This is a genomic window from Micromonospora sp. LOL_021, from assembly GCF_048060215.1.
Lineage (GTDB): Bacteria > Actinomycetota > Actinomycetes > Mycobacteriales > Micromonosporaceae > Micromonospora_E.
Genome location: NZ_JBHMIN010000034.1, coordinates 1 through 57671 on the forward strand (window position 1 = coordinate 1; position 57671 = coordinate 57671).

A 57671-nucleotide genomic window follows, 5' to 3' on the forward strand; every position below is an offset into this window, starting at 1 on the left:
CGGGTAGGACCGAGACTTGTCCCGGCACCGCGCGGTGAAACGGTAACCCACCAGAACACTGCGCGTGTCACGCGCAGCGTGGCTGGAATCGTCGCCATTTAGGGCGGCGAGGATGTCAACAAGGTTCACCGGTGGGGGTGCGCCGAGCAGCCCGACGGTCCGACGGTCCGTGACGGGGTACAGCCAGCCGGCGTGGCCGAACGGCCCGCCCCGCTGGTCGATCGGCCCGACGGAGCCGTGGTCGGGCTCCCCGACCCGGCCGACGGATTGGCCCGACCCGCCGGATTTCCAGGAGCTGCCGGATTTCCAGAAGCTGCCGAGTTTCCAGGACCGGGCGGCGACGTGTCGGCACCGTCGAGGGTGCCGTCGTCGGCGTCCGGGCCGGAACCGGCGCTGTCCGGGGCGGAATCATGGTCGGGTGCGAAACCGGTCTGCGTGCCTGGCTCCCCGTCCGGGTCGCCGTCGGTCGCCGGAGCAACAGTGGTCGGCCCGCCGCCGACCGTACTGTCGGCCGCACCGCCCGGCTCGGCGGCCGGAACATCGAACGGCAACCCGCTACTGGTGAGCGCGGCGTCGCCGACCGGCACCACCTCGTCGTACTCCGGTAGCGGAGGCAGAAACACCGCCCGGTCCAGACGACGGACCTCGGGCGCGGGATCGACCGCCCGGATCTCGGCCAGCCGGGCCAGCCTGCGCAGGTCGGCCGGGACGCCCTGAACCACCGCGGCGAACACGCAGGCGCAGTGGTCGCGGTAGGCGGCGGCCTCGGCGGTGGCCACCCGGGCACCCTTGTCGTAGGCCAGCCACTGGTCCAGGTCGGCTGCCCGGCCGAGCTCGGCGACCCGGCGGCGGTAGTCGGTCGCCTGCCTACTCTTGCGCTCGGCGACCTGTTCCATCCCGGTCAGCACATCCTCGGGCAGCTGGAAGGCCGGCATCCGGATCACCTGGGTCTTCTCCCGTCCCAGCGGGACCCGGGTGTACACCTCCACGGCGGACACTCCGGACAGGACAGCGGCGAGCCGGTCGGGTGCCAGGTATCCGTTGAAAGTCACCAGTGCGTAGCTGTCGCCGGTCGATCCGGCCGGCGCCGGATCATCCGGCAAGGTGGCCAGCTCGCCACGTACCGCCCGGAGGTAGTCCGGTATGGACTCGCCCTCGGCTACTCCCACCTGCACGACGTCGTCCACGGCGCGGACGGCGCTGTCGTCGTGATCTACCGCCCAGACGGCGGCGACCAGCACCGCGCTGATCGACACCCCGGCCACCCCGACGAGCAGCTGGGGACGGACCGGTCGCTGCGCGAGCCGGACGGCGGCGTCCACCAGGATCGGCAGCAGCCGTCGGTCGATTCGCCGCAACAGGTCGCCGGCACGCACGGGCGACTCCCCTTCCCCGATGGCGGGTGGACGCTGAGTGACCGTGTGCTCGCCGGCTCTCAATCGCCGAGCACGGCCAGGGCACGCTTCAAGTCGTCAGGGTAGTCGCTGTGGAAGCGAACTTCCTCCGCCGTACGGGGGTGTAGGAAACTGAGCGCACGGGCATGCAGCCACTGGCGGGTCAGTCCGAGTCGGGCGGCGAGTGTCGGATCCGCACCGTACGTCAGGTCACCTACGCACGGGTGCCGCAGCGCGGAAAAGTGCACCCGGATCTGGTGGGTACGGCCGGTTTCCAGGCGGATGTCGACCAGGCTGGCGGCGGGGAATGCCTCCACCGTCTCGTAGTGGGTGACGCTGGGTTTGCCGCCCGAGACGACGGCCCACCGGTAGTCGTGGGTGGGGTGGCGGTCGATCGGGGCGTCGATGGTCCCGCGCAACGGGTCGAGATGCCCCTGCACGACGGCGTGGTACCGCTTGTCCACCTCGCGTTCCTTGAACGCGCGTTTGAGCACCGAGTACGCGTGCTCGCTCTTGGCCACCACCATCAGCCCGCTGGTGCCGACGTCGAGCCGGTGCACGATGCCCTGGCGTTCGGCCGCGCCACTGGTCGCGATGGTGTGACCGGCCGCCGCCAGACCGGCCAGCACGGTCGGGCCGGTCCATCCGGGGCTCGGGTGCGCCGCCACGCCCACCGGCTTGTCCACCACCACGATGTCCTCGTCGGCGTACTCGACCCGCAGTCCGTCGACCGGTTGGGCGATCACCACCGGAGCCACGACGGGCGCCGGCAGGACCACCTCCAACCAGGCACCGGCTGTCACCCGGTCGGACTTGTGCCGGGTGACCCCGTCCACTGCGGCGTCGCCGGACTCCACCAGCGCGGCGGCCGCGGTGCGGGACAGTCCGAACAGCCGGGAGACAGCCTGATCGAGCCGGGTGCCGTCGAGCCCGTCGGGCACCGGCAGCGACCGTCGCTCCCCCTGGCGGGCGGGTGTGGTCAATGGTCCACCTTTCCGGACAGCCGGCGGCCGTCGCGCTGTCGGCCGGTCAGTTCCAGCAGTACGGCGAGGAGTACGCCGACGACCAACGCGCTGTCGGCCACGTTGAAGATCGGGAAGACCTGGCCGTACGGGTGGAAGACGCTGAACATGTCCACCACGTGGCCGAGGAGGGGCCCGGGGGCGCGGAACATCCGGTCCAGGAAGTTGCCGAGCGCCCCACCGAGGATCAGCCCGAGCGCCACCGCCCAGGGCAGCGACCGCAGCCCTCTGGTCAACCAGCCGATCCAGCCGACGACCGCCACGGTGACGAGCGGGAATATCCAGGTGTAGTCGGATCCGAGGCTGAACGCCGCACCGCTGTTGCGGATCAGCGTCAGGTAGAGGGCACCGCCCAGCAGGCGGACCGGTTCCCGGTCGGTGAGGGCGCTGATCGCCCACTGCTTCGCGCCCAGGTCGACGAGCAGTGCCGCCGCCGCGACCAGGGCGAAGACCCACAGCGCGATTCGGTTGGTGCCCGTCACCGGCGAGCCGGTGACGGGCGTGCCATCGCCCGCTTCAGCTGCTGGCGGGGCGTCGCCACCGGCGTTCGGAACGTCCGGACGCGGATCGCCGTCGGCGGACAGACGCCTCTCCCTTCTCAGTGGAGCGGCTCGCCCGCGTCGGGCCCGTCACCGCTCGGCTAGCGCCGCTCCTCAATCTGCTTGCAGGACACGCAGAGGGTGGCCGAGGGGAAGGCGGCGAGCCGCTCGACCGGGATGTCCGTGCCGCACCGCTCGCACCAGCCGTAGTTGCCCTCGTCCAGCCGCTCCAGCGCCCGCTCCACCTGGTTGATGCGGTCCAGGATGCTCTTGGCGAGGGAGATCTCCTGCTCCCGCTCGAACGTCTTGGTGCCGGTGTCGGCCTGGTCGTCGCCGGCCGAGTCGGTCAGCCGTTCCCGCTGCAGCTCGGTGATCTCGCTCAACGTCTGATCATACTCGGCTCGCAACTCGTCCCGACGGGCCTGCAGGGCAATCTGGATCTTGGTGGTCTCGGCCGCGCTGCGCGGTGCCCTGGCCGCTCGCCCGCGGGCGGCGGTCTTCGTGTCGGCTGGCTTCGCCATCGTCGCTCCCTCGGCCGCGTCACCCGCGGCGATCGGCAGTGCCTGTACGGGATCCTCCGGCGTCGGCAGGCCGGACGGTACGCGGCGCGGCGCCGTGGACGGGGTCACCCGACCCGTCCGGCGCCTCGCTTCCGTCAGCTCGGCCATGCTGCCCCCAAAGCACAAAACGGGCGTACAACGGGTCCGTTGCACACTCCGGAGATTCGCAAGGATACGGAACGTGAAGACATCCGACAACAATGGCACAGCTTTCGTCCGGTGATGCACCGATTTGACTGACCAGATCGAGCAGCAGGGGACGGCGGCGCGGCGCGGCCGACATATCACTCAAGAAGGACAGTCGCCGGGGATCGTCGAGGAGCGCGAGGTGGTCGAGGTGTTGGCGGTCGACTGTTTCACCCGTCCCGCAGCCGCCGCAGCCGGGCGTCCAACACCTCGGTTTCGTCGGCGGTCACGGTATCCACCCTGAACAGCTTGTCCCGACTGGCGGCACCGGCCCGTAGCGTGACCCGCCGGGTCGGCACCTCGAGCGCCGCCGCGAGCGCATGCCGGGCCGCCTCCGTCGCACGGCCGTCCACCGCCGGGGCGGTGACCGCGACGATCAGCGCTGGCCCCTGCGGGCCGGGGTGACAACCGCCGATCCGGGCGCGGGACGCACCCGGCTTGACCCGGACGGCGACCACCAGATCGGTCTCCGGACGCCCGCCGGCACTCGTGGCCGGCCGGATGGGCCGGCGACTGCTCGGACGAGACACGACAGACGCCGCCTGTTCAGACGCGGCCGGACTCGGCCAGCAGGGTCCGGTTCGGTTGGCAGAGCCCGCACGGGGTGAATCCGAGTTCCAAAGCCTCGCGAACCGCCAACGGCTCACCGTCCCGGGCCACCAGATGCAGGCAACTCGCCCGGTGGTAGCGGGGGCGTCCGTCAACCACGATCACGTCGGCATCGAGCCCGGCGAGCCGGGCGTGATCGGTCTCACCCGTCTCCTCGACCGCCGGCTCGTCGGGCGGATCGTCGTCGGTTTCCCCGCCGCCGCGCTGGTCGTCGGACGGGCCGGTCGGCTGCCGGCCGACCGCGCCGGATGACCGTTGACCGGCCCGCTGGTCCGGATCGGGGTCGACGCCGAACTCCGGACGGGGAACCGGCTCCGGGTCGAACGGGCTGGCGCGCACGTCGCCTGATCGGGCCGCAGCGGCCTGCCGGGCACCGACCACGAGAGCCACCGCCGCGAGCAGACTGGCGACGATCGAGCCGACCAGCAGCAGGCTGGACCCGCTCGCCAGGCCGAGCACGAGCAGCGTGACGGCGACGAGGATGAGCACCAGACTTGCCACTATCACGGCTCACCCCCCGCCGCATCGTTGCTGACGTACCCCCCGCGAGAGGCTCGGCCTCAGCGGCCGGCCTCCAGCGCGCCGGACCGGCCACCGCCGTAGGAGCTGGCCAGGCCGGCGGTCGCCAGACCACCACCGCCCGAAGCGGAGCGGCCGCCCTCGACCCGCCCCATCTCGGCCTCGAGGCCCTGCCCGCGACCGTCCAGGTCGCGCAGCTGGCTCTCCAGGTACGCCTTGAGCCGGGTGCGGTACTCCCGCTCGAACTGCTTGAGCTCCTCAATGTGCTTCTGCAGGGCGGTGCGCTTGGCGTCGAGGCCGCCCATCGCCTCCTGGTGGCGCTGCCGCGCGTCCCGCTCCAGCGCGTCGGCCTTGGCCCGCGCCTCGCGGGTGACCTCCTCGGCCTTGGTGCGGGCGTCGGTAAGCAGCTTGTCCGCTTCCCGGCGGGCGTCGGAGACGTGGTCGTCCGCCGTCCGCTGGGCCATCATCAGCACCCGCAGCGCCTGCTGCTCGCCGTCGCCGCCGGCACCGACGACCGGGCCACCGGCCGACCTGACCTGCTCCAACTCGGCCTGCATGGCACGGGCTGCCTGCTCGGCGGCGGCCTTGTCCCGCTGTACGCGGTCGAGCTGGGCCTTCATGTCGTTGAGCTCCGCCGCGAGACGCGGGTCGGCACCCGGGCCCGCCGGCCCGCCACGACCTCCGCGCTCCACCTGGGCGCGCAGCTCGTTGTTCTCCTCGATCAGACGGGCGAGCTCACGCTCGACCTCGTCCAGGAAGGCGTCGACCTCCTCCTCGTCGTACCCCCGCTTGCCAATCGGAGGCTTTTTGAAGGCGACGTTGTGGACGTCGGCCGGGGTTAGCGGCATCGAAACTCCTCGGGTCAGTTGCGGCCGCGTAGCGCGCCGGTCAGTTGGTTGCCCTGATCAGCGGCTCCACCACGAACGTGATCAGCACGAACAGGATAACCAGGAGCACAAGGGAGGCCAGGTCGAAGCTCACGGTACCAATTCGCAGTGGTGGGATCACCCGCCTCAACGCCTTAAGGGGGGGATCAGTGACGCTCCACACCGATTCCAATCCGGCTGCGGCACCCCGACCGGGTTGCCAGCGTCGACCGTACTGAAGCACCGCACTCAGGACAAACCTCGCCAACAGGGTGAGCAGAAAGACGTACAGCAGCAGATACAGGACTTGGAACAAGATCGACAACACGGCAGGCGAGGTCCTCAGGTCAGGGCTAGCCCAGGCTGAAAAATCCACCCTCGGCTATCTTGGCCTTGTCCTCCGCGGTGACCTGGACGTTGGCCGGTGAGAGCAGAAACACCCGGTTGGTGACGCGTTCGATCGTACCGCGCAGACCGAACGCCAGACCGGCAGCGAAATCAACCAGACGGCGGGCGTCGGCCTCATCCATCTCGGTAAGGTTGATGATCACCGGCGTGCCGTCGCGGAAGTGCTCCCCGATCGTCCGGGCCTCCCGGTAGGTGGTCGGGTGCAGCGTGGTGATCTGGTACCGCTGCTCCTCCTCGGCGACGACCATCCGCTCCCGCACCGCAGGCTGCGGCGCCAGAGCCAGATTGTCTCTGGTCGGGTAGCTGGCCGGCGTGGCCTCGGCACCGGACCGGGTGATCGATCGCACACTGGCGCGCTCGCCCCGGTCGGGATCCGGACCCCGGTGCTCCCGCTCGGCGGCACGGTGCTCCCGCTCGGCAGCCCGGGCCTGCAGCCGCTCCGACGGCCGCAGCCGCTCCACCGGTGGCCGCGCGCGTGGTGGCGGGTCGTCCGGCTCGTCGTCGTCGGCGAACTCGTCGGCATACCTGCTGTCACGGTATCGTGACTCTCGGTAGCCACCCTTGTCGTAGCCGTCGTCGTAGCCCTGGTCGTCGTCCTCCTCGACCAGGCCTAGCCAGACCCCCGCTTTGCGCAGTGCACCCATGCCGCGCCCCTCCGTCCGCCGTGCGGCACGCGCCCCCGCCGTGCCACTGTCGCGCGTGAACACTGCAGTGCCCACCGGTCCGAGCCGGCTCCCCGCCATGACCGGTGCGCGGTCACGGACGTCGACCCCCGACGACGGGGAGTCCGGCTCAAACAACACTGATGTAGTTTGGTATCCGCCGCCAGGCTACCGTAGCGTTGGGCGCTTTCCGAGCAACGCACTTCCGACACGGACATGTGTCGCGCCGGCGGCCACCGCCGCCTCCAGGTCGGCGCTCATCCCGGCCGAGACCATCCATGCCTCCGGCGCGCCAACTCTGAGCTGGGCAGACACCTCCGCCAGCCGGGCGAACGCCGGCTCCGGCGGCTGGTCGAGCGGAGCCACCGCCATCACCCCGGCGAGTCGCAGATCGGACTGGCCCAGGACACACTCGACCACCGGCCAGAAGCCGGTCACCGCATCCGCCGAGTCCGGCAGCGCGCCGCCGCGCCCCACCACCCCGTCCAGACTGACCTGGACCAGCACGTCGAGCGGCCGACCGCGCCGGCCGGCGGCGGCGGCCAGGGCCCGGGCCAGGGGCACCCGGTCGACCGAGTGCACCAGGTCCGCGTAGCCGACCACCGACCGGCACTTGTTGCGCTGCAGCTGGCCGACGAAGTGCCAGCGCAGACCTGATCCACCGGGCGGTCCAAAGGCCAGCTCGGCGGCCTTGGCCGCCGCCTCCTGGTCCCGGTTCTCGCCGACATCGGTGACCCCGAGCTCGGCCAGCAGCCGCACGTCGGCGGCCGGATAGGTCTTGGTCACCGCGATCAGGGTGATACTGTCCGCCGGCCGACCCGCTGCCGCCGTGGCGGCGGCGAGCCGGGACCGTACGGCGGTCAGCCGGTCGGCCAGTTCCGCACGTCGCCGTTCGATGTCGACCGTCATGATCCGTTCTTGAGAAAGTCCGGCACGTCGACGTCGTCGAAGAGCACCCGGCGGGTCTGCTGGGTCGGCGTCTGAGGCGCCGGGGCGACAGCCGGGCCAGTGGGCGCGGCCGGCGAGACCGGTGCGGCCGGGACCTTGCGCGGGCCCTCGGCCGGCTTGTACGCGGGAGCGCCGCCGTCGAAGCCGGCGGCGATGACGGTGACCCGTACCTCGTCGCCCAGCGCGTCGTCGATGACCGCCCCGAAGATGATGTTGGCGTCGGCGTGCGCGGCGTCGGTGACCAACTGCGCCGCGTCGTTGATCTCGAACAGGCCGAGATCGGATCCACCGGCGATGGAGAGCAGCACCCCCCGGGCACCGTCCATGCTCTGCTCCAGCAGTGGGCTGGAGATCGCCGCCTCGGCCGCCTCGACCGCCCGGTTCTCGCCTCGCGCGCTACCGATCCCCATCAGCGCGCTGCCGGCGCCGCTCATCACGCTCTTGACGTCGGCGAAGTCCAGGTTGATCAGGCCGGGCGTGGTGATCAGGTCGGTGATGCCCTGGACACCGGAGAGCAGCACCTGGTCGGCCTGGCGGAAGGCGTCCATCATGCTGATCCCCCGGTCGCCGAGGGCCAGCAGCCGGTCGTTCGGGATGACGATCAGGGTGTCGCACTGGTTGCGCAACTCCTCGATACCGGCCTCGGCCTGCACCTGGCGTCGCTTGCCCTCGAAGGAGAACGGCCGGGTGACCACACCGATCGTCAGGGCACCCAGCTTGCGGGCGATGTTGGCCACCACCGGCGCCCCGCCGGTGCCGGTGCCGCCGCCCTCACCGCAGGTGACGAAGACCATGTCGGCGCCCTTGAGCACCTCCTCGATCTCGTCGCGGTGGTCCTCGGCGGCGTTCTTGCCGACGTCCGGGTTCGCCCCGGCGCCGAGGCCCCTGGTCAGCTCCCGACCGACGTCGAGCTTGACGTCCGCGTCGCTCATCAGCAACGCCTGGGCGTCGGTGTTGATCGCGATGAACTCGACGCCCTTGAGGCCAACCTCGATCATCCGGTTGACGGCGTTGACTCCGCCTCCGCCGATGCCGACGACCTTGATGACCGCCAGGTAGTTGTGCGGAGGTGTCATCGGGGTGCCTTCCCTTCGAGAGTGGCGGGCGCCGGCCTGACCCGGCCCACTGGGACCACGGAGGACAGACCCGTCGGTACACGAGAGCGGGACGAACCCTCACCCTCTACTAGAGGCTTAGGGTTATGTCAACCACTGAACCTCTCCGGGCAACGTATGCGCACGTACCGCGTGATCCAAGGACCGTGCTGGGCGTGTCGCAGGCCGCGCCGGGCCGAGTCAGTCTCGGCAGACCGTAATGTACCTTCTACACCGAGCCGTCCTGAAATCACCCAGACGACATGCCGGATCAGCGGATGGTCACCACGTCCGGCGCGCTGACGTCGATCACGCTGCCGTCCTGGACCAGCAACGCGTCGGCGACCCGGGCCTTGACCGCGTTCTCTGTGGCGTCACCCCAGATCACCGACCGGTCGTCGGCGAGCCGCAGCTCGATCCCGGCCGGGCCGCTGACCACGATCTCCACCAGCACCTCGCGCAGTTGGGCGGTCAGCGAGTCGAGCACCGCGACCGCGTCGCGGACCAGCGCCTGGTCGAACTCGGCCGTTTCCAGCCGGACGACCGCCAAGTCGTCCGGGCGCCCGGCCAGTGTCCGGAAGGCCACTCCGGCCCCGTCGACCACCACGAACGCGTCGCCCCGGGGCACCACGGCGGCCGGCACCCGCTCCACCACGGTGATCACTACCGTACCCGGCCAGTCCCGGCTCGCCACCGCCCGCTCCACCGCGGCCAAGCCGGAGACCCGGCCGGCCACCGCGGCCAGATCCACCCGGGCCAGTGGGGTCCCCTGCGGAATCTGCGCGGCCTGCCGTACGTCCGACTCGGTCACCAGCGCCGCCCCCGCGACCCGGATCTGGTCCACGCCGAACACCGAGGTCGCCGAGACCACCCACCAGCCAACCGCGGCCAGGGCCGCCAGGCAACCGGCCACCGCCCAGGGCAGCGCGGCCCGCAACCGTCGTCGCCGGGCCCGGCGCATGAACCGCCGGACCGACGGCGGCACCGCCTCCCGGCTCGCCCGGACCAGCCGCCAGCGGCCCGTCGACCCGTCCGCGCCGCCCGACTGGCGCCGGGTGTGCCCGGTGTCCGCTCCGGCCGGCCCGGACCGGGTGGCGGGCACCCCGGCCCGACCGGTCCGACCCGCCGGTCGGACATCGCCCAGCCGACCGGCGCCGGAGCGGCTGGAACCGGTCCGACCCGAGCCGGGTCGCGGCGAGCGACCAGGCGGGGTCATCCTGCGTCAGCCGCCGGACCGGCGAGCGCGGACAGCAGTTCGTCACCCAGCAACGAGATCGGTGGAGCGCCCATCGTGACCACCAGATCACCGGGCCGGCAGCGGCGGACCACCTCCGGTGGGACGTCCTCCCAGGACGGTATGAACACCTTTCGGTCGTCCGGCAACGGGACGTCCGCCGTCAGCGCCACCCCGCCTTCGCCCGGCTCCCGCAGCTCACCCGGCCCGAACACCTCCATCACGATCACCTCGTCGGCGATCGCCAGGGCGGCGGCCAGCTCGGCCTGCAGGTCCCGGGTCCGGTAGACCCGGTAGGGCTGGAACACCACCACCAGCCGGCCGGCGCCGGCGACCTCCCGCATGGTGTGCAGCGCCGCGGTCATCGACGTCGGGTGGTAGGCGTACTCGTCGTAGACGGTGACGCCGCCGGCCGAGCCCTTGCGTTCGAACCGGCGCCGAACCCCGGGGAACACGCCCAGCGCGGCGACCGCGTCACTCAACGGCAGCCCGAGGCGCAGCGCGGTGAGCACCGCGGCGGCGCTGTTGAGCCCGAGATGCCGGCCGGGTACCGGCAGGGCGATCTCGCCCAGCGTCGCACCGTCCAGGGTGGCCAGGTAGCGGACCCCGGCCGCGGACGACGTGATCTCGGACAGCCGCAGATCGGCGTCGGCGGACTCGCCGTAGGTGTGGACGGTCCGGCCCTCGTCGCGCAGCGCCTCGGTCAACTGCCGGGTCCCGGGGTTGTCCGCGCAGGTCACCACGAACCCGTCCGGATCGGTCAACCCGGCGAACTCGGCGAAACCCGCAGCGAGCCCGGCCAGGTCACCGTATGTGTTCAGGTGGTCCGCGTCGATGTTGGTGACGATCGACACGAACGGGCGGTAGAGCAGGAACGAACGGTCACTCTCGTCGGCCTCGACGACGAAGTACTCGCCCGTCCCGTGGTGGGCGTTCGAACCGACCTCGGAGATCTCGCCACCGATGACGAACGACGGATCCTCGCCGGCCCGTTGCAGGGTCAGGGTCACCATCGACGTGGTCGTGGTCTTGCCATGGGTGCCGGCGACCGCGATGGTCCGCCGACCGGTCATCGCCGCCGCGAGGGCCTCCGACCGGTGCAGCACCCGCAGCCCGCGCCGACGGGCGGCCGCCAGCTCCACGTGGTCCGCCGGGATCGCGGTGGAGTAGACCACCGTGTCCACCCCGTCGAGGTTGGCCTCCTCGTGGCTCATGTGGATGGTGCCGCCGAGTGCCCGCAGCACCGCCAGCGACGGCCAGTCCCGCAGCTCGCTGCCGGTCACCGGGATCCCCCGGGTCAGCAGCAGGCGGGCCAGGCCGCTCATCCCGACCCCGCCGATACCGATCAGGTGTACGGTCCCCAGTTCCTCGGCGGCCAGCGTGCCGGTGGGGGCGAACTCGGTGATGTTCACGTAGTCACCTTCCCGTGCGGGTCATCGGGACACCGCCTCGTAGACGAAGTCGAGCAGCGCCTCGTCGCCGTCGCGGCGACCGTACCCCGCCGCCGCCTGGCCCATCGCGGCCAGCCGCTGCGGATCGCGGGCCAACGGGACCACGACCTGCTCCACCCAGGCCGGAGTCAGTTCGGCGTCGTCGACGAGCAGACCGCCGCCGGCCTCGACCACCGGCAGCGCGTTGCGCTTCTGCTCCTGGTTGCTGTGTGGGTAGGGCACGTAGACCGCAGGCAGTCCGATCGCGGCGACCTCGGCGCAGGTCATCGCACCCCCCCGGCAGACCATCAGGTCGGCCGCGGCGTACCCGAGCTCCATCTCCGACAGGTACGGCAGCGTCACGTACGGCACCGGCAGATCACTCGGCACCGAGACCGGCTCGTTGCGGGCACCGATCGCGTGCAGCACCTGGACACCGGCCCGGGCCAGCTCCTTGGCTGCGCCGGAGACCGCCAGGTTGATCGACCGGGCGCCCTGGGATCCGCCGGAGACGAAGACCGTCGGCAGGTCCGGCCGTAGCCCGAAGTGTGCTCGGGCGGCTTCCCGGGCGGCCAGCCGGTCCAGCCCGGTGATGGACCGGCGCAGCGGCACCCCGACCACCCGGGCGTCGCGCAGCGACTCGGCCTGGACCGGCTGGTGCGGGAAGCCCACCGCGACGTGCTTGGTGAACTTCATGCCCATCCGGTTGGCCACGCCCGGCGGCACGTTCACCTCGTGCACCACGATCGGCATCTCGCGACGCCACGCCGCCAGGTAGGCCGGTACGGACACGTACCCGCCGAAGCCCACCACCACGTCGGCCCGCACCTCGTCGATGACCTTGCCGGCGGCGCGGGCGGCCTTGAACATCCGGTCTGGCGTACGCACGAGGTCCATGTTGACCGACCGGGGCAGCTGATGTGCGGGGATCAACCGCAGATCGTACCCTTTCGGCGGAATCAGCTCGTTTTCCAGCCCTTTCGGGGTACCGAGACAGGTGATCTGCACGCTCGGGTCGTGTCGACGCAGACAGTCGGCGAACGCCAACAGCGGGTAGATGTGCCCACCGGTTCCCCCACCTGCCAGCACCACCGATCGCAGCGGACCCATCAGCATCTCCTCTCGCTCGACTCGGTGGCCGCGCGGCGGACCCGGCGGACCGCCGACGGCCCACGCGGCACGCCGGGCGGTGTGTACGGGGCCCGCCGGCCCGGATGCGCGCTTCGCGGGGGTACGTTAACGCCCGTCCCGTCGCCTCGGCACACGGGGCGTCGCCGACCGGCCGCCACCGCCGCCGGGGGTGGTCGATCGGCTGGGCTGCCCGGTGCCGGCCGGTCTCGGTCCGACGCCGGTCATCCGCGGCTTGGCCGGGTGGCGCTTGCGGGGCATCGGCGGCAGCGGAGCCCAGACTAGTCGCACCCAGCGGGCCGGCGGACGGGCGTTGAGCGCCCGGGCGGCGTCGGGTTCGGCCCGGGCGAACGACGCCAGCATGCCGATCGCGGCGAGCGTCACCACCAGCGCACTGCCACCGGCCGAGATGAACGGCAGCGGAATACCGGTGATCGGCAGCAGCCCGATCACCCCGGAAATGTTGATCACCGCCTGGCTGATCAGCCAGCTGGCCGCCGCCGCGGCGGCGAGTCGCCGGAACGGGTCGTCGACCCGGCGGGCGATCCGCAACGCGGTGTACGCGAGGACCGCGAACAGGGCCAGCACCACGACGCAGCCGACCACCCCGAGTTCCTCGGCGACGATGGCGAAGATGAAGTCGTCCTCGGCCTGCGGCAGGTAGCCCCACTTCAACCGGCTGGAGCCGAGCCCTTCACCGAACCATCCCCCGTTGGCGATCGCGTACCTCGCCTGCAGCGCCTGGTAACAGTCGTCGACGCACTGCTCCGGTGGGGTGAAGAACGACGTCAGTCGGGCCAGCCGGTAATTGTCCGCGTCCTGGGCACCGGAACCGGCGCCCTGCCAGGCGGCGGCGATCAGCAGGCCGATGCCGACCAGCCCGACCGCGCCCAACGTGGCGAAGATCCGCAGCGGTACGCCGGCCGCCCAGAGCAGCCCGACGACCAGGGCCAGGATGCACAGCATGGTGCCCAGGTCGTTGTAGCCGACCAGGAGGAACAGCAGTCCGACGGCGGGGAACAGCGGGATGGCCAACTCCCGCCAGTGGCCCAGCTCGGCGCCCTTGCGGGCGATGACGTCGGCACCCCACAGCACCAGGCCCAGCTTGGCCAGCTCGGAGGGTTGCAGCTGGAAGGAACCGAAGTAGAGCCAGAGCAGCTCCGCCTCGACCGGGCCGATGCGGGCGACCTGCCAGCCCGCCAGCGTTGACACCAGCAGCAGCCCGTTGAGCAGCAACAGCAGGGCGACCGCCACGCCGAGCACCACGATGCCCAGGGCACGGAACGTCGCCGCCGGCAGCCGTTGACAGATCCAGAACGCGACCAGGCCGATCACCGCGAAGGTCGCCTGGCGGCTCAGCACGCTGAACGCGCTGCCGTCGTCGATGTACGCCTTGATGCTGGTCGCGGAGAAGACCATGGTCAGGCCGATCATCAGCAGCAGTCCGCTGCTGAAGATCAGCAGATAGTACGAGGCGAGCGGCCGGGCCAGCAGACCACGCAACGCGGCCAGTCCGCTGATCGGTTCCAGCCGGGCGGCGGGGCCGTGCCGATCTGGGACCGGACGCCCCGGAGCCGGGCGATCTGGGACCGGACGCCCCGGAGCCGGGCGATCCGGGACAGGACGGTCCGGAGCCGGGCGATCCGTGGCAACCCGCTCCGAGTCCGGCCGATCCGCAGCAGTGACAGGCCGATCCGTGACGGGCCGGCCCGGGTCAGCGCTCATCCGGGCCGCCACCTGTCGTCGCCATCGGTCCATCATCGGCGCTGCCGCCCTCGGCGGCCGGACATCGACACCGCACCGGCGTGTCGGACGGCCGCCGCACAGCGGGCCCGGGCTGGTCCGGGCTAGCCCATCACCGCGAGGAACTCGCTGTAGAACAGACCGAGACCGATCGCCACGCCGATCCCGGCGATGATCCAGAACCGGACGACGATGTTGACCTCGCTCCACCCGGCCAGTTCGAAGTGGTGCTGCAACGGCGACATCCGGAACACCCGCTTGCCGGTGGTGCGGAACGAGATGATCTGGATCACCACCGACATGGTGATGATGACGAAGAGCCCGCCGATGATCAGCAGCAGCAGCATGGTCCGGGTGGCCATCGCCATCCCGGCGATCAATCCGCCGAGCCCGAGCGCTCCGGTGTCACCCATGAAGATCCGCGCCGGCGAGGTGTTCCACCAGAGGAAGCCGACACAGGCCCCGGCGGCCGCCCCAGCGATCAACGCGATCTCCAACGGGTCGCGCACCTGGTAGCAGTACTCGGCGGTGTAGTTGGGGTCGGCGCACCAGTGCCGGTACTGCCAGAACGCGATCAACGCGTAGCTGCCGAGCACCATCACCGACGCGCCGGTGGCCAGACCGTCCAGCCCGTCGGTCAGGTTGACGCCGTTGGTCGTGGCCATCACCACCAGGATGAAGATGACCACCGACGCGGCCTTGCCGACGTCGAGGGCGTCGATGTCGCGGATGAACGACAGCGTGGTGCTGCCGACCGTCTCGGTGTTGGTCGCGTCGCCGGTGGTGTCCACCATCGTGCTCGGGAAGTACAGCGCGATCACCCCGAACACCGCGCCGACCAGGATCTGACCGAGCAGCTTGCCCCGCTTGTTCAGCCCGGCGCTGTTGCGCTTGCGGACCTTGAGGAAGTCGTCGACGAAGCCGACCGCCCCGGAGAAGACCAGCAGGCCGAGCAGGACGAGCGCGGTGATGGTCGGCCCGACCTGGGCGATCTGCTGGGCCGGCAGCGTGGTCAGGGCGAGGTGACCGGCGACGTACGCGATCACCGTCGCCACAATGAAGACCACGCCGCCCATCGTCGGCGTGCCCTTCTTGCCCTGGTGCATGACCGGGCCCTCGGCCCGGATCGGCTGGCCGGCCTTGAGCCGGGTGAAGACTTTGATCGCCACCGGGGTGCCGAACAGCGACACCAGGAAGGCCACGGCCGCCGCGACGATGACCGCTCTCACGCCGTCGCCTCCCCGGCCCCGGTGACCGGCGTACCCTCGGAGGCAGATCCGTCGCGCAGCGCGTCGGCAACCTCCCAGGTGCGGTACCGCGAGCCCTTCACCAGCACCACGTCCCCGTCGGTCAGCTCCCGCCGGAGCAGGTCGATCGCCGCCTGTTGATCGGTGACCAGCACCGACTCCCCTTCCCATGTCGATACCGCCGCCGCCGCCTGCCCGATCGGCGCGGCCTGTTCGCCCACCACCAGCACCCGGTGCACGTCGAGCTCGGCGGCCAACCGGCCGACCTCGGCGTGTCCCTGCTCCTCGTACTCGCCGAGCTCGGCCAGGTAGCCGAGCACCGCGAAGGTTCGCCGCCCCGCGCCGAGATCCACCAATGCCCGCAGCGCCGCCGCCGTGGAGGCGGGGTTGGCGTTGTAGGAGTCGTCGATGACGGTGATCCCGTCCGCCCGGTCGAACACGTCCATCCGACGGGTCGAGACCAGCCGGAGCCGGCCGAGCGCGGCGGCCAGCTCCGCCGGGTCGGTCAGCCCCAGTTCGATCGCCACGGCCGCGGCGAGCAGGCTGTTGCCGACCTGATGCCGGCCGCTGACCGCGAGCCGCACCGGCGCCGACCCGGCCGGGGTGACCAGCTGGTACGCGGCGCGTCCCCGGGCGTCCACGGTGACCTGCTCGGCACGTACCGTCGCCGCGGGATCCTCCCCGGCCAGCACCACCCGCCCGGCGGTGCGTTCGGCCATCCGCCGCACCCGGGGGTCGTCGGCGTTGAGCACCGCCACGCCGTCGGCCGGCAACGCCTCCACCAGCTCACCCTTTGCGGTGGCGATGGCGTCGACCGAACCGAACTCCCCGATGTGCGCGACCCCGACGTTGATCACCATGCCGATCCGGGGCGGCGCGATCTCGCACAGATGCCGGATGTGGCCGATCCCCCGGGCGCCCATCTCCAGCACCAGGAACCGGGTCTCGGCGTCGGCCTGCAGCACGGTGTACGGGTGGCCGAGCTCGTTGTTGAACGAGCCGGCTGGCGCGACCGTCGGGCCGAGCCCGGCGGCGAGCTGCGCGATCAGGTCCTTGGTCGTGGTCTTGCCCGACGATCCGGTCAGGCCGATCACGGTCAGCTGGGGCAGTCGGTCCAGGACCGCCCGGGCCAGCCGGGCCATCGCGTCGAGCGGGTCGTCGACGAGCACCATCGGCACCGGGGTGGTACCGCCGTCGACGGTGACCGGGCGGGTGCCGAGCACCGCGACGGCTCCGGCGGCGAGCGCCGCCCCGGCGAAGTCGTGCCCGTCGACCCGATCGCCGGCGAAGGCGACGAACAGCCCGCCGGGCCCGATCTTGCGGGAGTCGAACTCCACCCCGCCGGTGACCCGGCTGGCCGGGTCGGCGTCCCGCAGCCGCCCACCGACCACCTCGGCCACCTCGGCCAGCGTCATCGTGATCATGCCTGCCTCACCAGTGCCGGGAACCGGGCGGTCAGCGACGCCGCGAGCTCGATCCGGTCGTCGAACGGCTGGACGTCGCCGTCGATCTCCTGTCCCTGTTCGTGGCCCTTGCCGAGCAGCGCGACCACGTCGGTGGGACCGGCCAGCCGGACCGCCTCGTCGATCGCCGCCCGCCGGCCGGCGACCTCCGCCACCTCGGCGCCGGTGACGCCGTCGGCCCCCTGGCGTACCTCGGCCCGGATCGCCGCCGGGTCCTCGGTCCGTGGGTTGTCGTCGGTGACGATTACCAGATCGGCACCGCGGGCGGCAGCGGCGCCCATCGTCGGACGTTTGCCCCGGTCCCGGTCGCCGCCGGCCCCGATGACGCAGATCAGCCGGCCCCGCCGGGAGTCGGCGAGGCCGCGCAGCGCGGTCAGCACGGCGACGATGGCGTCCGGCTTGTGCGCGTAGTCCACCACGCCGAGCACCGGTCCGGGAGCGGCGACCTGTTCCAGCCGGCCGGGTACGCCGGGGCAGTCGGCCACTCCGGCGGCGGCCGTGGCCGGGTCGACGCCGAGCGCGACCAGGGTCGCGATGGCCAGCAGCGCGTTCGCCACGTTGTGCCGCCCCGGCAGCCCGACGGCGGCCTCGATGGAGATCCCGTCCGGGCCCAGGGCGATGAAGTGTTGCCGGTAGCCGTCGTCGCTGACCGCCGCGGCCCGCCAGGTGGCGGCGGCGTCCCCGGCTGCCGAGTAGGTGACCGTGTGCGGACGACGCAGCGGCTCCAGGGCCGGGTCGTCGTGGTTGAGCACCTCGACCGCGCAGCGGCCGTCGAAGAGCCGGGCCTTGGCGGCGAAGTAGTCGGCGGCGTCGGCGTGAAAGTCGAGGTGGTCCGATCCGAAGTTGGTGTAGCCGCCGACCGCGAACCGCACACCACCGACCCGGTCCAGGGCCAGCGCGTGGCTCGACACCTCCATCACCACGCTGGCCACGCCGTGCTCGCGGGCCACGGCGAACATCGCGTGCAGGTCGGTCGCCTCGGGGGTGGTCCGCACGCTGGGCACGATCAGGTCGCCGAGGCGGGTCTCGACCGTGCCGATCAAACCGGTCGACTGGCCGGCGGCCCGCAGCCCCGACTCGACCAGGTACGCGGTGGAGGTCTTGCCGGCGGTGCCGGTCAACCCGACCATGGCCAGGTGCCGGGTCGGCTCGCCGTAGACCACCGCCGCGACCCGGCCCAGTACGGTCCTCGGCTCGGGGACCACCAGGGCGGGCAGCCCGGCTTGCGCAGCCGCCGGGGCGCCGGCCGGATCGGTGAGCACGGCCACCGCGCCGCGGGCATCGGCGTCGGCGACGAACTCGGCGCCGTGCCGGCGGGCCCCGGGCAGCGCGGCGTACAGGTCACCGGGCCGGACGTCGCCGCTGGCGTGGGTGATTCCGCTGATCAGCGGGGCTGCGGCGGTCGGTGGCGGCACCGCCAGCGACGCGGCGAGCTCCGCGAACGGAATCGGACGATTGGTGCGGGGTCGTGGATTGCCGGGCACGGCGCTAGACCCTACCCGGTCCGCGGTCCGGGCCCGCGCAGCGGCGTACCGGTCGCTCCGCATCGCGCGGCGTTTCGTCCGTACGGGTGAGTCCCGAACGTCGGCCGGGACGGACCGTCACGGGTGCACCACGAACTCGGGTGGCTCGGTGCCGGTCGGCGGGACCCGGTAGTGCAGCAGGGTGAAGCGCATCATGTCGCGGAACGCCGGGGCGGCGACGTCCCCGCAACCGCCACCGGGGGTGTGCGACACCACGGCGATCACGTAGCGCGGGTCGTCGGCCGGCGCCATGCCGATGAACGACGTCACCTCACCGGGGGCGACGGAGCCGTTGACGATCCGCCGACCGGTGCCGGTCTTGCCGGCCACCCGGTAGCCCGGGACCGCCGCCGCGGTGCCGGTGGCACCGGGGATGGTGGTGACGCCTTCCATGATCCTGCGCAGCGCGGCGGCGTTGTCGGCGCCGAGCACCCGGCGGGCGGTCGGCTCCTCGGTCGGGGTGCGCTGCCCGTGCTCGTCGACGATCTCCCGGACCAGTCGGGGCGGTACGTAGACGCCGTCGTTGGCGATCGCCGCGTACGCGGCGGCCATCTGCAGCGGGGTGGCGTCGACGCTGTGCCCGAGCGGCACCGACCCGTACGACGAGGCGCTCCACTCGCCCAGCGGCAGCACCCGGCCGCTGGCCTCGCCGGGCAGTCCGACACCGGTCGGGCTGCCCAGACCGAACGCCTGCTGGTACGCGTGCAGCCGCTCCGGCCCGAGCTGGTCGGCGATCTTGATCGTGCCGACGTTCGACGAGTAGGCCAGCATGCCGGCCAGGCTGGTCGCGACACCCGCCTCGATCGGGCGGGTGTCCCGGAAGGTGGTGTCGCCCTTGCGGATCGTCGGACCGAGGTCGAGTGTGGTGTCCGGCTCGATCAGCCCCTCCTCCAAGGCCGCAGCGAGCACCAGCGGCTTGTGCACCGAGCCGGGTTCGGCGGTGAACGTGGTGGCGATGTCCTGCCGGTCGGACGGGTCGCTGGACCATGCGTCGGCGGCGTTGTAGGTGGGCTCGCTGGCCTGGGCGAGCACCTCGCCGGTACGCGGGTCCAGTACCACCGCGGCGGCCACACTGCCGGCGCACTGCCCCAGCGTCGCGCTGAGGATGCGTTGCACCTCGTACTGCAGGTCCCGGTCGATGGTGAGCACCAGCGAACTGCCGGGCTGCGGCTCGGTCTCCTGCCGGTAGCCGCCGGGGATCTCGGCCAGCCGCAGGTCGCGGTTGCCCTGCTCGGCGATCCGCTGCCCGTTCACCCCGCGCAGCACCTCGTCGTAACGCGCCTCGAGGCCTTCCAGCCCGTTCATGTCCAGGCCGACGAAGCCGAGCAGGTTCGCGGCCAGGTCGTTGCCGGGCACCTCGCGCCGTTCGTCGTAGTCCACCCCGATACCGGCCAGTTCAAGGTCCATCACCTGGTCGGCGAGTTCGACGTCCACCCCACGGGCCAGGAACTCGAACCGCGACTCCTGCCCGTCCTCGCGGGTCTGCGGGACCAGCCGCTCCAGCAGCGTGGAGCGGGGGATGCCGAGCAGCGGTGACAGCGCCTCCGCCGTCGCCTGCGGATCCTCGACCAGACCCGGGTCGGAGTAGACGAACCGGGCGGCGACGCTGTGTGCCAGCACCGCGCCGGTGCGGTCGTAGATGCTGCCCCGGGGGGCGGGCACGACGACCGGCGAGCCGACCCGGTCCCAGACACCGCCGTCGGCGTACGCCGGGGCGTCGACGACCTGCAGCACGATCAGCCGGATCCCGATCACCACGAACATGGTCAGGGTGAGAAAGGTGCCCAGCCGCAGCCGGCGCCGGGGGTCGGCCAGCCGGGGCAGGGTGGCGGGCCGCCGTGGGCGGCCCTGGGTGCCCTGTCGGGCCGGGCCCGGGGCACGCCGGGCGGAGCCGGACGACGCCTGCCGGGACTTGCCGGCCGACCCGGCACGGCCGGTGGTCGACCGGCGGCGGTCGGAGCCGGCTCCGCGCCGCGCCGCCCGGTCCGGGTCAGTGCCACGCCGTGCCCTCCGATCCGGGTCGACGTCGCGGCGTGCTCCCCGGTCCGGGTCGACGTCGCGGCGCGGGGTGCTCCGCCGATCGGCGTCGCGACGTGGTCCGGTACCCGGTTCGGTGCCCCGGTCGCCGGGGTCCGCCGAGCCGACCCGGGCCGGCGGCCGACCGCTGGTGGCCCGACCCCCGTCGAGCACCTGCAGCGCGGGCCGGAACGGATCCCGACTGCGTTCGGCGCGGCCGGTACGGCGTTGCTCGGCCGACTCACGCACCGTCCGACCCCGGGGGGTGTAGGCACGGGCGTCGGCGATGCCGCCGATCGGGCCGGGCTCACCGACGCCGCCGCGCCGGGATCCACGTGGATCCCGGCGCGGCGGATCGGAGCGGTCAGCCACCCGGCCTACTCCCCCGCCCCCTGCTGCGAGCTGGTGATGGCCGGCTCACCGGTGGCCGGCTGCGGTACGCCGATGATCCGTCCGTCCGGCAGCCGGATGAACGCTGGCGGACCGGACTCGACCAGGCCGAGCTTGCGGGCCTGGGCGGCCAGGTTGTTCGGCGCCTCGTACTGCGCGATCTCCTTTTCCAGCTGCTGCTCCTGCAGATCCAGGTTCGACTGCTGCTGCTGCAGCGTGCCGATCCGCACCGCGTTCTCGTTGATCTTGGTGTTGACCAGCAGCACACCGAGCACCCCACCGACGACGACCACCAGGATCATCGCGATGAACGGTGCCCGGGGCACCGACACCGGTGCCGGCGGTGCGACCCGCAGTCGCGGCGGCGCCGGCTCCGCCGAGCTGTCCCAGACCCGAACCGAGTCCTGAGTCGTGGGCTGCTCCTGCAGCGCCGCGCTGCCCTGGGTCACGTAGCCCCCTGACGGGTTGCTGCGCCGCGCCGCGGTCCGGCCCCCCGACCGCGGTGCGCCCACCCGGGCGCCGCGCTGACCGACCTGCCCCGAGCGGTCGCGCTTCTCGACGTTCATCTCCCCTCCCCCTACTCCTTCTCGTCACGACCCCGATCGTGACGTCTCCGCCGGCCGGCTATCCCGTCCGGTGTGGATGGCCCGGACGCCGCCGCGTCGGGCCGGTGTGGTGCTGTCCCCGGGTGGGGCCGTTCGCGGGCGGCCCCACCCTTTCCCCGCCCGGCGGTGCCGGCACTGCGCACCGCCGCCTGTCCGATGTGCTCCGCCGCGCGCAGCCGTACCGACGCCGCCCGCGGGTTGGCCGCGATCTCCGCCTCGCTGGCCTGCTCGGCACCCCGGCCGAGCAGCCGTAGCGTCGGGCCGGTGCCCGGCAGCTCGACCGGCAGCTCCACCGGCGCGGTGCTGCGCGCCCGGCCAGCCAACGTCTGCTTGGTGATCCGGTCCTCCAACGAGTGGTAGGACAGCACCACCATGCGGCCGCCGACGTGCAACGCGTCCAGCGCGGCCGGCAGTGCCCTGCGCAGCACCGCCAGCTCCTCATTTACCTCGATGCGCAACGCCTGAAACGTTCTCTTCGCGGGGTTTCCCCCAGTTCTTCGAGTAGCCGCCGGCACGGCCGACTCGACCAGTTCGGCCAATCGCGTCGACGAGGTGATCGGCCGCCGCTGCCGCTCCCGCACGATCGCCGAGACGATCCGGCTGGCGAACCGCTCCTCGCCGTACTCCCGCAGCACCTGGACCAGGTCCCCCGGTGGGTAGCCGTTCACGATCTCCTCGGCTGTGGTCCCCCGCCCTTGGTCCATCCGCATGTCCAGGGCGACGTCCCGGGAGTAGGCGAACCCGCGCTCGGGCGCGTCGAGCTGCAGTGAGGACACCCCCAGATCGAACAACACGCTGTCCACCCCGGACAGCTCGAGCTGGTCAAGGACCTCGGGCAACTCGTCGTACACCGCGTGGACCAGATGGACCCGGTCGGCGAACCCGGCCAGCCTCGCCCGGGCGTGTGCCAGCGCCTCCCGGTCACGGTCCAGCCCTACCAGGGTGACCAGGGGGAACGCCGCCAGCACCGCATGGGCGTGACCGCCCAGGCCGAGAGTCGCGTCGACATGCACGGCCGGCCGGTCACCGCGGTCCAGCGCGGGGGCGAGCAGCTCGAGACACCGCTCGAGCAGCACCGGTACGTGCGTACCGCGAAGCTCCCCCATGTCGACCCCCAGTGACCTGCCTGCCGTGTCGTGCCCGGTTGCTGCGTTGCCGCTCGTCGTACCGCCAGATCCCCATCCGCTCTACTCCCGCCCACCGCCCGTGCCGGACCGGTGCTCGAAACACGCGCCTGGCGCCGGGGAAGTGGCGCCAGGTGCGGGAGCGGCTGGAGATCTCGCAGTACGTCGGACGACCGGTGCCGACCGGCGGCTCTCGCGTCAGCCACCGACACCCGACGAGACGCCGGGCGGTCGACCATCCGTTGCCCTACAGTCCGCCGGGCAGCACCCCCTCTTCGATGTCCGCGAAGTCGTCCTCGCTATCGGAGAGGTATGTCTCCCATGCCTGCTTGTCCCAAATCTCCACCCGGCTGCTCGCCCCGATCACCACGAGGTCGCGGCCGAACCCGGCGTACTCCCGCAGATGTGCCGGGATCGTCACCCGGCCCTGCTTGTCGGGCACCTCGTCATGGGCGCTGGCGAAGAAGACCCGGCTGTAGGCCCGCGCCGCCTTGTGCGTCATCGGTTGCTCACGGAGCTGATCGGCGATCCGCTGGAACTCCGGCGTCGGAAACACGTACAGACAGCGTTCCTGTCCTTTGGTGATCACGACACCTCCCGCCAGCTCGTCCCGAAACTTGGCTGGAAGGATCAACCGGCCCTTTTCGTCCAGGCGCGGAGTATGGGTGCCGAGAAACACGGCCCAACCCCCCTTGCCCTTGTACGGCATTCGCGGTGCCGCATCCCCCGGGGCCGGCGGGCCCTCCCGGCCCCGCCATCGCGCCCCACTCTACTCCACTTCCCTCCACCTGCAACCAGAATCGCGACCGAAACACGCCCAACTCACCGACAAAACCGCACGTCAGCGGGGGTGGTGCCGAGTGGAGGGCGGGCGGGCACCGGTCCGCTTTCCGACAGCGCGACATCGTTCTCTCCCGTCCGGCTCCCGTCCGGCGCGGACACCGACACCGCCCGCAGCGACGGTGGCAGGGGCTGTCCGCTCCCGATGGCGGCCCGCTACCCGGCGAGGATCTCCAGCGCCGCCCGCACCGGATCACCGTTCCAGCGGGAGGCGAAAGCGTCGACCAACGCCCAACCGGCCCGGCGCAACGCCCGCTGCCGCGCCAGGTGCGCTTGCGGACCATCCGGATGGACTACGCAGTTGAGACCGACGGCGTCGGCGCCGACACCGAGACAGATGTCCACCGTCCACCGTCCGACCGGGTAGTCGAACCGCACCACGCCGCCGATCTCGGTCAGCCGGGCACCGAGCTGTTCAGTCCAACCGCTGACCCCGGCGGTGGTCACCGCGCCCCCGGACGGCACCGCTGGCGGCGGTTGGCGCGCGTACCGCAGAAACTCCCCCACCAGGCCGTCGGCGACGGTCAGCGAGGTCACCACCACCAACTGCCGCCGCGCCCGCGTGATCAGGACGTTGAACAGGTGCGGATCGGCCAGGAAACGTAACCTGGCCGGCGGATCGTCGTCGGTCACCGCGAACGACGCCACCACCGTCTCGGCCTCGCCGCCCTGGATGGCGTGCACGGTGCCGACCCGCAGCCCCAGCTCCTCGATCCGCTCCACCGGAAACTCCGCGACCAGTGCCGCCTCCAGCGCGTCGGCCTGCGCGCGGAACGGAGTGACCACGCTGATCTGCGACTGGCCGGAAGTGGCGAGTTCCCGCACCACCTCGACGGTGGCGGTCACCTCCGCCTGATTCACCCCGTCCACGGTGGCCGCCGACGCTACCTGGCGCACCGCGATCACGTCGATCGACTCGTTCGCTGGGTGGCGGGTGGTGACCGCCAACCGGTCGGCGTAGAACCGCCGGGCCGAGAACTCGATCAGCTGCGGTACGCAACGAAAGTGCTCGTCGAGCCAGGTTACCGGTGCGCTGGCAGCGGCGAGATCGAAGGCGCTGACCCGGCGGACGTCGAGCCGGTCGTCCAGACCGTGTCGGTCGAGCGTGTCCGCCACGTCCACGTCCGCGACGAAGGAAACGAAGCGCAGCTGTCGTGGGTCACCGACGACCAGCGCCCGACGGGCCCGGGCCAGCGCCGGGGCAGCCCGGATCTGGTCGCTGTGCGAGGCCTCGTCGAGGATGACCAGGTCGAAAAGACCGGGCGACGGCGGCAACAGCTCGGCTACGTCGGTCACCGTGCCGATCCACAACGGCAACGCCCGGACCAGGGCCGGACCGTCCAAGGCTGTCAGCAGCTCCCGGCGCCGGTTGCGCCCCGCCCGCAACGCGCTCGCCAACGCCGCGGCGTTGCGCCGGGCCGGCGGATCCCATCGACGCTCGCTGCCGGCGCGGTCCCGCATCGCGGTCGCGGCCCGTTCGGCGAGCTCCCGGTCGGCCTCATCGAGCCGGTCCCAGTACGCCGCCAGATCAGTGCCGCCCGCAGCGGCGAGCCGAGCCCGAGCCGCCACCGCCCGGGCCGCCTCGACTGCATCGGCGACCTGGTCCAGCGCACCGTCGGTGTCCCCGGCGAAGTCGACGGTGACACCGAGCCGACGCCGCAGCCAGCGACGGGCGGCCCGCCGCCGCCACCTCGTCCACCAGTTCCCGCCACCCGGGGTACGCGCCAGCCGGACCGCACGCGTGGCACCGGACAGGTCGGCCCCGGGTACGAACGCGCCCGGTGCGGTCAGTGACAGCGCACCGAGCAGCGGCTCCCACCCGGTCGCGGCGGCGGCCAGCCGCTCGGTCTCCAGGGCGAGCCGGATCACTGCGGTCTCCCGAGCAACCCGGCGGCGGGCCACCGCCACCGCGTCCTCGGCGGCGGACACCCGCGCCGCCGGGACACCCGAACCGGCGCCGGCGGCGAGAGTGGCGGCGACCTCCGCCCGTCGTTGGGCGTCGCCGAACAGCACCGGTGTCGGCCCCCGGTAGCGGGCCAGGAGGTCAACCAGTACGTCTGCGGCATGCGGCGACTGGGTCACCACCAGGACGCTGCCGCCCCGATCGACCGTGTCCAGGGCCGCGGCCACCACGGCGTGGCTCTTGCCGTTGCCCGGCGGACCGGACACGACGGTGAGCCGTTCCCGCTGGACCCGCCGGACCACGTCCGACTGGGCGGCGGTCAGCGGCAACGGCGACTCGACCGCGGCGGCGTCGAGCCGGGCGTCGGGCGTGGCGGCTTCCCCCGCCACTGTTTCGCCGGCACCGCCGGTCGGCGTCGGCTGGTAGACCTCCGCCAGCGCGGTGCCGGTCAGGTCCCGGCCGGCCCAGGCCCGTAGTCCGTCGGCGAGCGCCACCCCGTAGACGTCCCGGACGGTGAACAGCACCGCGGCCAGATAGCCGGTCAGCCCGCTCGCCGGCAGCCGGGGGCGCCGACCGGTCGGTGCCGGCCGAACCTCGGTCAACGGCAGCCCGGCGGCCGCCGCGGCGGTGCGCAGCCATGCCTGCGTCCCGGTCGCCGTCAGCCAACCCGGCCCGCCCAGACCCGGCACCGATTCCAGGTTCGCCGCCGCGGCGCGATCCGTGACCAGGGAGGTCAGCTCCAACTCCCCGGCCGACACCACCCGGTAACCACGCAGCGCACGCTCCAACCGGACCGGTTCGGACAGCAACGGCAGCCGGACCCGGCGGCGGACCCCGTCCCGTTCGACGGCGCCGACGACCAGCCCCAGGCCGCGTCGCAGGATCCGCTCGTCGCGGTGCAACAGGTCGACCGCGGCCAACCGGTCGGTGGCGGCATCCCGCTGGTGCCGGTCCGGATCGGCGAGCCAGAGCAGCGGCTGGCCGCCTTGGGTCACGTCCAACATCCGCTCGGGTGCGGCGGGCGCCAGCTCGGCCAACGCCCGCAGCGCGGTAGCGACTGAGCTACTCATCGGTCGTCGACCGTACCAACGCGTCCGTGCGTCGATCGGCGCCGGGCAGGGTCCGGTAACCTCGCTCGGGTGACGGACGCGAAGATGCCCTTGCGGGCAAAGGTGGCCAGCTCGGTGTCGCGCACCGCCGCGGCGCTGTCGCGGGCCGCCGGACGGGGCGACGGGTCGGTGATCGGCGGTTGGATCGGCCTCAAGATCGATCCGGAGCTGCTGGCGCATCTCGCCGCCGGGCGGGCCGTCGCGCTGGTCTCCGGCACCAACGGCAAGACGACCACCACCCGGCTCGCCGCAGCGGCGGTCGGTGTGCTCGGCCGGGTCGCGACGAACTCGTACGGCGCGAACATGCCGACCGGGCACACCTCCGCGCTGGCCAAGGCCGGCACCACGCCGTACGCGGTGCTCGAAGTGGACGAGCATTACCTGGCTCAGGTGCTCGAGGCCACCAACCCCCGGGTGGTCGCCCTGCTGAACCTCTCCCGGGACCAGCTGGACCGGGCCAAGGAGGTGGCGATGATGGCCCAGCTGTGGCAGGTGGCGCTGGCCGAGCATCCCGAGGTCAAGGTGGTGGCCAACGCCGACGACCCGATGGTGGTGTGGGCGGCCGCGACCGCCGGCGCGGTCTCCTGGTTCAGTGCCGGGCAGCGCTGGCACGACGACTCGTGGGTCTGCCCGGAGTGCGGTTCGGCGATCGAACGCTCCGACAACCAGTGGTGGTGTGCCGGCTGCCCGCTGCGCCGGCCCGAACCGGAGTGGGTGGTCGACGAGGATGGTGTCATCGACCCGACCGGCGCCTGGCACAAGGTGACGCTGCAACTGCCCGGTCAGGTCAACATCGGCAACGCGGCCACCGCGCTGGCGGTGGCCGCCGAGTTCGGCGTACGCCCGGTGGACGCGGTGTCCCGGCTGGCGGTGGTCACCTCGGTGGCCGGCCGGTACGCGCAGGTGGTCCGCAACGGGCGGACCATCCGGCTGCTGCTGGCCAAGAACCCGGCCAGTTGGTTGGAGGCGTTCGACATGGCCGAACAGGCACCGACGCTGCTGTCGATCAACGCCCGCGACCCCGACGGGCTGGACACCTCCTGGCTGTTCGACGTCGACTTCTCGCCGCTGCGCGGTCGTCAGGTGCTGATCACCGGGGACCGCGCCTTCGATCTCGCCGTCCGGCTGGAGGTCAACGACGTGCCGTTCCTGCACGTGCCGTCGCTCAACGCGGCGATCGCCTCGGTGCCGCCCGGCCGGCTGGAGGTCATCGCGAACTACACCGCATTCCAGGACATCCGAGCGGAGCTGGACCGTGTCAACTGAGTCGTTCCCGGCCATTGGCCCGTCGATCGGCGGGCCCAGCGTGCTCCGCCTGGTCTGGATCTACCCTGACCTGCTGTCCACCTATGGCGACCGGGGCAACCTGCTGATCCTGGCCCGTCGGGCCCAGCAGCGCGGCATCCCGGTGGAGCTCACCGAGATCCGCTCCGACCAGCCGGTGCCGCAATCGGCCGACATCTACCTGATCGGCGGCGGCGAGGACGGCCCGCAGGCGCTGGCCGCCCAGCGACTACGGGCCGACACCGGGCTGCACCGCGCGGTCGACCAGGGCTCGGTGATCTTCGCGGTCTGCGCCGGCTACCAGTTGCTGGGTACCTCGTTCTTCGCCAAGGGCACCCAGTGCACCGGCCTGGAGTTGCTGGACCTGCAATCCGACCGGGGACCGAGCCGGGCGGTCGGCGAACTGGCCGGCGACATCGACCCGCGGCTCGGCGTACCGCCGCTGAGCGGTTTCGAGAACCACGGCGGGCGCACCCATCTCGGCAACGGCGTCTCGCCGCTGGCCCGGGTCACCGCCGGGGTCGGCAACGACGGGACCAGCGAGGGCGCCTGGCGGGGCAACATCCTCGGCACCTACGCGCACGGCCCGGCGCTGGCCCGCAACCCGGCGCTGGCGGATCTGCTGCTGCGCTGGGCGATCGGCGCGGCCAGCCTGCCGCCGCTCAACGACCTGTGGGCCGACCGGCTGCGGGCCGAACGGATGGCCGCGATCCGCACGTGAGGCGGCTGGGCCGGGCACTGCGCGAGCCGGCGGTGGCCCGGTTCGCGGCCCTGCTCGCGCTGATCGGTGGCTGCGGCCTGCTGGTGCTGCTGGTCCCCCGGCCCGATCTGGCGGCCCTGGCCGGGCTGCCCGACCGGCTCGGAGCGGCCGGGCCGGTGCTGGCCGTGGTCGGTGGCGCGCTGCTGCTGACCGTGCTGGTCCCCCGCACGTTCGTCACCCTGACCTGGGGAGCGCTGTTCGGCCCGGTGGCGGGTGCCGGCTACAGCCTCGCCGCGGCCGCGCTGGCGGCGCTGATCGGCTTCGGTGTCGGACGGTGGCTCGGCCGGGAGTACGTCGTCAGCCGGACCTCGATGGCGGCCCCGCCGGCCGGCCTGGCCGGGCGGACCGACCGGATCCGGTTGCGGCTGGCCCGGCTGGACCGGTGGTTCGCCACCCAGAGCGTGCTGGGCGTGGTCATGGTCCGGCTGCTGCCGATCAGCGGGTTCGGCATGGTCAGCTACGGCTACGGCACCACCGGTGCCCGGCTGGCCCCGTTCCTGATCGGCAGTGTGCTGGCGTCGGCGCCGACCGCGGTCGGCTACGCGGTGATCGGTGCGGCGGTGGTCGCCCCCGGTGAGGTCAACTGGCTGGCCGCCGCGCCCGCCGGGCTGGGCGCGGCGGCCAGCGTCGTGCTGCTGCTGCGCTGGCGCCGCGCGGTCCGGGCGGACCGCGCGGCGCTGCGGGTCACGGGACCACGCTGACCATCCGGCCCGGGACCACGATCACCTTGCGCGGCGTACGGCCGGCCAGGTGCTCGGCGACGGCGGCCAGCGCGGCGGCCCGTACCTCGTCCTCGGCGGCCTCGGCCGGCACCTCGACGCGGCCCCGCACCTTGCCGGCCACCTGCACCGGGTAGGTCACCGACGCGGCCCGCAGCAGCGCCGGGTCGGCCGTCGGGAAGTCGACGTAGGTCAGCGAACCGGTGTGACCGAGCCGCTGCCACAGCTCCTCGGCGACGTGCGGGGCGAACGGGGCCAGCATCAGTACCAGCGGTTCGGCCACCTCGCGGGGGGTGGCCGGCAGCCGGGTCAACGCGTTGGTCAGCTCGATCAGCTTGGCGATCGCGGTGTTGAACCGCAGCCCGTCCATGTCCGACCGGACGCCGTCGATCACCCGGTGCGTCAGCCGGCGCAGCTCGTCGTCGGCCGGGTCGTCGGTCACCCGGGACGCGCCGGTGTGCTCGTCGACCAGGGCCCGCCACACCCGTTGCAGGAACCGGTACGAGCCGACCACCGCCCGGGTCTCCCAGGGGCGGGACACCTCCAGCGGCCCCATCGACATCTCGTACACCCGGAACGTGTCGGCGCCGTACGCCTCGCACATCTCGTCCGGGGTGACCACGTTGCGCAGGCTCTTGCCCATCTTGCCGTACTCGCGGTTGACCGCGGTGTCGCCGTGGAACCAGCCGCCGTCGCGCTCGGTCACCGCCGCCGCGTCGACGTACGCGCCGCGCGCGTCGGTGTACGCGTACGCCTGGATGTAGCCCTGGTTGAACAGCCGGCGGAACGGCTCGACGCTGGACACGTGCCCCAGATCGAACAGCACCTTGTGCCAGAACCGGGCGTACAGCAGGTGCAGCACGGCGTGCTCGACCCCGCCGACGTACAGGTCGACACCGCCGCAGTCGGCCGACGACGCCGGACCCATCCAGTACCGCTCGTTGGCCGGGTCGACGAAGGCGTCGCTGTTGGCCGGGTCGGCGTAGCGCAGCTCGTACCAGCAGGAGCCGGCCCACTGCGGCATCGTGTTGGTCTCCCGGCGGTAGCGCCGCCGGCCGGCCGGCGCACCCGGCACCCCGGTCAGGTCCAGCTCCACCTCGACCCAGTCGGTGGCGCGCGACAGCGGGGTCTCCGGGTCGGATGCGGCGTCGTCGGGGTCGAAGGTACGCGGCGAGAAGTCGTCGATCTCGGGCAGCTCCAACGGCAGCATCTGCTCCGGCAGCGGGATCGGCAGCCCGGTTTCGTCGTACACGATCGGGAACGGCTCGCCCCAGTAGCGCTGCCGGCTGAACAGCCAGTCCCGCAGCCGGTAGGTGACCGCGCCCCGGCCGTGCCCGCCCGCCTCCAGCCAGGCGATGATCCGTTCCTTGGCCTCGGTCACGCCCAGGCCGTTCAGAAAGTCGCTGTTCATCGCCGGTCCGTCGCCGGTGTACGCCTTGCCGGTGAAGTCCTCCGGCGGCGTCACGGTCCGCACGATCGGCAGGTCGAACACCTCCGCGAAGTCCCAGTCCCGCTCGTCCTGCGCCGGCACCGCCATGATCGCCCCGGTGCCGTAGCCGGCCAGCACGTAGTCGGCGATGAAGATCGGCAGCCGGGCGCCGTTGACCGGGTTGGTGGCGTACGCGCCGACGAAGACGCCGGACTTGTCGCGGGACTCGGCCTGCCGCTCGGCGTCGGTGCGGCCGGCCGCCTGCTTGCGGTACGCCTCGACCGCCTCGGCCGGCGTGGCGTGCCCGCCGGTCCACGCCGGCCGGGTGCCCGCCGGCCAGGCGGTCGGCACCAGCTCGTCGACCAGGGCATGCTCCGGGGCCAGCACCATGTAGGTGGCGCCGAAAACGGTGTCCGGTCGGGTGGTGAAGACCTCGATCGGAGCGGCGTCGGTCGGGAAGGTGATGTGCGCGCCGGTGGACCGGCCGATCCAGTTCCGCTGCATCAGCTTGATCGGCTCGGGCCAGTCCAGCAGGTCCAGATCGGTCAGCAGCCGGTCGGCGTAGGTGGTGATCCGCATCATCCACTGGCGCAGGTTGCGCTTGAAGACCGGAAAGTTGCCGCGCTCGGACCGGCCGTCGGCGGTGACCTCCTCGTTGGCCAGCACGGTGCCCAGACCGGGGCACCAGTTGACCGGTGCCTCGGAGACGTACGCCAGCCGGTGCGCGTCGACCAGCTCGCGGCGTTCCCGGTCGGTCAGCTCGGACCAGGCGCGCCCGTCCGGGGTCGCGCGCCGACCCGACTCGTACGCGGCGATCAGTTCACTGACCGGCCGGGCCTTGCCGGCCTCGGTGTCGTACCACGAGTTGAAGACCTGCAGGAAGATCCACTGGGTCCAGCGGTAGAACTCGACATCGGTGGTGGCCACCGACCGCCGGTCGTCGTGGGCCAGCCCCAGCATTCGCAGCTGGGCCCGGTACCGTTCGATGTTGGCCTCGGTGGTGGTCCGCGGGTGCTGGCCGGTCTGCACCGCGTACTGCTCGGCGGGCAGGCCGAAGGCGTCGAAACCCATCGCGTGCAGCACGTTGCGGCCGGCCATCCGCTGGTAGCGGCCGTAGCAGTCGGTGCCGATGAAGCCCAGCGGGTGGCCGACGTGCAGGCCCGCGCCGGACGGGTACGGGAACATGTCCAGCAGGAAGAGCTTCTCGGCGCCGGCGCGCGGGTGGGCCGGGTCGGCCAGCGGGCCGACCGGGTTGGGCGCGTGGAAGGTGCCGTCACGTTCCCACCGCTGCTGCCACCGTCGCTCGATCTCGCCGGCCATCGCGGCGGTGTACCGGAACGGTGGGGTGTCCGCCGCGGTCTCGACTGCCTCGCTCATCGTCGGTCGCCACCTCAGGGTCGGTTGTGTGCTGTGATGTGTCGGTCGTGGGCATGAAAAAACCCCTCCACAGGAGGGGTCGCCGTGCTGCCGCCGCCGGACGGCCGCTGCGCCGGTCAGGCGGCCTGGTGGGTCAGCACGGCCGGAGAAGGAGCAGGAAGGCGCCGGCCATGGTGCCAGTGTACTCCGGGTCGGAGAACCAGGTGGACCGCCCTCACCGCCGCCTCCGGCGACGGCTCCGGCTACGGCTCCGGTCGGCTGGCCTCCCCCGGTCCCTCCGGCACCGCGCCCGGCCGTGTCTCGCCCTGCTCGGCGAGGGCGTCGAACCTGCTCTGCGGGCTCATCGGCGTACCGGACAGGTAGGCCGCCCGGGCCAGCGCGTACCCGCCGACCGGCGCGGTGACCACCTGCAGCAGTACGGCCAGGGTCACCACCGCCGCGGTCCGTGGGCTGGGCAGCAGAGTCAGCACGCCGAGCAGGATGAGCACCAGGCCCAGGCTGGCCGCCTTCGCCACCGCGTTCATCCGGTTGTAAACGTCGGGCAGCCGTAGCATGCCGAGCCCGGTGATCCCGATCAGCAGGGTGCCCGCACCGAGCAGTACCCCGGCGAGCACGTTCCAGCCGGTCACCGGCTCCTCCGATGCACCAGGCGGGCGAGCGCGACCGTGGCGAGGAACCCGACCAGGGTCGCGGTCAGCACGATGTCGAGCAGTTCGGCGATCCGCAGCCGGGCGGCGAGGACCGCCACCCCGGCGATGAAGACGAAGAAGCCGAAGTCGACGGCGGCGGCACGGTCGGCGTCGGTCGGGCCGATCACCAGACGGATGATCGCCGTCGCCATCGCCAGGGCCAGGACGGCGAGAACGAGGTCGAGTCCGGTCACCGGTGGGCTCCCCCCGGCTGGTCGGCCGGGTCGGCCGGGTCGGCCGGGTCGACCGGGTCGTCCCGGTCGACCGGGCGCGCGGCGGGCAGCAGGTGGTCCTGTAGCCGGGCGAGTTCGGCACGGAACCGCTGCGGGTCCTCGGCATGCATACCGTGCACGAACAGGGTCGGCGGTTGCGGCCGGACCGCCACGGTGAGTGTGCCCGGGGTCAGCCCGACGGCCAGCGCCATCAGCACCATCTCGGTGCTGGTCCGGGTTCGCAGCGGGAACTCGACGATCCCCGGCGACAGCCCGCTGCCCGGCGTGACGATCTCCCGGGCGACGACGACGTTCGCCACCACCAGGCGACCGGTGAAGTAGCCGACGAAGCCCAGCACCCGGCCGACCCGGCGCAGCGTCCGGACCGGCCAGCGGCGCGGCCCGCCGGCCCGGCCACCGTCAACTCCTTGGCCGCCGCCGGCTCGCCGGCCGGTACGGCTCTGCACCGGACCGGTACTGGTCTGTTCCGTCCGTCGCGTTCGTCTGGTCAACGTCCGGTCACCGCCTCCACATAGGCACTCGGGTCGATCAATCCGTCAGCCGCGGTGGCGGCCAGGCCGAGCAAAGGCTGCGCGGCCGGCCCCAGCAGCAGGGTGAGGGCCGCGAGCAGCACCGCCGGCGCGGTCAGCCAGGTGGTGATCCGCGGCGGTACGTCGGCGGCGGTACGGGCGGGCAGGTGGCCGGCCGGATTCACGGAAGCCGACGGGTGGCCGGCCGGGTCCACGGGTGCGGGCGCGGGGTCGCCCCAGAACGCCAGATCCCAGATCTTGATCATCGAGATCAGCGTCCCGAGGCTGACCAGCACCGCGACCGCGAAGATCAGATAGTTGCCGTCGGCGACCGCGGCCCGCAGCAGCAGGAACTTGGCCAGGAACCCGGAGAACGGCGGCATCCCGGCCAGCGACAGCCCCGCGCAGATGAAGGCCAGGGCGAGCAGCCGGTGCACCGTCGCCAGCCCGCCGAGCCGGTCCAGCTGATCGGTGCCGTAGCCGACCACCACCGCCCCGGCGCAGAGGAACAACGCCGCCTTGACCAGGATGTACTGCACCAGGAAGAAGATCGCCGCGGTGAGCGCGGCCGGGCTGAACACCGCCAGCCCGATCAGCAGGTAGCCGATCTGGCTGACCATGTGGAACGCGAGCACCGAACGCATCGTGGTCTCGCCGAGCGCCCCGAGGACGCCGATCACCATGGTCACGGCGGCGGCCAGTCCGATCACCCACCGGTAGTCGACCGCGCCGTCGTAGACCACCGCCACGATCCGGACGATCGCGTACCCGCCGACCTTGGTGAGGATGCCGGAGAACAGCGCGGTGACCACCGGTGGCGCGTACGGGTAGCTGCGGGGCAGCCAGCCGTGTAGCGGCACCACCGCGGCCTTCACCGCCAGGGCGAGCAGCACCACGGTGCCGGCCAGGGCCAGGGCGCCGTCGCGGCCGGCCGACCCGGCCAGTTCGCCGAGATCGACGGTGCCGGCGACGGCGTAGACCAACCCCACCCCGGCCAGCAGGATCGTGGAGGCGAGCAGGTTGACGGTCACGTAGATCCGCCCGGCCACCGTCCGCTCCCGGCCGGCGCCGGCGGTCAGCAGCACGTACGACGGCACCAGCATGACCTCGATCAGCACGAACAGGTTGAACAGGTCGGCGGTCAGGAAAGCCCCGAACGCGCCGGCGCTCGTCATCAGCGCCAGCGGGACCAGGTACGGCCGTCGGTCGTCGCCGGAACCGATGGCGAAGACCCCGCACAGCAGCACGACCAGCGCCACGACCGTGACCATCAGCGCGCTGAAGGTGTCCGCCGCCAGGGTGATCGCGAAGCCGGCCGGCCAGCCGCCGATCCGCTCTGTCAGCACCTCACCACGGCGGGTCGCGGCCAGCAGCGTGCCGCCCTGGGCGAGCACTGCCACACCGGTGCCCAGCCAGCCGATCCGGTGCAGCGTCAACCGGCGCGGTACGGCCAGCAGCAGCCCGGCCACGACCAGTGGCAGCACGATCGGGCAGACCAGCGGCAGCGGCGCGTTCATCGGGGCAGCTCCCCGGTGTCGCCGCCGGCCGCCGTCCGACCGTGTTCGGCGACCTGGTCGGACATCGACCGCGGCTCGGTCAGCACCGGCTCCGGGCCAGGTTCCGGTTCCGGGCCCGCCGCGCTGTCCGGACCCGCCGTACTGTCCGGACCGACCCTGCCGTCCGGACCGGCCTCGCCCAGCTCCAGGTCGGGTCGGCCCGGTCGCGGCCGGTCGACCACCGCGAGCGCGAGCAGGAAGATCGTGATGCCGAAGGTGATCACGATGGCGGTGAGCGCGAAGGCCTGGGGCAGCGGATCGGCCGTCGCCGCCGGGTCGACGTCGCCGAACGGCGGCTGCCGGCGCCACAGCCCGCCCGAGGCGAGCAGCAGGATGTTGACGGCGTGGCCGAGCAGGACGAAGCCGATGACGACCCGGATCAGGCCGCGGTGCAGGATCAGATAGACGCCGGCCGCGGTGAGCAGGCCGATCACCAACGCGACGGTCACGGGGCCCGCACCCCCACCGCGTCCGACGGGACGCCAGCGTCCGGCGGACCCGCCGCATCGGACGGGACGCCAGCGTCCGACGGGTCCGCCGTGCCGAGCCGCCGTACCGCCGCCGTGATCAGGCCCAGCACCATCAGATAGACACCGAGGTCGAAAAAGGTCACCGGCGACACCGAGAAGCCGAGCACCGACAGTTTCAGCCCGGGCGACGGCGTCAGGAACGGCTCACCGGCCAGCAGCGCGGACAGCCCGATCCCGAGACAGGTCAGCAGCCCTGCGGCGAGCAGTGGCCTGGGCCGCAGCCGGCCGGCCGCCGTCGGTGGGCGTCCGGCGTACGCGAGTTGACCGAGCCCGGCCGCGATCCCGGCCACCAGCGCGGCGACGAAGCCGCCGCCAGGCTCGTCGTGGCCGCGCAGGAACAGCCACGCCGAGACCACCAGCATCACCGGGGTGAGCAGTCGGTGCGCGAACCGGAGCACCGGATCCGGTACGGCCGGACCGCCGGAGCGGCCACGCCCACCGGTACCGCCACCGGGTCCGGTAGTGGCGGCGTCGCGCCCGGTGGTCCGGAACAGCCCGACCAGCCCGAGTGCCACGGCGACGAGGACGGTCGCCTCACCGAGGGTGTCGAACGCCCGGAACTCGACCAGGATCACGTTGACCACGTTGCCGCCGCCGGTCGCCGGTTCTGCGGTCCGCAGGAAGTAGCTCCCCGGGGCGGACAGATCACGACGACCGGTCAGCCCGACCGTCGCGGCCACCGCGACGGCCCCGGCGGCGACGGCCAGCGCAGCGGCGAAGAAGCTGACCGGCTGGCGCCCGGCACCAGGCAGCCGGGCCGGCAGCCGGCGCAGGACGAGCATCGCGACGACCGCGGTCAGTACTTCGACGAGCATCAGGGTCAGCGCCACGTCCGGCGCGCCGGCGAGCAGGAACCAGGTGGCGACCAGCAGACCGACCAGGCTCAGCAGCCCGACCGCCGCGAGTGCCGACCTGGCCAGCACGATCCCGGCCAGGGCCACCGCCAGCAGCACCAGCAGCGGCCAGTCGTCGGCCGCCGCGCCTGCGCCCGGCCAGGGCGGCAGCGACCCCAGCGCGGCGCTGCCGGCCGCCCCTAGCAGCACCAGCAGCAGCACCGGCCGGAACAGATGGGCGGCCGGCGAGTCGTAGCGGGTCGGCCGGCCGACGATCCCGCCCAGTCGCAGCAGCGCGCCATAGCAGCGGTCGAAGGTGACCGCCCCGGCCGGCGGCAACTGGACCGACTGCACCAGCCGGTCGACCCGAGCGCGGGCGGTGAACAGGGCGGTACCCGACAGCACGGTGAGCGCCGACAGCGCCAGCGCCGGGGTGAAGCCGTGCCAGAACGCCACGTACGGCGGATCGCCGCCGGGGGACGCGTCCTCGGTCGCCTGGTCGATCAACGGGCCGAGCAGCGCGGCCGCCGGGCCGAGCAGCAGGCTCAGCAGCGCGGCGATCGCCGCCGGGGTGAGGAACGTCCACGCCGGCTCGTACAGCTCCGGCTGCTGCGGCGGCCCGGCGAAGGTCTCGTAGACGATCCGGGCGCCGTACGCGAAGGTGAGAGCGGACGCCGACACGGCCAGTACCTCGGCCGACGGACTGAGCCACGGATCGACCCCAGTCTTGATCAACGCGTCGAAGATCGCCTCCTTGCTGACGAAGCCGAGCAGCGGCGGCAGGCCGGCCATCGACATCGCGGCCAGCCCGGTCAGGGTGGCGGTCACCGGCATCACGTGGCGCAGGCCGGAGATCTGTCGGATGTCCCGGCTGCCGGCTTCCCGGTCGATGATGCCGACGAGCATGAACAGGGTGGCCTTGAACAACGCGTGCGCGACGGTGTGCAGCACCGCAGCGGCCAGCGCCGCCGGGGTGCCGACCCCGATCACCCCGACCAGCAGCCCGAGCTGGCTGACCGTCGAGTACGCCAGCATGGCCTTCAGGTCGTGCTGGCGCAGCGCGAGGAACGCACCCGCCAGCGCGGTGCCGAGCCCGCCGAGGACCAGCACGATGGTCCAGGCAGCCTGCTCTGCGTAGATCGGCGAGAACCGGATCAGCAGGTAGATCCCGGCCTTGACCATCGTCGCGGCGTGCAGGTAGGCGCTGACCGGGGTGATCGCCACCATCGCGCTGGGCAGCCAGAAGTGAAACGGGAACTGCGCGGACTTGGTGAACGCCGCGACGATCAGCAGCCCACCTACCACCCAGGCGACCGGCGAGCCGAGCAGCCGGTCGGGGTAGGCCAGGATGGTGGTCAGGTCGCTGGTGCCCAGCGCGACCGCCATCACCACGACCGCCGCCAGCAGCGCCAGGCCGCCACCGGCGGTGACCAGCAACGCCCGGGTGGCGGGGCGGGCCGCCGCCGGACTGGCCTGACCGATCAGGAAGAACGAGCAGACCGTGGTCAGCTCCCAGAACAGGAACAGCAGTACCGTGTCGGCGGCGAAGACCAGGCCCAGCATCGCCACGGTGAACAGGGTCAGCAGCGTGTAGAGCGCGGTGCACCGGCGGTGCGGGGCAAGGTAGCGCGGGCAGTACATCATGATCAGTGCGCCGACTCCGAGCACCAGCAGCCCGAAGACCATCGCCAGGCCGTCGAGCCGCAGCGCGAACGCGATGTCCAGCGACGGCAGCCAGCGCACCGAGACCGCGACCGCGCCGTTGTCCAGCACCACCGGCAGCCGGGAGGCGAGCAGCCCGCAACCGATCAGGTAACCGGCCGCGAGCGGGTAGCCGGTGTCGCGGCCGAGCGAACGGGTGAGCAGTGGTACGGCGGCGGCGAGCCCGGTCAGCAGGGCCAGCACCGCGATCATCGTCAACGGGCACCCCTCGGCGCGGCGGTGATCCGCGCGTACGGACCGGCCCGGCACCGGCCGACGGTCGCCGGGCGCACCTCAACCGTCCTCGCTGGCGGCCAGCAGCACCGGCCGGGTGGCGTCCCGGACCACCTGGTCGGCGACGCTGCCGAGCAGCCGGTTGGACAGTCCACGGCCCCGCCGCCCGACCACGATCATGTCCACGTCGCGAGCCTGCGCGACGTCCAGCAGGGCCCGGGCGGGCCGGCCGGTGACGATCTCGATGCTGCTCGGCAGAGGCGGCCCGTCGGCTCGGCGCAGTCGGGCCGCCCGATCGGTGAGCAGGTCCCGCGCCCGGTCCAGCTGGTCGACTTCTTCGGCGGTGCGGTCGCCCCGCTCGACTGCGGCGACGTCGACCACGGTGGTCAGGATCAGCTCGCCGACCCGACCGGCGAGCACCCGGTGCGCCGTACGCAGGGCGTGCTCGGAGTCGGCGGAACCGTCCAGGCCGACCAGCACCCGGGGCCCGGGGCCGGGTGCGCTCGGCCCGGTGCCGGCCGGTGCCGGGCGGACTTCCAACCGCCCCGTCGGTCGCGATCCGCGCTCCACGGCGATCGGGACGAAGAGCAGTCCGAGCACGGCGCCCAACGGATACCAGTACCAGGCGCGTTGGCCGTGCCGGGTGAGGAACACCGCCACCGCAACGATCCCGGAGAGCACCCAGACGGCGACGACGGTCACGATGTAGCCGGCTGTGGACATCCAGCTCCCTCCGGTTGCACGTACCGGTCGACCCGGCCCGACTATCTGACCTGGTCACCGCTGGCGTCGCCGACTACCCGGGAAATGCCGGTCCTACCCGGCCGCCCGGCGAGTTCACCCCGGCGGGTGGGGTCGGTCGGGGCGGGGCGACTGGTCCGGATGGGCACTTGAACCGGACCGGTCACCGGCCCGTACTCCCGGTGGGAGCGGGTGCCGCCCTGCCCGCTCCCACACGGCACCCGAACCGTCCGCCTACGACCGGGTCGCCCACGGTGAGCATGGGCGGGTGAGCGGACCACGCCATCCCGTGGATGGCGGACGCGCGAAAGATGGATAGCCTGAGAGGCATGTGGGGTCCCTGCGGCGGGAGACGACGGTCCCCCACGTGACCGACGGCGGGCGGCCGGGCCGACCCGCGTGACGCCGTACGACGAGGAGGAGGATCGTGACCCAAGACAGCTGGGACGATCTGGGTGCTCCGATGCCCCATGACGAGTTCCGCGCCGTGTCCGACGCCATCGTGGCCAACATAGAGCAGGTCATCGAGGGCAAAACCGCCACGGTTCGGCTGGCACTCGCCGTCCTGCTCGCGGAGGGACACCTGCTGATCGAGGACGTTCCCGGAGTCGGCAAGACCAAACTCGCCAAGACGCTGGCCAGGTCGATCGACTGCTCCGTACGCCGGATCCAGTTCACCCCGGACCTGCTGCCCAGCGACGTGACCGGAGTCAGCGTCTACAACCAGGACAACCACGACTTCGAGTTCAAGCCGGGCGCGGTCTTCGCCAACCTGGTGGTCGGCGACGAGATCAACCGGGCGTCCCCGAAAACCCAGGCAGCGCTGCTCGAATGCATGGAGGAGCGGCAGGTCACCGTCGACGGCACCACCTACGAGCTGCGGACGCCGTTCATGGTGATCGCCACCCAGAACCCGATCGAGATGGAGGGCACCTACCCGCTGCCGGAGGCGCAGCGGGACCGGTTCACCGCCCGGATCGCGATGGGCTACCCCGACCCGAGCGCCGAGCTGGCCATGCTCGACGGGCACGGCGCGGCGGACCCGGTGCACCAGCTGCAGCCGGTCTCCGACGCGGCCGGGGTACGGCGGTTGATCGCCACCGTCCGGGAGGTGCACGTCGCCGACCCGGTCAAGCAGTACGCGGTGGACCTGGTCACCGCCACCCGGGAGTCCCCGGAGCTGCGGCTCGGCGCCTCGCCCCGGTCGACCCTGCAGCTGCTGCGTACCGCCCGCGCGGTCGCCGCGTTGGAGGGCCGCGACTACGTGCTCCCGGACGACCTGCAGGCGCTCGCCGTTCCGGTGCTGGCCCACCGGCTGATCCCGACCGCAGAGGCCCAACTCGCCCGGCGGACCACCGACGCGATCATCGCCGAGCTGGTGCACCGGATGCCGTTACCCCACGAACGGCAACGGCCGGTCGCTGCGACGTACGACGGCCGCCAGTTTGGTCCGGCGGACAGCGCGGTGGCGGCAGTCCCCTTCGAGCCGCGAGGGCGTTGACCGATGCGGGCGGCGCTGCGCGGCCTCACCACCCGCGGCCGGTCGTTCCTGGCCGCCGGCGCGGCGGCGGTCGTCTCGGCGCTGATCCTCGGCGAGAAGGACCTGCTGCGGGTCGCCATCCTGCTGGCCATCCTGCCACTGCTGGCCGCCCTGTACGTGGGCCGTAGCCGGTACAAGCTGGCCTGCACCCGCTCGCTGGAGCCGCACCGGGTCCCGGTCGGCTCCACCGCCCGGGTGGTGCTACGGCTGCAGAACCTGTCCCGGCTGCCCACCGGCACCCTGCTGCTGGAGGACCGGCTGCCGTATGCCCTGGGCAGCCGGCCCCGGGTGGTGCTGGAGCGGCTCGGTGCCCAGCAGGCCAGTTCGGTGGCCTACACGGTGCGGGCCGAGGTCCGCGGCCGCTACGAGGTCGGCCCGCTGGTGGTCCGGCTCACCGACCCGTTCGGCCTGTGCGAGCTGACCCGGGCCTTCCCCAGTGTCGACCGGCTCACGGTCATCCCACAGGTCACCGCACTGCCGTCGGTCCGACTCGCCGGCGAGTACGCCGGTTCCGGGGACAGCCGGGCCCGGTCGGTGGCGGTGCACGGCGACGACGACTCCGCCACCCGCGAGTACCGCCGCGGTGACGACCTGCGCCGGGTGCACTGGAAGTCGACCGCGCGCACCGGTGAGCTGATGGTGCGCCGGGAAGAACAGCCCTGGGAGACCCGGGCGACCGTGGTGCTCGACACCCGGGCGTACGCGCACTGCGGCGAGGGCCCGACGGCGAGCTTCGAGTGGGCGGTGGCGGCGGCGGCGAGCATCGCCGTGCACTTCCGGTCGAACGGCTACCGGCTGCGGCTGGTCACCGACACCGGCATCGACGCCGACGCCACCGAGGCCGACGGGGACGGACTGCTGCTCGACCGGCTGGCCGACGTCACCGCCAGCCAACGCAGCGACATCGCCACGCTGGTCGATCAGGTACGCCGCCGCTCGGACAGTTCACTGGTGGTGGCGTTGTTCGGGGCGCTCACCCCGACCGAGGCGGAGCTGCTGGCCGGGCTGCGGGGCAACCGGTCGACCTGTGTCGGCCTGCTGATCGACAGCTCGACCTGGATGAATCTGAGCCCGGACGAGCGGGCCGAGGCCGACCGGGCGCACGGTGCCGCCGCGCTGTCGCTGCTGCAGAGCGGCTGGCGGGTGATCGGAGTGAACCACGGTGACCAGTTGCCGTCGCTGTGGCCGCAGCTCGCCCGAGGTTCCCAGGGCTTCGCCTGGCGGGCCGCGCTGGCCGAGACGATAGCCGGAGGAGTGAATTGACCACCCGCAGACACCTCGGTCTGGTCGCGGCGGCAGCCACCCTGATGGCGGCCGCGCCGATGGCCACCATCTTCCAGGACTGGACCTGGCTGGTGCAGTGCGCGATCACCGTGACCATGATCGGTGGCGCCGGGCTGCTGGTCCGCTCGTTGCGGGCTCCCGGATGGCTGCACCCGGTGGCCATGATCGGCGCGCTGCTCCTCGCCCTGACCTGGCTGTTCCCCAGCGGCGACGAGTTGCTCGCGGTGCTGCCGTCGCCGGCGACGATCGGTCACTTCGGTGCGCTGCTGGCCCAGTCGGCGCAGGACGTGCACGCGTACGGCGTGCCGGTGCCCGACGGCGACGCGCTGCTGTTCATCACCGCGTTGGGGATCGGTTCGGTCGCGGTCGTCGTCGACGTGCTCACGGTGACTCTGCGCCGGCCGGCGCTGGCCGGCCTGCCGATGCTGGCGATCTACTCGGTGCCGGTGGCGATCTACGTCGACAGCGTCCCGGCGGTGCCGTTCGTGGTCGGCGCGGTCGGCTACCTGTGGCTGCTGATGGCCGACAACGTCGACCGGGTCCGCCGGTTCGGCCGCCGGTTCACCGGCGACGGCCGGGACGTCGACGTCTGGGAGCCGTCCCCGCTGGCCGCCGCCGGACGGCGACTCGCCGTGCTCGGTGTGGTCGTCGCGGTGCTGATCCCGCTGACCATCCCGGGCATGACGTCCGGGCTGCTGACCAACCTCAGCGGCGGCGGGACCGGCGGCAACGGGCTGGGCAACGGGCCCGGCCAGGTGAACCTGTTCGCGGCGTTGAGCGGCCAGCTCAACCAGAGCGAGGTCACCGAGATGATCCGGGTGACGACCAACGACCCGTCCCCGGCGTACCTGCGGATCGGCATCGCCGATGAGCTGCGCGAGGACGGTTTCGCCAGTCGCCCGCCACGCGGGCGGCCGGACTCGGCCCGGTCGCTGCCCGACCCGCGGACCGACCCGAACATCCGCAACACCGGGGTCAGCCACCAGGCGTACGAGGCGACCGTCGAGGTCACCGGAAACTTCAACATGGCATTACTGCCGACCTACGCGGTGCCAGTGCAGATGCGCGACGTGGACGGCAGCTGGGCCTACGACCGCACCGCGCAGATCGTCTTCTCCGGTCGGTCCCGGGCCCGCAACATGACCTACGGATTCGAGTACGTCCGCACCAGCTACACCCCGGGGGCACTGCGCCGGTCCCAGCCGCTGCCGGCCGACGACGACCTGCGGCAGGCGTTCACCGCGGTGCCGCAGGTGCCGCAGGTGACCGAGCTGGTCGGGGAGCTGACCGCCGGCGCGCGCAGCGACTACGACCGCGTGCTGGCCATCTACGAACACTTCTCCCGGGACAACGGCTTCACCTACAGCCTGGCCACCGAGGGCGGCACGGCCAGCCAGGACATCGTCAACTTTCTGGACAACAAGGTCGGTTTCTGCCAGCAGTACGCCGCCGCGATGGCGTGGCTGGTCCGTGCGGCGGACGTGCCGGCCCGGGTGGCGTTCGGTTTCACCAACGGATCCCGGCGGCTGGAGAACACGTACACGCTGACCAACCTCAACCTGCACGCGTGGACCGAGGTCTACTTCGAAGGGCTCGGCTGGGTGCCGTTCGACCCGACCCCGGCGGCGAGCATCCCCGGCTCGGTGCGCTCCGAGTGGGCGCCGGACGTGGACGCCCCGCCGGACGCCGGCCCGAGCGCCGGACCGAGCGCGGCCCCGTCCGCCGCGCCGTCGACGACGGCGCTGCCGGAGACCGGACCCGGCCAGCTCGACCCGGGTGCGCTGGGTGCCGGATCCGCCGCCGATTCCACCGCCGGTCCCCGTTGGCCGTGGTGGACCCTCGCCGGGGTGGTCGCGGTGCTCGTGTTGGCGGCCCTGCCGGCGGCCCGACGCGCGACGGTACGCCGTCGGCGGCTGGCCCGTGTCCTGGCTCCGGTGACCCCGGCGGGCACCGACCCGACGGACGCTCGGGACGCCGACTCCCCCGCCGCGAGCGGGGCCGCCGCCGGTGGTGCTCCGCTGATGACGGTCACCGGCGCCGACGCCGGGGCCGCCCGGCAGCACGCACACGCCGTCTGGAGCGAACTGGTCGACACCCTGGTCGACCTGCGGATGCCGGTCGACCGGTCGGAGACGCCACGGGCGACGGCGGCGCGGCTGGCTGCTCTGGAGTCGGTCCACGGTGCGGCGGCCGACGCGGTCCAGCTGCTCAGCCGGGCGGAGGAGCGGGCCCGGTACGCCCGTCAGCCGGTGCCGGGCGAGCCGCTGGTCGAGGCGTTGGGGCGGGTACGGGCGGCGTTGGCGGCCGGGGTGGGTCGGCGTACCCGGCTGGCGGCCCGGCTGCTGCCGCTGTCGGTACTGCTGCGCTGGCGGGACGCGATCGTCGAGGCGTACAGCCGGGTGTTCTCGGTCGTCGGCCGGTGGCGCGACGCGGCGGCGCGGTTGAGTCCGCGCCGGCTGTTGGCCAACCGGGCGGGTCGCTGACCCGTCTCGGGTCTGCGGACCGGCCGGTCTGTCGAGTCACACCGACCGGTTTTCCGCGAAACCGCCACCTCGGGTCGACGTACCGGGCATAATCGCCCACGTGCCGGGACGCTCGATCGCAGCACGGTCAGTCAAGCAGCACGGTCAGTCGACGAGATCCGTGGCCGACCGCCGCTGCCCGGCGTGGCGGGCCGGTAGGTGGGCAGGACGCGGCCGCCCGGTCACGCCGGACCGGCCGGCTGATGCCCGCTGGCTAGGTCAGCGGTGGCCCTCCGGCCGCTGGCGCCAGCGTTCGTCCAGCCGGTCGATCAGCGATGACCGTCGCCCGCTGCGGGTCTTCCGGCGCGTGGTCCCGCCGACCACCCGCAGGTCGGGCGAGTTCGACCTGCGCTGGGACTGCATGGCGAACGCCGCCGCCCCGAGCATGACCACGAAGCCGGCCACACCGAGCAGTGGCACTTTGCTCACTGTGCCGTAAACGACCAGGGCAAGGCCAATGATGATCACACCGGCAGCGACGAGCAGGCGACGCCGCGTGTGGAAACGCGGGTCGCTGGCGCGCACGGCCGAGGCGAATTTGGGGTCCTCGGCAAGCGACCGCTCGATCTGCTCGAACAGCCGCTGCTCGTGCTCCGAGAGCGGCACGGCACTCCTCCCCGGTCACGTTGGTCAGCCCGGTCGGACCGACAGACCGTGGCAGCCAACCGGCTGCTTACCCGCAAGTCTACGAGGGGGGTCGCGGGTCGGAAAGCCGGACGACGGACCGCCTAGGTTGATTTTCCGTCCGGCGGACGTCATCACCTGGTAACAGAGTAGCCGCCCAACCGGACAGTGCACCGCTGCCCGGCCCTCGTCACACCAGGAACTCGATCTTTCTCGCCCACCGCACTGCGAGTTTCACTCCTATAGCACACCCAATCGGGCAAATCACTCGCGACCCGCGCCGGTGGCGATCAGCAGCGGAACGGCCATCTCGACCTCGGTCACTCCACCGTGGAAGCCGACCAGCCCGGAGCCGACCGGGTCGGTCCTGCTGGCCACCACGACGTACCGTTGCTGACAGATCACCACGACGTCACCGATCCGACCCAGATGCCCCGGTGGCACCGGGCCGAACCAGCCTTCGGCGATCAGCTCGTCCCGCTCGGCCACCCGGGCCGCCGGGCCGAGGACGGCCCGCCACCCGGCGATGACGTCGCCCACCGCACCCGGCACCGCGTGCAGGTAGCGGGCGCGGGGCTCACCGGCGACCACCCGCAAGCCGGCCCGCAGCCGGGGGTCGGTGTCCAGGTCGAACCGGTGTCGCGGGTCGGCCGGCACGTTCAGCTGGCCGTGGTCGGCGGTCACCAGCAGCGCCGCGTCCCGGGGCAGATTGGCCAGCACCCGGTCCAGCAGCCGGTCCAGGTCGGCGGCGGCGGCCCGCCAGGGCGGGGAACCGACCCCGGACAGGTGGCCGTGCCGGTCCAGGTCGGGATGGTAGCCGGAGACCAGCACCGGAGCGTCGCCGGCGGTGACCGCGTCGAGCAGCCCGGCGGCGAGGGCGTCGGCGTCGGCCGCGCCCCGGTACGCACCGCCCCGGTTGGCGGCGACCGTCAGCCCGCTGCCGGCGAACTCGGGCCGGCTGACCACGGTGACCGTCACCCCGGCGGCCGCCGCCCGTTCCAGCTGGGTCGGCACCGGCTGCCACCGCCGCGGGTCCGGGTCGTCGCGCCAGTCGACGTGGTTGAGCACCCGGTCGGTGCCGGGCACCAGGCTGCGGAAGCCGAGCACCCCGTGCGCCCCCGGCGCGGCACCGGTGCCGAAGCTGACCAGACTGGTCGGTGTGGTGGACGGGAAGCCGGTGGTGAGCCGCCGCGCGTACCGGCCGGCGGAGAGTGCGGCCAGCGTCGGGGCGTGCTCGCCAGCCGCCGGCAACTGGTGCCAGCCGAGCCCGTCGACCAGCAGCACCACGACGCGCCGCACCCCGGCGAGCGGCCCGGCGAGGCCGAGTACGTCACTCGCGCCGGGCACCCCGAGCACCGCCAGCACGCTGGGCAGCACGTCGGCGAGGCTGGCCGCGCCGTACTCCGGACGCACCGGGCGCAGCAGCTCCGCAGCCGGCGGGTCCGACGCTGTCACAGCGGACGCCGGGCGAACAGGTGCAGCTGGGTGGCGAGGTCCCGGTACGGCGGCTGGGCGGCGACGGCGAGCTCCAGGGCGAGCAGGGCCTGCGGGTCACCCTCGGCGACGGCCGCCGGCAGCAGGTCGGACAGTACGCGTACCCCGTGGATCTGCTCGACCCGCAGCCCGGCGGCGGCGAGCAGATCGACGGCGCGGTCGGCGTCGTAGCGGCGGCGTAGCGTGTCCCGCGCGCCGGCGGCGCCCTGCGGGTCGGCGAGCAGTGCGGCGGCGAGGTCGAGATGCCCGTTGACCGCGCGGGCCAGCACCGCGGCGGCGCGACTGGCGACCAGTACGCTCGCCGCCCCGCCCGGGCGCAGCACCGTGGCCAGCGACTCCACCACCCGGGCCGGCTCGTCGACCACCTCCAGCACCGCGTGGCAGAGCACCAGGTCGGCGCTGGCCGGCGCGATCAGCTCACCGAGCGCGTCGCCGTCACCCTGGGCGGCGGTGATCCGGTCGGCGACCCCGGCGTCGGCGGCCCGGCGGGTGAGCGCGGCCAGCGCGTCGGGGCTGGCGTCGACCACGGTCACCTGGTGTCCGGCCTCGGCCAACGGCACCGCGAAGCCACCGGTGCCGCCGCCGACGTCGACCACGGTGAGCCTGCGGTCAGGCTGCCGGTCCAGTTCGTGACGCAGTACGGACCAGACCACGGCGGTTCGCGGGCCGGCCGCCTGGCCGGCCGGGATGTGTGTCAGTTCCACCCGCGCGAGCCTATCGGCCCGGTCCGGTCCCGCTCGGCCCGGTGCGGCCCGGCCTGGTCCGAGGTGGCCCGGATCCGGTGCGGGCGCTCGTCGTCGAGCGGTATCGCGCGATTGACGGTACATCGCATTGCGAAGTAGTCTGCGAAGCGTGGATACCACCCAGCTTCTCAAAGGGGTGCTCGACCTGGCCGTCCTCGCGGTGCTGCAGCACGAGGACGGCTACGGCTACGACATCCTGCGGCGGCTCCGCACCGCCGGGCTGACCGAGGTCGGCGACGCCTCGGTGTACGGCACGCTGCGCCGACTGTTCCAGGCCGGTCTGCTCACCACCTACGTGGTCCCGTCCGAGGAGGGCCCGCACCGCAAGTACTACTCGCTCAACGGTGCCGGGCGTGACCAGTTGACCCGCTCCGGCAAGACCTGGCGCAGCTTCGCCACGACGATGGACAACCTACTTGACGATCGGGGGGTGGCGGCGTGAACGCCGCGACGCAGGCTGAGATCACGCACTACGTCGAGCAGGTCCGGTCCGCGCTGGCCGACCTACCCGGCCCGGTCCGCGACGAACTGCTGGAGGATCTGCCCGAGCACCTCGCCGAGGTGCTCGCCGAAGGCGACGGCACGCTGGTCGACCGGCTCGGCGACCCGACAGAGTACGCCGCCGAACTGCGTACCAGCGCCGCACTGGACGCCCCGGCGGAGCCAGTCGGTCTCGGCCGGCGGGCCGGTGTCGCCTGGCGGGCCACCCGCGACCGGCTGGGCCGGGTCGACCGCCGGGTCGGGCCGATCCTCGGCTACGCCACCGCCAGCGAGTTCCTGCGGTCGCTGCGCCCCGGCTGGTGGGTGCTGCGCGGCTACCTCGCCGCGATGCTCCTCACCCACCTGCTCTTCGGAGGGATCTCCTCGCCGCTGCCCACCCCCGGTGGCAGCGTCCCGGCCGGGCTGCTACTTCTCACCGTGGCCGTGACCGGCTCGGTCTGGCTCGGCCGCCGGGGACTACGACCGACCCGACGGCCACGGCTGGTGGTGACTGTCGCCACCGCCCTGGCGCTCGTTGGGTTCGCCTCGTACTTCCTGTTCGGCCTCGGATCAACGTCAGAAGGTCCGCTCGTCGTGATGGAGTCGAACGGCGGCGCGGCCTACCTCGCTCCCACGTTGCCGGCTCCGCTGGACGTGTACGTCTACGACAGTCAGGGACAGTTGGTGGAAGGCGCCCGGCTGTTCGACGAGAACGGCGAGCCGATCCTCCTCGGCTACCCGAACTGGTGTGAGTTGCCAGGTCTGGAGCAGCTGCGGGTCGGGCAGAGCCTCTCGCGTATGGGCGGCCGAGTCACCTTGCGCGACCCGAACGTGCAGTACATCTACCCGTTCTGTCCCGAGCGGAACCCGTTCCAGCTGCCGGCCCTGAACCCGAGCCCCGACACCACCCCTGCCCCCGGCCCGTCGGCCCCCAGCCCGTCGCCGAGCTGATCTGCGGCATCGGCTATGCATCAGCGGAAGTCCCGGGACGTCGGACTGACCGGGGTGGTCACCGCGTCCAGCCGGTCGGCGACCAGGTTGATCACCCCTTCGGCCTTCTCCAGCCGGCCCCGCACCAGCAGGGCGGCGCTGGACCGGGCCACCGTCCGGTAGCGCTGCCACAGCCCGGGTGAGCAGGTCACGTTGAGCATCCCGGTCTCGTCCTCCAGGTTCACGAACGTCACCCCACCAGCGGTCGCCGGGCGCTGCCGGTGGGTGACGATGCCACCGACCCGGACCCGGGTGCCGGCCTCGACCCGACCCAGGGCGGCGATCGGCACCGTCCCGGCGGCGGCCAGCCGGTCCCGGACGAACCGCACCGGGTGGGTGTCCGGTGACAGCCCGGTGGCCCACACGTCGGCCATCAGCGCGTCGACCTCGTCCAGACCGGGCAGGGTCGGCGCGGCGACCCCGACGGCGACACCGGGCAGCCGGTCGGCGCGTTCCTGCGCGGCGGCCCCGGCCGCCCACAGCGCCTGCCGACGGGTCAGCCCGAAACAGGCGAACGCGTCGGCGGTGGCCAGCGCCTCCAGCTGGGCGGCGGTCAGCCCGACCCGGCGGGCCAGGTCCGGCATGTCCCGGTACGGCCCGTGCGTAACCCGCTCGGCCTCGATCCGCTGCGCCAGGTCGTCGCCGATGCTCCGGACCGCCGACAGGCCGAGGCGCACCTGCGGGCCGCCGACCCCCCACTGGTGCGGCGGCTCCCCCGGCGCGCCACCCCACCGAGTGCGGGCGTCGACGACCAGGGTGGCCGCCGCACCGCTGGCGTTGACGTCCGGCCGGTGCACCCGTACCCCGTGCCGGCGGGCGTCGTCGACCAGGGTCTGCGGCGAGTAGAACCCCATCGGTTGGGCGTTGAGCAGCGCGGCCAGGAACGGCGCCGGGTGGTAACGCTTGAGCCAGGCACTGGCGTACACCAGGTAGGCAAAGCTCATCGCGTGGCTCTCCGGGAAGCCGAAGCTGGCGAACGCGGACAGCTTCAGGTAGATGTCGTCGGCCAGCTCACCGGTGATGCCCCGGCCGGCCATCCCGGCGTACAGCCGGTCGCGGATCGCGGCCATCCGAGACGCCGACCGTTTCGACCCCATCGCCCGGCGCAGCTGGTCGGCGCCGGCGGCGTCGAAGCCGGCCAGGTCGATCGCCAACTGCATCAGCTGCTCCTGGAACAGCGGCACCCCGAGGGTCTTCTCCAGCGCGTTGCGCATCAGCGGATGCGGGTAGGTCACCGGGTCCTGGCCGTTGCGCCGCCGGATGTACGGGTGCACCGAGCCACCCTGGATCGGGCCGGGCCGGATCAACGCCACCTCGACGACCAGGTCGTAGAAGCAGGTCGGTTTCAGCCGGGGCAGGGTGGCCATCTGCGCGCGGCTCTCCACCTGGAACACCCCGACCGAGTCGGCCCGGCACAGCATCGCGTACACCTCGGGGTCGTCCAACGACATGGCGCCGAGGTCCAGCTCGGAGCCGATCAGGTCGTGCGCGTCGTGCAGCGCGGTCAGCATGCCCAACCCGAGCAGGTCGAACTTGACCAGGCCGACGCTGGCGCAGTCGTCCTTGTCCCACTGCAGCACGGTGCGCCCCGGCATCCGGGCCCACTCCACCGGGCACACCTCGATCACCGGCCGGTCGCAGATCACCATCCCGCCGGAGTGCACACCCAGGTGCCGGGGAAAGGTCTGCAGCTCGTCGGCGTACGCCACCACCTGCGCCGGAATGTCCTCGCCGGCCGCCGCGACCGCACCGTAGTGGTCGATCTGCTTGCTCCAGGCGTCCTGCTGGCCGGGCGAGAACCCGAACGCGCGGGCCACATCGCGCACCGCCGACCGGGGCCGGTACGAGATCACGTTGGCCACCTGGGCGGTGTGTTCCCGGCCGTAGCGGCGGTACACGTACTGGATGACCTCCTCGCGGCGGCCGGACTCGATGTCGACGTCGATGTCCGGCGGGCCGTCGCGTTCCGGAGCGAGGAACCGCTCGAACAGCAGCTGGTGGCGGACCGCGTCGACGTTGGTGATCCGCAGCGCGTAGCAGACCGCCGAGTTGGCCGCCGACCCCCGCCCCTGGCAGTAGATGTCCTGCTCGCGGCAGAACGCCACGATGTCGTGCACGACCAGGAAGTAGCCGGGGAAGTCCAGCCGTTCGATCATGTCGAGTTCGTGGTCGAGCTGCCGGTACGCATCCGGGTGGGCCTCGCGCGGGCCGTACCGGTCCAGCGCGCCCCGCCAGGTCAGCTCCCGCAGCCAGCTCATCTCGGTGTGCCCGGCCGGCACCGGGTGGTCGGGCAGCCGGGGGGCGACCAGCTGCAGGTCGAAAGCCAGCTCGGCACCGTAGCCGGCGGCCCGGGCCACCGCGCCCGGGTAGTCGGCGAACCGGGCCGCCATCTCGGTGCCGGAGCGCAGGTGGGCGGCGCCGGCAGCGGGCAGCCAGCCGTCGATGTCGTCCAGGCCACGGCGGGCCCGGATCGCGGCCAGCACGGCGGCCATCCGGTGCCGGGCCGGCGCGGCGTAGTGCACGTTGCCGCTGGCCACCGTCGGCAGCCGCCGGGTGCGGGCCAGCTCGGCGAGGGCGTCGTTGCGGTCACCGTCGTCCGGATGCCCGTGGTCGGTCAGCTCGACCGCGACGCTGTCCGCGCCGAACAGCGCCACCAGCCGGTCCAGCTCCGCGTCGGCGGCGGCTGCTCCGCCGGTACGCAGCGCCGCCGGCACCGCCCCCTTGCGGCAGCCGGTGAGCACCAGTACGTGGTCGCGCAGCTCGGCGGCGACCTGCTCCAGGCTGCCGTAGTCGGGTCGGCCCTTCTCGCCGCCGCGCAGCTGCGCCCGGGAGATGACGCGGGCCAGCCGGGCGTACCCGGCCGGGCCACGGGCCAGCGCCAGCAGGTGCCGCCCGGCCGGATCCGGCTCCCCGGTGCGCGGTGCCGCCCGCCGGTCTGCGGCGTCCACGGCGCTGAGGGTCAGTTCGGCACCGAACACGGTCGGCAGCCCGTACGCGGCGGCCGCCTCGGCGAAGCGCACCACCCCGTAGCAGCCGTCGTGGTCGGTGACAGCCAGCGCGGTCAGCCCCAGCCGGACCGCCTCCTCGACGAGTTCCTCCGGGTGGCTGGCCCCGTCGAGGAAACTGAAGTTGCTGTGGCAGTGCAGTTCGGCGTACGGCGTGACCGGCCCGCCCCCGGCGGTGACCAACCCGCCCCCGGCAGTGGCCAGCGACGCGGTCGACGGTGCGGCCAGTGCCGGCGGCGGTGTGTACGGTGCCCGCTTGCGGGTCCAGCCCGGCGCGTCGCCGCCGTCGCCGTCGACCGCGAGTGGGTCGACCACGATCGGGTCGTCAGTCATAGACGGCCTCCACTACCCAGCGCCCGTCGGTGCGGGCGATCAGCAGGGCGCTGCCGTCGGCGAGGGCGACCTGGAACCGGGCCCGGCGGCGCGCCTCGGCCGGTGCCCACCAGCGTTCGTCGAGCGGCCACGGGCCGGCCCAGCCGGTGACGTCGACCGGGGTGCCCGTACCAACGGCGACCCGGGCCGGCGCGGCGCTGACCACCAGCCGGGCGCTGACGGTGACCGGTTCGCCTGCCGCGTCGTACACCTCGGCCGGCAGCGGGGCGGGCAGCACGACCGCCGGGGCCGGTGGCGGCAGCCGGCCGGGCCACGGCGGCGCTTCGGGCCGGGCCGGCGCCCGTTCGTCGCCCCACGGCACCAGTCGGACCTGGTCGACCGGGGACCGACCGCCACCGAGCACGGCGGTGACCACCGCGTCCGGCCCGAGCAGCCCCTGCACCCGGGTCAACGCCCGGCGCGCCCGGGCGTCCTCCGCGCCGATCTCCCCCCACAGGCCGGGCTGCAGGGCGACCCGGGCGAGCACCCCGTCCGGGACGAGCCGCAGCCGGACGATCCCGGCGGTGGGTGCCGGCGGTGCCGCGGCGGTGCCGGCACCCGGCCGGCGGGCGGCGGCGCCGGTGAGCCAGCCGTCGAGCTGCCAGCGCAGCCGGTCGGTGATCGCCGCGGCGGTGAGCATGCCATCGTGCCGCCAGACGCGGTGCAGTTCCTGGCCGTGTGCGGTGACCGCTTCGATGCCGACCCGGGTGCAGGCCAGTCCGTAACCGCTGAGCTGGTCGTGCAGCTGCTCGGCCAGGGCGCGGGCGGCGAACGCGGCCGCGTCGACCCGGTCGAGCGGTTCGTCGTAGTCGGCGGTGACGGACAGTTCGGGGGGCGGTTGTCGGGGGGTGAACGGCTGTTCGTCGCGCCCGGCGGCGAGCCGGTGGGCCAGCGCCGCGTCGGGGCCGAACCGGGCGAGCACGTCGCGGGCCGGCAGCGCGGCGAAATCCCCGAGGGTACGCAGACCGAGCCGGCGCAGCAGGCCGGCCAGGTCGGGTCGGCCGAGCACCCGCAGCGGCAGCCCGGCCAGGAACATGCGGCTGTCGCCGGGCGGGACGATCCGGCCGGTACGGGCGGCCAGCCCGGCGGCGAAGAACCCGTCGGCGACACCCACCTGGCTTTCGACTTCGCAGACCTGCGCGACGTGTTCGACGATCTGCTCGGCGGCGGCCTCCTCGCCGCCGAAGTAGCGGGCCGGGCCACGGGCGGCGACGGCGCACGCCCCGGGGCGGTGCACCTCGACCCCGGCGACGACCTGTTCGATCGCGGCGACGACCGGCTCGAACGCGCGGGCGTCGCGGGCCGGGTCGTGGTCGAGCACGGTGAGCCCCGGGCAGCGACTCTGCGCCTCCCGTCGGCGCAACCCGGGGTGTACGCCGTCGGTGCGGGCAGCCGCGGTGCAGGCGACCACCCGGTTGGCGTGCAGCACGGCGACCGGCCCGGTGGCCGGCACGCCGTCGATGATCTCGGCGGCGGTCACCGGCCAGTCGGGGCACCAGACGACCAGCGCCCGGGTGGGCGAGCCGGCCGGGGTGGCCATGTTCATCCGCGCCGCACCAAAGTCAGCTCGGCGCGGCGGGCCCGGCGGGTGATGCCGCCGGTCGGCGCGGCGGCGGCCGGGGGCGGGCCACCGGGCAACCAGATCCGGATCTCCCGGGGCCGGGTCAGCGCTCCCCTGCCCCGGGCGGAGACGACCATTTCCCGACGGCGGAGCCGGCCCCGGCCCGGCCCGAGCCCTTCCCAGCGGCCGTTCACCACCTGCAGGGTGACGTCGGGCACGTCCCACCGGCCGCAGGGCACCAGCACGCAGCCCCGCTGCCGGGCCCGGGCGGCGAGCCGGCCGGTCACCTGCGCTGTCACGGCGGCGGGGGCGGCGACGACCACCACGTCCACTCCGTCGATCAGCGCGGCGACCACCGCCGGCCAGTCCGGTCCGGGGTTGGGCACCAGGGCCAGCCGGTCCAGGACGATGCCCAGCTCGGCGGCGGCGGTCACACCCAGCGCCGGCACCCCGACGACAGCGCACCACAGCCCGGCCCGGGACGCCTCGGCGAGCAGGGCGAGCAGCAGCGAGGTGGCACCGAGCCGGGCCGACCGGTGGGGCAGCACGTTGACGGTGGAGCCACGGCGCAGCCCTCGCCCAGGTAGCAGGCCGGTGAGCATGGTCGGGACGGGAAGCACCCGGTCGATGCCGGTCGCGCCGGGCAGGCCGGCCGGGTCCGGCATACCGGCCGTCGCCGCTGAGCCGGCACCGCCGGCGAGCGCACTGGCCGGGCGGACCAAGCCGGCGGCGGCTACGGACAACGCCGCCGTGCCGGCCACCATTCGCCCTGCCATCCTGCTTCTCTCCCCGATGCTTTGCTCACGTGTTGGTGGTGGTGTTTGGTGGTGGTGCGCGCGCGTGGTCGCCGCCGGCACCACGAGTGCCGACGGCAACAGAAGTCACGCCGGTACGGGTCACCGGGCAGTGGGTCACCCGGACAGCGGACCGGGGGTTGGTCAGGCAGCCGCCAGGCCGTCGAGGGCCGGGTCGAGAGCCGGTTGGTGGGCCAGCCCGAGGGTGCCCTCGACCAGGGAGACGAACTGCCCGGCGGCGCGCAGCAGGTCGTCGGCTTCCCGGGCGGTGACCACCCGGGGGATGCCGGCTTCGGCGGCGGCCCGTTTGCTGGCACCGGCGGCGAAGAAGGTGGCCCACTCGGCCATCTCGGGAGCGACCATCATCAGCAGGGCCCAGACACTGGTGACCCGGTTGCGGCGGGTCGGGGCGGGCCGGGCGCGGGCGGCGAGCATCGCGGCGGCGGCGCGCAGGGCGGACAGGTGGGCCGCCGCGTACCGCAGCCCGTCGGGGCGGGTGTTGCCCGCTTCGGTCAGCCCGTGCCTGGCGAGGACGAGCAACTGGGCCGGGGTGCGGTTGGGCAGCAGGTGCGCCGGCACCGTGGGTGCCTGGGCCGAGACTGCGGTCGTGGCCTGGGCCGGTGCCGAATGAGCCGGTGCCGAAGTGGTCGGCATGGATCCTCCTCCGCGCGTTTCACCTGTTCGGGTGCCCGCCCACGGAGGAAGACGTCGGCGGGGCGTCGTCGGTGCGGATGCGGATGCTTCCCCACACCGCATCCGCACCGACGATGCTGGCGGGGTCCGCTGCCCGCCGCCCGGGGGTCGGGGGCGGCGGGCAGCGGTCCTGCCTGGTGGCGCTGGACCCGCGAAAGTCCAGTGCCGGGGCGTGCGGCTCGCGGCGCCGCACTGCCGGGACTCGCGCCGCGAATCGCTCCTCCCGGCGGCCAGGACGGGTGTCGACTCCGGTGGTGCCCTTGCTGACCGGCGGACCCAACCAGCAGAGCTACCTGTTATCGAACACCCGTTCTAACCTCTGCTTCAGAGTACACCCTGCCACCGACAAAAATGCAACGTCAGGCACGCCAAACGCCGCTGGCCGGGTCCCCGCGCAGGGGACCCGGCCAGTACACCTGTCACCGGTCAGGAGGAGTAGCCGCGTGCGGCGACCCAGTCAGCCAGCGCGTCGAGGTCCATCCAGTACTCCTGGCCCTCGAAGTACGGGTCAGCGATCTTCACCGTGTCACCACCGTCGCGGTAACCGGTCACCGTCAGGTAGTGCCCACCCTCGTACGAGTGCGCCACCCCGTCGACGTCGGTCGCCGTACCCATGATGTTCGCCACCACGGCCCGGTCGTCGTCCACCGCCTCACGCACATCCGCCCGCAGCTTCTCCACGTGCTCCGGCTTGGCGGCGTCCGCGCCGATCGCGGTCGTCTCGTACTCGGCCTCACCGGTCATCTCATTGAGCACCCGGGTCGTCTCCTCCGCCGAATCGGTACCGGCCTCGGTCGTCCCCAGCTTGTCCGCCACCTCGTCCTGCGACGGGGCCTTACCCTGGGCGGTCAACGCGATCCGCGTCGCCGCCGGCCCGCAGTAGTAGAAATTCGGCTGCGCCTCGTACTGCACCGCCACCTCACGCGCACCACCACCGGCGGCACCCGGACCAGCGGCCTGCGCCGCCACTGCCGGAGCCACCACCACACCACCAGCGGTCAGCAGACCGGCAACCGACACAACAGACTTACGGAAGATCGTGTTCATAGCAGAATCTCCGTTCCGAGGGGAATGAACCGGACACCCGGACCCACCGGGTCGATAACCGGTCACGAACGGGACAGAACAGAACACGTACCAGAAGTCGATCTAACTGACGCCCTCCGACCTGCGCACCCGCCAGTCCAGGCGGGGGGCGGTCTCACGGGCGCACCGGATACAACCATCCGGGGGTGCCCGGCATTCCGCACCGGGCGGGGCCGCAGACCCGGCCGTACGCCCGCACCGGGCGACAGGCAGATCAGCCGGGCCGCTCGCCTACTCGGTCCAACGCCGGGATCCAACGCCGCCCGACCGGCCGATGTTCCCCGCGTCCGGGCGCCCCGGTCACCCCACCACGCCGCACCGAACCGAACAGACGGACCTTGACCGGGCAAACGGGATGACACCGACCCCGATCAGTCGCCCGGCTTCTTCCACAGCACGTACTCCAACTGCAGCGGGCCTTCCTCGCCGTCGACCGACGTGCGCTGGGTGAGGGTGCCGTACCGGCCGTCGCTGGTCCGGATGCAGTAGACCGGAAACAGCCGCCGCCACCGGTTGCCGCTGAACATGCCCTGGACGACCTCCTCGTCGTTCCAGGCCGAATCGGGCAGTGACGAGCAGCCGCCGAGGGTCGGCGTACCTTCGTCCCAGTCTGCGGCCTGTGCACCGTTACGCAGCGCGGCCTGGCCGCCGGTCAGCGAGCTCCAGGTGCCGGCGAACCGGGGCTCCACCAGATCCACCGCCGCGGCGAACTGCGGATCCTGCTCCGGGTCGCCGAACCGCCCGGTGTCGAGGTCGTAGTGCAGGTCGTCGCCGGTGAAGACGAGCCGGTCACCGGCGTACACCGGTTCGCTGTCCAACGCGTCGGTGATCACGAGCGTGGAGTCGACGGTCGGGTCGGCGGTGATGGTGATCCGGTTCTGTTCGATCTCGGTGACGAACCGCCCGTCCATGTCGATCCGCAACTTGCGGGTGGTGTCGATGCGGAAGACGCTGACCCGCTGCGTACCGTCGATCGTCTGGTTGATCAACAGGTAGGTGGCGTCCTGGTCGGCCGCCTGCTCGCGGGCCGCCTCCTCGGTGGCGTAGATGCCGACCTCGGCGACGATCCGGTACGGCGCCGGCAGCGCCGCCACCGACTCCTTGGCGATCTCGACGACGATCGGCATGATCGCCTCCTCGAAGGCGGCCATCCGTTCGTCGTCGCCGCAGCCGGCGACGGCGGTCACCGTGACGACGGCCGCGACGAGCCCGGCCACCGCCCGGACCCACCGGCCCGACCCGTTACCTCCGTACGGCCGTGATCGTCCCGTTCGCTGCACGCGCACCTACCGCCTCTCCGACCACACCGGCACCGACCTGCCGGTT

48 protein-coding genes are annotated in these 57671 nt (G+C 72.8%); 8 read left to right on the forward strand and 40 right to left on the reverse strand.

Going from position 1 to position 57671, the window contains the following annotated elements; translation table 11 throughout:
• Positions 1-125: 125 nt before the first annotated feature.
• From ACFHWT_RS20895 to ACFHWT_RS21005, 23 genes are all read right to left on the reverse strand, one after another.
• A complete protein-coding gene (locus ACFHWT_RS20895) occupies positions 126-1376 on the reverse strand; it encodes a hypothetical protein (protein WP_416596357.1) in 1251 nt (416 codons plus the stop codon).
• 59 nt (positions 1377-1435) lie between these two features.
• Complete coding sequence (locus ACFHWT_RS20900) at positions 1436-2377, reverse strand: RluA family pseudouridine synthase (RefSeq protein ID WP_416596358.1); 942 nt, start codon at positions 2375-2377, stop codon at positions 1436-1438.
• Positions 2374-2898 carry a signal peptidase II gene (lspA, locus tag ACFHWT_RS20905; protein ID WP_416596359.1) on the reverse strand — a complete coding sequence of 175 codons (525 nt, stop codon included), beginning with the start codon at positions 2896-2898 and terminating at the stop codon, positions 2374-2376. The genes ACFHWT_RS20900 and lspA overlap by 4 nt, the downstream gene beginning before the upstream one ends.
• A gap of 158 nt (positions 2899-3056) precedes the next feature.
• Complete coding sequence (locus tag ACFHWT_RS20910) at positions 3057-3476, reverse strand: TraR/DksA family transcriptional regulator (protein ID WP_278174555.1); 420 nt, start codon at positions 3474-3476, stop codon at positions 3057-3059.
• 395 nt (positions 3477-3871) lie between these two features.
• Positions 3872-4162, reverse strand: coding sequence for a DUF167 domain-containing protein (locus tag ACFHWT_RS20915; RefSeq protein ID WP_416596399.1), 291 nt, complete (start codon positions 4160-4162; stop codon positions 3872-3874).
• A gap of 85 nt (positions 4163-4247) precedes the next feature.
• Positions 4248-4817: a hypothetical protein gene (locus ACFHWT_RS20920; protein WP_416596360.1), complete on the reverse strand. Its 570-nt coding sequence runs from the start codon at positions 4815-4817 to the stop codon at positions 4248-4250.
• Between the two features lie 53 nt (positions 4818-4870).
• Positions 4871-5677 carry a DivIVA domain-containing protein gene (locus ACFHWT_RS20925; protein ID WP_123602595.1) on the reverse strand — a complete coding sequence of 269 codons (807 nt, stop codon included), beginning with the start codon at positions 5675-5677 and terminating at the stop codon, positions 4871-4873.
• 40 nt (positions 5678-5717) lie between these two features.
• On the reverse strand, positions 5718-6023 hold the full coding sequence (locus ACFHWT_RS20930; protein ID WP_123602596.1) for a YggT family protein: 306 nt from the start codon (positions 6021-6023) through the stop codon (positions 5718-5720).
• Between the two features lie 25 nt (positions 6024-6048).
• On the reverse strand, positions 6049-6747 hold the full coding sequence (locus tag ACFHWT_RS20935) for a cell division protein SepF (RefSeq protein ID WP_416596361.1): 699 nt from the start codon (positions 6745-6747) through the stop codon (positions 6049-6051).
• 186 nt (positions 6748-6933) lie between these two features.
• Positions 6934-7674 carry a YggS family pyridoxal phosphate-dependent enzyme gene (locus tag ACFHWT_RS20940; RefSeq protein ID WP_416596362.1) on the reverse strand — a complete coding sequence of 247 codons (741 nt, stop codon included), beginning with the start codon at positions 7672-7674 and terminating at the stop codon, positions 6934-6936.
• Positions 7671-8789: a cell division protein FtsZ gene (ftsZ, locus tag ACFHWT_RS20945; protein WP_123602599.1), complete on the reverse strand. Its 1119-nt coding sequence runs from the start codon at positions 8787-8789 to the stop codon at positions 7671-7673. Before ftsZ ends, ACFHWT_RS20940 begins: the two co-directional genes overlap by 4 nt.
• Before the next feature lie 289 nt (positions 8790-9078).
• A complete protein-coding gene (locus tag ACFHWT_RS20950; RefSeq protein WP_416596400.1) occupies positions 9079-9816 on the reverse strand; it encodes a cell division protein FtsQ/DivIB in 738 nt (245 codons plus the stop codon).
• Between the two features lie 203 nt (positions 9817-10019).
• Positions 10020-11453: a UDP-N-acetylmuramate--L-alanine ligase gene (gene murC, locus ACFHWT_RS20955; protein ID WP_416596363.1), complete on the reverse strand. Its 1434-nt coding sequence runs from the start codon at positions 11451-11453 to the stop codon at positions 10020-10022.
• Between the two features lie 21 nt (positions 11454-11474).
• Positions 11475-12581: an undecaprenyldiphospho-muramoylpentapeptide beta-N-acetylglucosaminyltransferase gene (gene murG, locus ACFHWT_RS20960; RefSeq protein WP_416596364.1), complete on the reverse strand. Its 1107-nt coding sequence runs from the start codon at positions 12579-12581 to the stop codon at positions 11475-11477.
• A 126-nt stretch (positions 12582-12707) separates the two neighbouring features.
• On the reverse strand, positions 12708-14111 hold the full coding sequence (locus ACFHWT_RS20965; protein WP_416596401.1) for an FtsW/RodA/SpoVE family cell cycle protein: 1404 nt from the start codon (positions 14109-14111) through the stop codon (positions 12708-12710).
• 335 nt (positions 14112-14446) lie between these two features.
• Positions 14447-15571 (reverse strand): phospho-N-acetylmuramoyl-pentapeptide-transferase, encoded by a 1125-nt coding sequence (mraY, locus tag ACFHWT_RS20970; RefSeq protein ID WP_416596365.1) that lies wholly within the window; start codon positions 15569-15571, stop codon positions 14447-14449.
• Complete coding sequence (locus ACFHWT_RS20975; RefSeq protein ID WP_416596366.1) at positions 15568-17013, reverse strand: UDP-N-acetylmuramoyl-tripeptide--D-alanyl-D-alanine ligase; 1446 nt, start codon at positions 17011-17013, stop codon at positions 15568-15570. Before ACFHWT_RS20975 ends, mraY begins: the two co-directional genes overlap by 4 nt.
• On the reverse strand, positions 17010-18599 hold the full coding sequence (locus tag ACFHWT_RS20980) for a UDP-N-acetylmuramoyl-L-alanyl-D-glutamate--2,6-diaminopimelate ligase (RefSeq protein WP_416596367.1): 1590 nt from the start codon (positions 18597-18599) through the stop codon (positions 17010-17012). The genes ACFHWT_RS20975 and ACFHWT_RS20980 overlap by 4 nt, the downstream gene beginning before the upstream one ends.
• 54 nt (positions 18600-18653) lie before the next feature.
• Positions 18654-20339 (reverse strand): peptidoglycan D,D-transpeptidase FtsI family protein, encoded by a 1686-nt coding sequence (locus tag ACFHWT_RS20985; RefSeq protein WP_416596402.1) that lies wholly within the window; start codon positions 20337-20339, stop codon positions 18654-18656.
• Positions 20340-20968: 629 nt separating this feature from the next.
• Positions 20969-21547, reverse strand: a complete 579-nt coding sequence (locus tag ACFHWT_RS20990) for a hypothetical protein (RefSeq protein WP_123602605.1) — start codon at positions 21545-21547, stop codon at positions 20969-20971.
• A gap of 11 nt (positions 21548-21558) precedes the next feature.
• The gene (rsmH, locus tag ACFHWT_RS20995; protein ID WP_416596368.1) at positions 21559-22692 is read right to left on the reverse strand and encodes a 16S rRNA (cytosine(1402)-N(4))-methyltransferase RsmH; all 1134 of its coding nucleotides are present in this window, start codon (positions 22690-22692) and stop codon (positions 21559-21561) included.
• 265 nt (positions 22693-22957) lie between these two features.
• The gene (gene mraZ, locus ACFHWT_RS21000) at positions 22958-23389 is read right to left on the reverse strand and encodes a division/cell wall cluster transcriptional repressor MraZ (RefSeq protein WP_416596369.1); all 432 of its coding nucleotides are present in this window, start codon (positions 23387-23389) and stop codon (positions 22958-22960) included.
• A 317-nt stretch (positions 23390-23706) separates the two neighbouring features.
• Positions 23707-26523: a DEAD/DEAH box helicase gene (locus tag ACFHWT_RS21005; RefSeq protein WP_416596370.1), complete on the reverse strand. Its 2817-nt coding sequence runs from the start codon at positions 26521-26523 to the stop codon at positions 23707-23709.
• A gap of 84 nt (positions 26524-26607) precedes the next feature.
• On the opposite strand from ACFHWT_RS21005, the gene ACFHWT_RS21010 reads away from it, so the two are divergent.
• From ACFHWT_RS21010 to ACFHWT_RS21020, 3 genes are read left to right on the forward strand one after another with little or no spacing between them, the layout of a single operon-like run.
• Entirely contained in the window at positions 26608-27828 is a 1221-nt protein-coding gene (locus ACFHWT_RS21010) for a MurT ligase domain-containing protein (protein WP_416596403.1), read from the forward strand.
• Between the two features lie 40 nt (positions 27829-27868).
• A complete protein-coding gene (locus ACFHWT_RS21015) occupies positions 27869-28567 on the forward strand; it encodes a type 1 glutamine amidotransferase (RefSeq protein ID WP_416596404.1) in 699 nt (232 codons plus the stop codon).
• On the forward strand, positions 28564-29307 hold the full coding sequence (locus ACFHWT_RS21020; protein WP_416596371.1) for a TVP38/TMEM64 family protein: 744 nt from the start codon (positions 28564-28566) through the stop codon (positions 29305-29307). The genes ACFHWT_RS21015 and ACFHWT_RS21020 overlap by 4 nt, the downstream gene beginning before the upstream one ends.
• Here ACFHWT_RS21020 and leuS read toward each other — a convergent pair.
• The 8 genes from leuS to ACFHWT_RS21060 form a co-directional block, all read right to left on the reverse strand.
• Positions 29291-32131, reverse strand: a complete 2841-nt coding sequence (gene leuS, locus ACFHWT_RS21025; RefSeq protein WP_416596372.1) for a leucine--tRNA ligase — start codon at positions 32129-32131, stop codon at positions 29291-29293. The two genes, ACFHWT_RS21020 and leuS, sit on opposite strands and share 17 nt — an antisense overlap.
• 242 nt (positions 32132-32373) lie before the next feature.
• Positions 32374-32760 (reverse strand): monovalent cation/H(+) antiporter subunit G, encoded by a 387-nt coding sequence (gene mnhG / locus ACFHWT_RS21030; protein WP_416596373.1) that lies wholly within the window; start codon positions 32758-32760, stop codon positions 32374-32376.
• Positions 32757-32972 carry a monovalent cation/H+ antiporter complex subunit F gene (locus ACFHWT_RS21035; RefSeq protein ID WP_416551814.1) on the reverse strand — a complete coding sequence of 72 codons (216 nt, stop codon included), beginning with the start codon at positions 32970-32972 and terminating at the stop codon, positions 32757-32759. Before ACFHWT_RS21035 ends, mnhG begins: the two co-directional genes overlap by 4 nt.
• 38 nt (positions 32973-33010) lie before the next feature.
• A complete protein-coding gene (locus ACFHWT_RS21040) occupies positions 33011-33499 on the reverse strand; it encodes a Na+/H+ antiporter subunit E (RefSeq protein WP_416596374.1) in 489 nt (162 codons plus the stop codon).
• 41 nt (positions 33500-33540) lie between these two features.
• Complete coding sequence (locus ACFHWT_RS21045) at positions 33541-35079, reverse strand: monovalent cation/H+ antiporter subunit D family protein (RefSeq protein ID WP_416596375.1); 1539 nt, start codon at positions 35077-35079, stop codon at positions 33541-33543.
• Positions 35076-35567 carry a sodium:proton antiporter gene (locus ACFHWT_RS21050; RefSeq protein ID WP_416596376.1) on the reverse strand — a complete coding sequence of 164 codons (492 nt, stop codon included), beginning with the start codon at positions 35565-35567 and terminating at the stop codon, positions 35076-35078. The genes ACFHWT_RS21045 and ACFHWT_RS21050 overlap by 4 nt, the downstream gene beginning before the upstream one ends.
• Entirely contained in the window at positions 35564-38401 is a 2838-nt protein-coding gene (gene mbhE / locus ACFHWT_RS21055) for a hydrogen gas-evolving membrane-bound hydrogenase subunit E (protein WP_416596405.1), read from the reverse strand. Before mbhE ends, ACFHWT_RS21050 begins: the two co-directional genes overlap by 4 nt.
• Before the next feature lie 75 nt (positions 38402-38476).
• On the reverse strand, positions 38477-39139 hold the full coding sequence (locus ACFHWT_RS21060; protein WP_416596377.1) for a universal stress protein: 663 nt from the start codon (positions 39137-39139) through the stop codon (positions 38477-38479).
• Between the two features lie 445 nt (positions 39140-39584).
• Between ACFHWT_RS21060 and ACFHWT_RS21065 the strand changes: the two genes are divergently transcribed.
• Genes ACFHWT_RS21065 through ACFHWT_RS21075 form a run of 3 tightly spaced genes read left to right on the forward strand, consistent with a single transcriptional unit; the run spans position 39585 to position 44464 of the window.
• Positions 39585-40658, forward strand: coding sequence for an AAA family ATPase (locus ACFHWT_RS21065; RefSeq protein WP_416596378.1), 1074 nt, complete (start codon positions 39585-39587; stop codon positions 40656-40658).
• A 3-nt stretch (positions 40659-40661) separates the two neighbouring features.
• Positions 40662-41960, forward strand: coding sequence for a DUF58 domain-containing protein (locus tag ACFHWT_RS21070; protein WP_416596379.1), 1299 nt, complete (start codon positions 40662-40664; stop codon positions 41958-41960).
• Complete coding sequence (locus ACFHWT_RS21075) at positions 41957-44464, forward strand: transglutaminaseTgpA domain-containing protein (RefSeq protein ID WP_416596380.1); 2508 nt, start codon at positions 41957-41959, stop codon at positions 44462-44464. The genes ACFHWT_RS21070 and ACFHWT_RS21075 overlap by 4 nt, the downstream gene beginning before the upstream one ends.
• Before the next feature lie 258 nt (positions 44465-44722).
• Here the strand turns inward: ACFHWT_RS21075 and ACFHWT_RS21080 are convergent, their stop codons facing one another.
• The 3 genes from ACFHWT_RS21080 to ACFHWT_RS21090 form a co-directional block, all read right to left on the reverse strand.
• Complete coding sequence (locus ACFHWT_RS21080) at positions 44723-45109, reverse strand: DUF3040 domain-containing protein (protein ID WP_416596381.1); 387 nt, start codon at positions 45107-45109, stop codon at positions 44723-44725.
• Positions 45110-45391: 282 nt separating this feature from the next.
• Positions 45392-46582, reverse strand: a complete 1191-nt coding sequence (locus ACFHWT_RS21085; protein ID WP_416596382.1) for an alkaline phosphatase family protein — start codon at positions 46580-46582, stop codon at positions 45392-45394.
• A complete protein-coding gene (locus tag ACFHWT_RS21090; protein WP_416596383.1) occupies positions 46579-47325 on the reverse strand; it encodes a methyltransferase domain-containing protein in 747 nt (248 codons plus the stop codon). Before ACFHWT_RS21090 ends, ACFHWT_RS21085 begins: the two co-directional genes overlap by 4 nt.
• Before the next feature lie 148 nt (positions 47326-47473).
• On the opposite strand from ACFHWT_RS21090, the gene ACFHWT_RS21095 reads away from it, so the two are divergent.
• A complete protein-coding gene (locus tag ACFHWT_RS21095; protein WP_123602621.1) occupies positions 47474-47806 on the forward strand; it encodes a PadR family transcriptional regulator in 333 nt (110 codons plus the stop codon).
• Positions 47803-48795 carry an HAAS signaling domain-containing protein gene (locus ACFHWT_RS21100; RefSeq protein WP_416596384.1) on the forward strand — a complete coding sequence of 331 codons (993 nt, stop codon included), beginning with the start codon at positions 47803-47805 and terminating at the stop codon, positions 48793-48795. Before ACFHWT_RS21095 ends, ACFHWT_RS21100 begins: the two co-directional genes overlap by 4 nt.
• Positions 48796-48815: 20 nt before the next feature.
• Here the strand turns inward: ACFHWT_RS21100 and ACFHWT_RS21105 are convergent, their stop codons facing one another.
• The 6 genes from ACFHWT_RS21105 to ACFHWT_RS21130 form a co-directional block, all read right to left on the reverse strand.
• Entirely contained in the window at positions 48816-52172 is a 3357-nt protein-coding gene (locus ACFHWT_RS21105) for an error-prone DNA polymerase (protein ID WP_416596385.1), read from the reverse strand.
• Positions 52165-53751 carry a DNA polymerase Y family protein gene (locus ACFHWT_RS21110; protein WP_416596406.1) on the reverse strand — a complete coding sequence of 529 codons (1587 nt, stop codon included), beginning with the start codon at positions 53749-53751 and terminating at the stop codon, positions 52165-52167. The genes ACFHWT_RS21105 and ACFHWT_RS21110 overlap by 8 nt, the downstream gene beginning before the upstream one ends.
• Positions 53752-53753: 2 nt before the next feature.
• Positions 53754-54548 (reverse strand): hypothetical protein, encoded by a 795-nt coding sequence (locus ACFHWT_RS21115; protein ID WP_416596386.1) that lies wholly within the window; start codon positions 54546-54548, stop codon positions 53754-53756.
• A 162-nt stretch (positions 54549-54710) separates the two neighbouring features.
• Positions 54711-55220: an SAV_6107 family HEPN domain-containing protein gene (locus ACFHWT_RS21120; protein WP_416596387.1), complete on the reverse strand. Its 510-nt coding sequence runs from the start codon at positions 55218-55220 to the stop codon at positions 54711-54713.
• A gap of 465 nt (positions 55221-55685) precedes the next feature.
• Positions 55686-56306 (reverse strand): C39 family peptidase, encoded by a 621-nt coding sequence (locus tag ACFHWT_RS21125; RefSeq protein ID WP_416596388.1) that lies wholly within the window; start codon positions 56304-56306, stop codon positions 55686-55688.
• A 410-nt stretch (positions 56307-56716) separates the two neighbouring features.
• Positions 56717-57562: a hypothetical protein gene (locus ACFHWT_RS21130; protein WP_416596389.1), complete on the reverse strand. Its 846-nt coding sequence runs from the start codon at positions 57560-57562 to the stop codon at positions 56717-56719.
• Positions 57563-57671: the final 109 nt, after the last annotated feature.

Excerpts from the sequence above, each read along its gene's own strand:
- ACFHWT_RS20910 (WP_278174555.1), bottom strand. The coding sequence starts at position 3,476 with ATGGCGAAGCCAGCCGACACGAAGACCGCCGCCCGCGGGCGAGCGGCC.
- ACFHWT_RS20925 (WP_123602595.1), bottom strand. The coding sequence starts at position 5,677 with ATGCCGCTAACCCCGGCCGACGTCCACAACGTCGCCTTCAAAAAGCCT.
- ACFHWT_RS20935 (WP_416596361.1), bottom strand. The coding sequence starts at position 6,747 with ATGGGTGCACTGCGCAAAGCGGGGGTCTGGCTAGGCCTGGTCGAGGAG.
- ACFHWT_RS20940 (WP_416596362.1), bottom strand. The coding sequence starts at position 7,674 with ATGACGGTCGACATCGAACGGCGACGTGCGGAACTGGCCGACCGGCTG.
- ftsZ (WP_123602599.1), bottom strand. The coding sequence starts at position 8,789 with ATGACACCTCCGCACAACTACCTGGCGGTCATCAAGGTCGTCGGCATC.
- murG (WP_416596364.1), bottom strand. The coding sequence starts at position 12,581 with ATGGGTCCGCTGCGATCGGTGGTGCTGGCAGGTGGGGGAACCGGTGGG.
- ACFHWT_RS20975 (WP_416596366.1), bottom strand. The coding sequence starts at position 17,013 with ATGATCACGATGACGCTGGCCGAGGTGGCCGAGGTGGTCGGTGGGCGG.
- ACFHWT_RS20980 (WP_416596367.1), bottom strand. The coding sequence starts at position 18,599 with ATGCGGAGCGACCGGTACGCCGCTGCGCGGGCCCGGACCGCGGACCGG.
- ACFHWT_RS20985 (WP_416596402.1), bottom strand. The coding sequence starts at position 20,339 with ATGTTCGTGGTGATCGGGATCCGGCTGATCGTGCTGCAGGTCGTCGAC.
- ACFHWT_RS20990 (WP_123602605.1), bottom strand. The coding sequence starts at position 21,547 with ATGAACGTCGAGAAGCGCGACCGCTCGGGGCAGGTCGGTCAGCGCGGC.
- rsmH (WP_416596368.1), bottom strand. The coding sequence starts at position 22,692 with ATGGGGGAGCTTCGCGGTACGCACGTACCGGTGCTGCTCGAGCGGTGT.
- ACFHWT_RS21005 (WP_416596370.1), bottom strand. The coding sequence starts at position 26,523 with ATGAGTAGCTCAGTCGCTACCGCGCTGCGGGCGTTGGCCGAGCTGGCG.
- ACFHWT_RS21010 (WP_416596403.1), top strand. The coding sequence starts at position 26,608 with ATGCCCTTGCGGGCAAAGGTGGCCAGCTCGGTGTCGCGCACCGCCGCG.
- leuS (WP_416596372.1), bottom strand. The coding sequence starts at position 32,131 with ATGAGCGAGGCAGTCGAGACCGCGGCGGACACCCCACCGTTCCGGTAC.
- ACFHWT_RS21035 (WP_416551814.1), bottom strand. The coding sequence starts at position 32,972 with ATGGCGACGGCGATCATCCGTCTGGTGATCGGCCCGACCGACGCCGAC.
- ACFHWT_RS21045 (WP_416596375.1), bottom strand. The coding sequence starts at position 35,079 with ATGAACGCGCCGCTGCCGCTGGTCTGCCCGATCGTGCTGCCACTGGTC.
- ACFHWT_RS21060 (WP_416596377.1), bottom strand. The coding sequence starts at position 39,139 with ATGTCCACAGCCGGCTACATCGTGACCGTCGTCGCCGTCTGGGTGCTC.
- ACFHWT_RS21070 (WP_416596379.1), top strand. The coding sequence starts at position 40,662 with ATGCGGGCGGCGCTGCGCGGCCTCACCACCCGCGGCCGGTCGTTCCTG.
- ACFHWT_RS21105 (WP_416596385.1), bottom strand. The coding sequence starts at position 52,172 with ATGACTGACGACCCGATCGTGGTCGACCCACTCGCGGTCGACGGCGAC.
- ACFHWT_RS21110 (WP_416596406.1), bottom strand. The coding sequence starts at position 53,751 with ATGGCCACCCCGGCCGGCTCGCCCACCCGGGCGCTGGTCGTCTGGTGC.
- ACFHWT_RS21115 (WP_416596386.1), bottom strand. The coding sequence starts at position 54,548 with ATGGCAGGGCGAATGGTGGCCGGCACGGCGGCGTTGTCCGTAGCCGCC.
- ACFHWT_RS21120 (WP_416596387.1), bottom strand. The coding sequence starts at position 55,220 with ATGCCGACCACTTCGGCACCGGCTCATTCGGCACCGGCCCAGGCCACG.
- ACFHWT_RS21125 (WP_416596388.1), bottom strand. The coding sequence starts at position 56,306 with ATGAACACGATCTTCCGTAAGTCTGTTGTGTCGGTTGCCGGTCTGCTG.